The following is a 56,372-nucleotide window of genomic DNA, read 5'->3' on the forward strand; positions in this document are numbered from 1 at the left end:
GCGGGCGGCCCGACCACCCCGCGGCTCGTGATCGCGGCCGCTGCCGCGGGCGGTGCGGGGCTGCTCGCGGGCGGCTACAAATCCGCGGAGGCGCTGGCCGCGCAGATCGGCGAGGTGCGGGCCGCTGGCGTGCCGTTCGGCGTGAATCTGTTCGCGCCGAACCCCGTGCCGGTCGACCGGGTCGAGTACGAGCGCTACCGCGCGGCGATCCAGTCCGAAGCGGACCGGCTCGGGGTCGACCTCTCCGGCATCCCGATCACCGAGGACGACGACGGCTGGCGCGACAAGGTCGACTTGTTGCTGGCGGATCCCGTGCCGCTGGCTACGTTCACGTTCGGCATCCCGGACCGTGCCGTGGTTCGTGCACTGCGGGCCGCTCAAACGGTCGTCGGGCAGACGGTCACCACGGCGGCCGAGGCCGAAGCGGCCGTCGCCGCCGGTGTGGACCTCCTGGTGGTGCAGGGCGCGGCCGCGGGCGCGCATTCCGGGACCCTGAGCCCGGATCGGTTGCCGGAGGAGAAGCCGTTGACGGACCTCGTGCGCGAGGTGGCGGCCGTGACGAGCCTGCCCATCGTCGCCGCGGGCGGCATCGCGCAGAGCGGTGACGTCGCGGATGTTCTGCGGGCTGGTGCGGTCGCGGCGATGGTCGGCACCGTTCTGCTCCGCTCGGACGAAAGCGGTGCGTCCGCCACGCACCGCGCCGCGCTCGAACACGCCGCCCCCGGGCGGACCGTGCTGACCCGCGCGTTCTCCGGCCGTCCCGCGCGGGGTTTGCGGAACACGTTCACCGACCGGTTCACGGCGACGGCGCCGTCGGGGTATCCGGCACTGCACCACCTGACCACCCCGTTCCGGAAGGCCGCCGCGGCGGCCGGCGACCCGGAACGCTTGCACCTGTGGGCAGGCACCGGTTATCCCCACGCGAAAGCCGGGCCGGCCGCTGACATCCTTCGCAATCTCACCGCACACCTCTGACCCCTGGGGAGCATGCCCGATGATCTCGCTCGTCGACTACCAATTCGGCCGCGCCGCACGGGAACGTCTCGCCGCCAGCGCGGACCCCGGCCACGAGGGCGCCGTCGCAGCACTGGAAACCTTCTACTACGCCCTCAACCATCGTGACCTGGACGCGCTGTCCGCGGTCTGGTCGCAGGACGAGCTCGCCCAGCTGAACAATCCGGTCGGCGGCATCCTGCGTTCCGGTTCCGCGGTCACCGACCTGTACCGGCGGATCTTCGCCGGGAACCTCGCCTTGACGGTCACCTTCGGCGACGCGGCCACGTACGAGTGGCCGGAGGTCGCGGTGTTCGCGGACGGGAGATCGGGCAGTACCACGACCGCACCGGCGCGGAGGTGCCGCTCACCATCCGCACCAGCCGCGTCTTCGGCTACGACCACGCCGCGGGCCGGTGGCTGCAGGTCCACCACCACGGCAGCATCGACGACCCGGACGAGCTGGCGGCGTATCAGCGGGCTGTACGCGGCGAATAGTCTCGAGGCAACGCATCATTCCGCTGCAGGGACAACGATGTCATTGCGGTACGTCGACCTGATCGAGGGTTGCCGCCCGCATGCGAACAAAGAATGGGAGGGAGAGTCCCTCTCCCTCCCATTTTCTGCTTCCCGCGCGTACCAACTGGCGATGTTTCCAGCCGGTTGCTCCCTGGCTCCGGCGGCGTCACGGCGGCGGGAGAACATCCGCGACGTCGGGGATCTGGTTGAGGAACGCGTCGGACGGGCGACCCTTGATCGGGTCCGTTTCGGCGATGACGACCAGCTTTCCGTCCAGCCGGGACCGGTAGTGTTTTCCGGTGAAACGAAAGCCGCCTGCTTCGAGAACCTTTGTTCCGAACGGGGTGACGTCACCGGATCCGTACGTGTCTTCCAGCGTGCGGAGCTGTCCGGCTGATTCGGGCGACGGCATCTTCACCCACGTGACCGAGCCGGCGATCGTGTTCCCGGTCTCGTCCTGAACGACGAACAGCAGCTGGTCGAGCTTGTCGCACGGATGACGCAGGAAGAACTGCTGCACTCGTCCGAACGACTGGACGGCGCAGCGCAGATCTTTCTTGATCTCCTTCCTGGCCTCCTTGAGAGCCAGTCGTCGCCATGCCTCGGCGCGATCGCCGTTGCGTGCGGCCTTCTTGCTGGTGGCCGTGTCCGCGTCGGACACGCTCCTGGTCGTCGCGGCGTCGAGCCCGGCCCCGACCGAGGTGACTGCGTCTCCGCCGCTCGCTGCCGCCATGACTGCTGCCAAGACGGCCGCGCCGAAAACACCGCCTGTCTTGATCCATTTGCCGTCGGGGCCTCTGGGCTGGTTCGGGTCGAAAGGCACGCGCTGCGCTCCTGTGTCGAGTCAGGGACAGCTCGACTTTGCCGGAACGGGAGCCGGCGGAAAACGGCGAGTGGGAGAATCACCTGATCGTCTCAATGCGCGTGCGGGATCCACCTGGCTCCATCGCGCGGAAGACGCCCGTTCGCGGCACTGGCCCTGCCCTGAATTTCTCCGTGCGCCTTGGCGTACGGCCTCACCGACGTGCGGTGTTCCGTTCTTGAGACAGAGCGCGGCCCGCCGTGGGTTGGCAAACCGCTGGACACAGGCGGAAGCGACCTCGGCCGACTCGACGAACGACTGGAGCAGGCCCGATCTCCGGTCAGCGTCGGTCAGTGGATGCGACGTTTGTCGCACGGGACGCCCAATTCCGCCGTCATGTGTCGCTCGCGTTCCGGCCGTTCGAGCTAGAGGATGAGCCGATGGCAGACGACCCGGCCGGGCGGCGGCGAGCATCGGCCGTCGACGCCCTGTCGGTGCGCAACCGCCGAGCAGCCTTTCCGCGACGGCACGATGCGATTCCGGGTACTCGGGATCCAGCTCCACGGCTCCGACCGCGTGATCGCGTCGCGGCCATCGCCGTGCGGAGAACCGCCTGTCAACGGTCCGAGGCGGCGACCGGCGACCTGATTGCTGCCGTACCGTCCACAAAGGAATGACCTGAGCGGAGGCACGCGATGAGCGGCGAGCAGCTGGCGTATCCGGCGGCGAGAACCGTTGATGCCAAGGAGGTCGTCGCGGGGATGACGTTCCCCGATCCCTACCGGTGGCTCGAAGACGACTCCGAAGAAGCGACGGTCTGGCAGCAGGAGCAGAACTCTCTCACCGACGCGTTCGTCGAGGGATGGCCGCATCTGGCCAGGCTTCGTGCCGTGGTCGAAGAGTACGTCGCTGACGGCACCGGTTCGCCGAACTGGATGGTCGAACCGGCGCCGCGGTTCGCCGGCGGCCGCTGGTTCCGTCTCGACCGGACTCCGGCGCCGGAATACCCGGACCGTGCCGTGCTCGTCGTCTCCGACGAACCGGAAGGCCCCGGGCGGGTCCTCTACGACGCCAACGCCGCCGGTGACCAGCAGATCTCGTGGTTCGCTTCGTCCCCGGACGGGCGAAGGGTCGCCTTCGCGGTGTGCGAGAACGGCTCGGACCTGGGCGAGATCTTCTTGCTGGACGTGGAAACCGGTCGTCGCCTGGCGGACCGCATTCCACATCGGACGGTGGGCCCGCTGGTCATCCCGCAGTGGCTGCCGGACGGTTCGGGCTTCTTCTACACGGCCGGCATCACCTCCGAGGGCGCCTTCGCCTTGCGGGTATACCTGCACCTCGTCGGGAGTCCGGCCGCCGCCGATCCCGAACCGGTCGACGTCGCCAACGGGCCGACTGTCCAGGTGGCCGCGGACGGTCGGCACGCCGTCGTCACCAGCGTTTGGCCGTTGCCGCAGTACGTCTGCGATCTGCCGCGGCGGCAGTGGCGTCCGTTCGTGCAGGGCATCGACTCGTCGGTCGCGGGCGTCATCGACGGGGATTCCTACGTCGCGGTCACCAACCACGACGCGCCGCGAGGCCGCGTTGTCGAGATCCCGTTCGACGGACCGAATCCGTCGGACCCGGCCACCTGGCGCGAACTGGTCCCGGAATCCGAGCGCGTGCTCGGCAATCTCCGGCTGGTCGGCGGGCGGCTGGTGGTGACCGGGTCGGTCGACACCGAGGGCAGGGCCTGGGTCTTCGACCGCGACGGAACGGAACTGGAGGAGGTGCCGCTGCCCGGCCGGGGCGCGCTGCCTCTCGACGTGCTGCCCAACGCCACCCTCGCTCCCGACGGGCATCCGGACGAGTTCGTGTTCTTGTTCTCGACTCCCGTGTCGTCGCCGGGGCTGTACCGCTACCGGCTCGGTTCCGGGCGCGTCGACACCCTGCGCGCGCCACGCGCTCGGCTCCGGGGCGTGACCGCCTCGCTCTGCTGGGCGCGATCCGCGGACGGCACGCGGGTGCCGTACCACCTGGTCCGGCCGGAGGGCGCCGGAACGGGCCCGGTGCCCACCCTCGTCAGCGGGTACGGCGGCGGCCGGGTCTCGTGGCCCGCGCAGTTCCCCGGCCCGGTCGCGGCGTTCGTCGCGGCCGGCGGCGCGCTGGCCATCTCCCACCAGCGCGGCGGCAGCGACCTCGGATCGGACTGGGCCGACGCCGGGCGCGTCGAGCACAAGCAGAACAGCTTCGACGACCTTTACGCGATCGCCGAAGACCTCGTCGCCACCGGGGTGACGACCACCGAAAAGCTCGCGCTGACCGGCTGGAGCAACGGCGGCATCATGGCCGGGGTCGCGTACGCGCAGCGCCCCGATCTGTGGGCAGCCGTGGTGGCGCAGTGCCCGGTGCTGGACATCGTCGGGACCCACCGCCACCCGTACGGCCGGTTCGCCGTCACCGCCGAATACGGCGACCTCGACGACCCGGACGACGTCGCCCGTCTCGCCAGGATGTCGCCGTACCAGAACCTGAAGGACGGCGTCGCCTACCCGGCGCTGTACGTGCACACCGGGGGAGCGGACGTAGCATGCCCGCCCGGCCCGACGCGCAAGTTCATCGCCCGGGCACAGGCCGCGACCAGCGTCGGCGGCCCCGCACTGGTGCGGGTGTGGAACGAGGTGGGCCACGGCATGGCCACGAGCCGATCGGACAGCATCACCCACGCGACCCATTGGCTCGCCTTCCTGATGCGACATCTCGGCATGGTGCCGCCCGAGGCCGGATGACACGTCGCACCCAGTCAAGCGAGCAACGGTCCCAACCGGCGCGCGTGTTCCTTCAGTGCCGTCAGCAGCGCGTCGTCCAGATGCGCGATCCGGGTTGGCGGACCGCACAACGCCAACCCGGCGACCAGCTGTCCGTCCGCGTCCCGCACCGGCACCGCGACGCAGCCCCGGTCCGGCCGGAGTTCTCCGCATTGCCGGGCGACGCCGGTGCGGGCCGTTTCCGCCAGCGAGCCGTCGAGTTCCGCGGCATTCACCAGGGTCTGCTCGGTGAAGCCGCGCAGATCTCGGACCAGCGCGCGCCAATCCGGCTGTTCGGCGAGCAGCAGTTTGCCCAGGGCGGACGTGTGCGGGTAGCGGGACAGCGTCGCCTCGTCGGTGGGCGGATGATCCGGATCGGGGTCGACCAGGACGAGCCGTCCGGTGGTGAACGAGGCCAGGTGCACGCCCCACCGGACGATGCCGCGCAGGTGCTCGACCACGGTCCGGGCGGCGGTGCACGGCAAGGCCGCGGCGGGCACGGTCAGCCGGCCCGCCCGGCGGCCGAGTGCGAAACCGCGCAGGTCGGGGAGGCGGACCAGGTACTCCTCGGCGACCAGCAGGTTCAGCAGCCGGTACGTCGTGGCGGGCGGCAGGTGCAGTGCGGCGGAGATTTCCTTCGCGGTCACGCCGGGACCGGCCGCGATCACTTCCTCCAGCACCGCCAGCGCGCTCCGCACGGCTTTCGGCTGCCGTCCGGACAGCGGGGACGCGCCGCCCGTCATCGGTCAGCGTCCTGGCTGCCGAGCAGGTCGGCGGCGCTCGTCTCGTCGTAGATGCCGATCGTGGCGAGCCGGGACCGGCGGCGCAGCACCAGCCAGCCCGCCCACACGGCGGCCAGCACGACCATCCCCGCCCAGGCCAGCAGCATCTCGCCGCTCACGCCGGACGTGACGAAGAACCCGAGGACCAGCACGAGCACCAGTGCGCTGACTGCCGCCGCGACGACCGGTCCGCGCGTCAGTTCGCCGATCCGGCGCAGGAACAGCGGCGTCGCGATGCATACCAGCAGGTAGGCGAGAAGGTAGCCGAACACGGTGGTCGCGATCAGCACCTGGAGGATCTGCGCCGGCGACGCCCCGGTCAGCAGGAACACCGCCGCGACGACGCCGGCCGCTGGCACAGCGACGGCGATCGCGACCGACGGGGTGCGGAAGCGCGGGTGCGTCGTGCCGAACGCGCGGGGCAGAACGCCTTCGCGGCCCATCGAGAACAGCACGCGCACCAATGCGTTCCCGGTCGCGACCACGCTGGCGAAGAACGACATCGCGATGCCGATCTTCAGCAACGCCGCGAGCCACGGCATCTCCGCGGCGACTGCCAAGAAGGCGACCGGCTCGGTCTGGCCGGCCAGGCCGCCGGGAGTCGCGGCGTACCCCAGTTCCTGGACGTAGCACGCGAACAGGTACAGCACGCCGGACCCGCCCGCGGTCCAGAGGATCGCCCGCGGAATCGTCTGGAACGGCCGCTTCGCTTCGACGCCGAACGCGGCGGCGGCCTCGAATCCGATGAACGCGCCGAGCGCGGGCAATACCCCGGAGGCCACGCCGCGCAACGAGAACGACGGCACGCCGAGCCGGGCGAACTGGTCCGCCGCGCTAGCGCTGGTCAGCAACGTCGCGAAAATGACCAGCATCAGCACGATCGACACGGCTTCGACCACGAAAACCACCCGCGCGGACAGCCGGACGCCGCGCCGGAGCAGGACAGTCGCCACGCCGGTGAGCACGAGCACGATCGCGATCGGCACCGGCCAGCCGGGCGGCAGCAGCGCGGAGAGATACGCGGCGGCGCCGACGTAGGAGACCGCGGTGAGCGCGCCGTAACCGAGCAGGAGCGCCGCGCCGGACGCGAGCGCGGCCACTGGGCTGAGCCCCTTCGCGGTGATGCTGTACAGCGAGCCGGCGGCCGCCATCCTGCGGGTGAACTGGCCGATGCAGGTGCCGACGAGCAGCGCCACCACGGTCGCGACGAGGAAGGACCACAGCGCGGCCGGACCGGCGGTCGCGGCGACGATGGCGGGGGTCGCGGCCATCGCCGCGGTGGGCGCCGTCGCGGACACGGACTGTCCCAGCACTTCGGCGAACCCCAGCTTGCGGCGGTCGAGGCCGTCGACCGGGGAACGGGGACGCAGCCGGTGCCTCCCGGTCGTGGCCGCGGCGGCCAGTTCGGGATATGTCGTCAGGTCGGGCCGCCGGTGGTCCGCCATCGCCGGGCCTCCCGGTACTGCTGAGCGCGATGCGTGCGGACGAACGATAACCCGCGTCCGGTCCGTCGGCACAGGCTCGCGAGCTCGAATGAGAATTCCCGGCGCGGTCTTCTCCCGGCGCGGGAAAGCCGGGCCGGGAGGAGCGCCGGAACGAGAACGCCGGACCCGGTTTTCCCGGCGGCGCGGCGCCGGCCGTTGAACCCCGGCGGCGAGAAGGCGACCGTCGTCTCCCATCCCCACCGCCGCAGGAGGCAGAGATGGACACCTCGCGAACAACCGCCCCCGCTCCGCCGGCCGCCGAGCCGCGAACCCTGTCCGGCAAGCTCGGCGTCGGCTCGATCGTGTTCATGGTCGTGGCCGCCGCCGCGCCGCTCACGGTCATCGCCGGCGCGGTGCCGCTCGGCATCGCACAGGGCGACGGCGCGGGTTTCCCCGCCACCTTCGTGCTGTGCTGCGCGGTGCTGCTGTTGTTCGCCGTCGGATTCTGCGCCATGACCCGGCACGTGCCGAACGCGGGGGCTTTCTACACCTACATCCACAAAGGACTGGGTCGCAGCATGGGCCTCGGCTCGGCGTTCCTGGCGCTGGTCACCTACACCGCCGTGCAACTCGCCGTCTACGGCTACCTCGGCGCCACGCTCTCCGGTCTCGTCGCGCAGTACGGAGGACCGACGCTGCCGTGGTGGCTGTACGCGGTCGCGGCGCTCGGGCTCGTGTCCGCACTCGGGTACCGGCACATCGAACTGTCCGGGAAAGTCCTCGGCGTCCTGCTGGTCTGCGAGGTCGGCATCGTGCTGGTCTTCGACGCCGTGGTGAACGTCCGCGGCGGCGCGCACGGCCTGTCGACCGCTTTGCTGCAGCCGTCCCAGGTCGGTTCCGGCTCGCTCGGCATCGGGATCATGTTCGCCATCGCGAGCTTCCTCGGTTTCGAGGCCACCGCGGTCTACCGTTCCGAAGCGCGCCGCCCGGAGCGCACCGTGCCCCGCGCGACCTACCTCGCGCTGCTGCTGATCGGCGGTTTCTACACGCTGTCCAGCTGGTCGCTCGTCTCCGCGTGGGGCGACAGCGCGGCGGTCACGCAGGCGAACCAGAACCCTGGCGGCATGCTGATCGCGTCAGTCACCCGCTACCTCGGCGCGGCGGGCGGCGACCTCGTCCAGATCCTGTTGGTCACCAGCTTGTTCGCCGCGCTGCTGTCGTTCCACAACGTCATCGCGCGCTACACGTTCTCGCTCGGCAACGCCGGTGCGCTGCCGACCCAGTGCGGCCGCAGCCACGCGCGGCACGGTTCCCCGCACGTCGCTTCGGTGGCGCAGTCGGTGAGCGCGCTCGTGCTGATCGCGGTGTTCGCGCTGGCGAAGATGGACCCGGTCACGCAGGTGTTCTCGTGGATGGCCGGAACCGCGACGCTGGGCGTTCTCGCGCTGATGGCGTTGACCTGCCTGGCGGTGCTGGTGTTCTTCCGCCGCACGACGCTCGACCGCCGGCGTTGGAACACCGTCGTCGCGCCGTCGCTCGGCCTGGTCGGGCTGCTCGCCGCGCTGGCGCTGACCGTCGCGAACTTCCCGATGCTGATCGGCGGTTCCGGCGAGCTGGCCGCGGGGATCGGGCTGATCCTGGTCGCCGCTTTCGCCCTCGGCACCGGTCTTTCGCTGGCCCGCCGCCACCTTCTCGTCACTCTGCCCGCCTGACCACGACAGGAGTATGCGTCATGACCGTCACCGAACCCGCCGTCGAACTCTCCGGCCACCCGCTGCACCCGGTCCGCGAAGAGGAGGTGCACGCGGTCCGGAGGATCCTCGCCGACGCCGGGCTGCTGCCGGAGACCGTGCGCTGCTGCTTCTTCGGGCCGGAAGAACCGGAAAAGTCCGCCGTGCTCGCCGGGGACCCGGCCGACCGCCGCTTCCGCGTCCTGCTGCTCGACCTGCCGACCGGTGCCTCGCGCGACGTCGTCGTGTCCGTTACGCGGTCCACTGTGGACGCGGTGGCGGCGCTGGACCCGCGCCGCGACGGCCAGCTGCCGATCATCGACACCGAATTCGAGCTGATCGAGGAAATCCTTGCCGGGCACGAGGAATGGCGTGCCGCGCTGACCGGACGCGGGCTCGATCCGGACCAGGTGCGGGTAGTGCCGTTGTCCGCCGGTGCGTACTTCCCGCGGGAGGCTGGGCGGCGCGTCGTGCGGACGCTCGGGTTCTGGCAGGAGCACGAAAAGGACCACCCGTGGGCGCATCCGGTCGACGGCCTGGTCGCCTACGTCGACCTGACCACGCACGAGGTCATGGAGGTGCTCGACCACCGCAGCCATCCGGTGCCGCGGGAACCGGGCAACTTCGACGACCCCGCCCAGACCGGCCCGGCGCGCACCACGCTGAAGCCGATCGAGATCACCCAGCCCGACGGGGTGAGCTTCACCGTCGAGGACGGTCTGCTGCGCTGGGAGAACTTCGAGCTGCGGATCGGGTTCAACGAACGGGAAGGGCTTACCCTGCACCAGATTTCGATCGACGGCCGGCCGATCGTGTACCGGGCGTCGATCGCCGAGATGGTCGTGCCCTACGCCGATCCGTCGCCGGTCCGGTTCTGGCAGAACTACTTCGACTGCGGCGAGTACATGTTCGCCCGCTACGCGAACTCGCTCGAACTGGGCTGCGATTGCCTGGGCGAAATCAAGTACCTCGACGCCGTCATCGCCGACGACCAGTTGCAGCCGCAGGTCATCCGCAACGCGATTTGCCTGCACGAGGAGGACTACGGCGTGCTGTGGAAGCACAGCGACCTCTTCGCCGGTTCGCAGGAAACGCGTCGGCAGCGTCGGATGGTGGTGTCGTTCTTCACCACGATCGGCAACTACGACTACGGCTTCTACTGGTACCTCTACCTCGACGGCACCATCGAATGCGAGGCCAAGGCGACCGGCGTCGTGTTCACCTCGGCTTACCCCGAGGACGGCCATCCGTACGCCAGCGAAGTCGCGCCCGGCCTCGGCGCGCCGTACCACCAGCACCTGTTCTCCGCCCGGCTGGACATGATGGTCGACGGTCCGCGCAACGCGGTCGACGAGGTCGAAGCGGCCGCCGTTCCGGTCGGCCCGGGCAATCCGCACGGCAACGCGTTCACCGAGCGCCGCACCCGGCTGCACACCGAATCGGAGGCGCAGCGGAACGCCGACCAGGGCCGGGCGCGGGTGTGGCAGATCGTAAACCCGGAACGGCAGAACCGATTGGGGCGCAACGTCGCCTACGCCCTGTACCCGCAGGGCCAGCCGACGCTGCTGGCGGACGAAACGTCGGTGGTGCACGCGCGCGCGAACTTCGCGACCCGGCACCTGTGGGTGACGCCGTACGCGGACGCGGAGCGTTACCCCGCGGGCGATTTCGTCAATCAGCACCCCGGCGGCGGGGGACTGCCCGCGTGGACGGCGGCGGACCGGAACGTGGACGGCGAGGACATCGTGCTGTGGCACACCTTCGGGCTCACGCACTTCCCGCGTCCGGAGGACTGGCCGGTGATGCCGGTGGACTACGCCGGGTTCACGTTGAAGCCGGTCGGCTTCTTCGACCGGAACCCGACGCTCGACGTCCCGCCGAGCACCTCATCGCATTGCTGCCATGACGAGTGACGTGGCCTGGTCTCCGGGCTCGGCATGGCGACGGCACGTCCCGCACGCGGTGATGGCCGTCGCCATGCTGGTCATGCAGCTGGCGCCGATCGCGCCGCTGTCGCCGCCGGTGTGGTTCGTGACCCTCGCCGGCGCCGCGATCTGGCTGGCCTGCACCGAGGAACCGGCGACGCCCCGCTGGCACGGCACGTACGACCTGGCCGGCATGGCAGTGCTGACGCTGGCCATGCCGATGCCCGCAATGCCCGGCGGGTCGCCGTTGCTCGCCGGCTGCTGGCTGGCCGGGAAGCTGGCGCTGGAGATCCACCGCCCGCTGCGGGATCCGGGCAACCTGCTGATGGCGGTGGCGATGTGCTTGATGGCTGCCGGGGTAGTGGCGCACTAGGGGTTACGCACGCCCGACGACGACCCCGAAATCAGTCGAGACGCCTGGTAACAGCTGCGCTGCCTGGCCAGCACGTCCGAAAGATCGTCACCGGAGTACGTCAAACCGTCCACTGCGGACCGCGATGCGCGGGAGCAGGCGAACCTCAGAAGGACAGCTGGGTGAGCGCGTGCACCAGGCTCTTGCCGGTTGCCACGGCGCCCTCGCGTGCTCCGGTGAGCAGGCCCAGCGCGAGCGGGTCCAGTACCTTCTTCAGCGCGGTGAGGCAGGTGCGGACGATGCCTCGGTCCGGTTTCGGCTTGACCACCTCGGCGAGCACGGCGTCGGCGTTTTCGCCGGCGTCGCGGGCGTCCGCGTCGGGCAGGCCGAGGTCGTTGAGCTGTCGCTTGACCTTGGCGACGACCTGAGCGACCTCTTCGAACCCGGGCGCCACCTGCTCGGTGTGCGCGAAGTTCTGCGTGACGTTCCGGTTGTTCCAGGCCAGCTGCGAGTTGTGCACGCCGCCGTGGATCACGGGGCCGTGGTGATGGTGTTCTTCGGTGGGCACGGGTTTCCTCCTGGTCAGATGCGGTGGTCGGGCGTTGCCTGCTGGACGATGGTGTTGCCCCAGGTGAGCACGGACTGGACGACGTCCCCGTGGATGACCGGGCCGTGGTAGTTGTGCACGACCGGCGGCGGCTCGGGCTTCGGCTCGACCTCGATCACCCGCAGCGGCGAGCGGAGCTCTTCCAGCACGGCGCTGCCGTTGTGGTGAACGGCGTAGCCTTCGGACCCAGTCACATCGACGTTGCGCACGAGCGCCGACGCGCCGTGCAAATTCAGGCCGCCGGTCGTCGTGCCGGTGAAGAGGCTGTCGGCGAGATTCAGGTTGGCCTTCTCCGCGACGAAGACGCCCATGGACGCCGGTCCGGAAACAGTGAGCCGCCGGGCGGTCAGCGTCGCTGTGCCCAACACGCCCGCGCCACTGAGCTCGACGCCGCTGGCCTGGCAATCGTGCAGGTCGACATGGGTGCTGTTGTTCGCGCTGAACGCGATTTTGCCGCCGGAAACACTGCAGTTCGCGGCGCGTATCGACGAATTCTCGTGCCCGATCAATCCGACGAGGTCGACGTCGCGCACGTGCGCTTCGGTGACGTGAACGTCGGTCGTCCCCTTGGCTTCGACCGCGACGGGGGAGCGCGCGACGTGCAGCCGGGTCAGCTCGGAATTCCCCTGGCCCGCGAACCGCACGGCGGCGTTGTCCAGCCCCTCGACGACGGTGTCGGCGGCGACCAGACGTGCGTTCTCGACATAGATTCCGACCTTGCCGCCAGTGAAGCGGCAGCCGGCCAGGACCGGCGCGCCCTGGGTGGCCACGAACATGCCGAACTTCCGCGCTTGCCGGACGGTGACGTTCTCGAACCGCCCGATGCCGTGGGTGTTCACCTCGATTCCGGCCACCCGGGGGTGTTCGAAGGTGCATCCGCGCACGAGCGGGTCGGCGCCGTCGGTGACCAGCAGCCCGGTGTCGGTCGGCTCGACGTGCGTGCCGGTGATCGTGCCGCGGGCCCGCTGGCTGTAGAGGATGCCGGTGGTCTGTGCGGCCTCGATGCGGCAGTCGGCGACGTCGAGGCGCCCGTTCTGGTCCGCGGCGACCGAGGCGTTGCCGGTGCCGGTGAACTGGCAGCCGGTAACGGAGACGCGCGAGCCCCGGGAGAGCAGGCCGTGGATCCGGCACCGGTCGAATCGGCTGTGGCGAACGGTGACGTCGGCGCCGGCGGCGGCCCACAGCCCGTTGTTGGGGGAGTCGGTGAACACGCATCGTTCGATCAGGGCGTGCGAACTGGTGAAGACCGCGCGGCCGTACCGCAGCTCGGTGTCCGTCACCGTGACGGAGCTGCCGGGCGGACCGTGCAACGCAGCGGTGTCCCCGTGCGCGACAAGGGTGCACGCGCTGATCGCGAGAGTGCCGGCAGCGCAGCGGACCACGTCGTTGTCCTGCGCCCGGAGCACGAGGCCCTCCAGCCGGACGTCGCCCGAGGCCGCGACGCCCGCACCGGTCGGCGGGCAGATCTCCACTGTCCCCGGCCGCCGCGCGGTGATCCGCACCTTCCCCTGCACGAACAGGCTTTCCGGATAACGCCCGGGAGCCACTTCGACCACGCACGACCCTCGCCGCCCGGCGACACTGCGCAGTGCCGACCCGATGCTCTGGTGAGCTCCGCGCTTGCCGGGCGCGACTCGGACTTTGGCCGCCATTCCGCCCCCTCCTGTGGCCCCTGAGCATAGCGGTGAGCGTCCTGCCGCATGGGAATTCAGGCAGAGTGCGCCGTTCGGCCGAGGGGCCAGCACCTGCTTACGATGTCCCGGGGACGCACCTGGGGGTCGTGTCGCAGTCGTTGCCGGGGGCTGTAGTGGGCCTGCGTTGGCTGGCGAAATAGCGCCATCGACACCCGCTTCGCGGCCAGGTCACGACGGTTGTGCTCCCTCTTCGCCGCATCCCGTTTCGACGGCCGCGGCGTGGTCGCACCCGGAGCGAAGTGCGTGGAATTCAGCGGATGCGCAGCTGATCGTCGGCGGCCCTGCGGCCGGGAGCGCCGTTGAGCCGGTGGCGTTCGTGGATGTAGAACGCTTGGCCGACGGCGCCGAGCAGCATCCCGAGCGAGCCGACGATGAACAGCCAGATCGCGAGCATTTCGGTGGAATGCCAGACGAACAGGACGCTGCCGACGAAGAAGATCAGATTGCCGGCCACCCCGATGACGAGGTGCACAGTCGGGAACTCGCGGACGAATTCTTTGAGCATGATCAGGTCAATCCTCCAGTGGTGCGGGCGGGAGCACGGTCTTGGCTCGCACCTGGTTACCCGGAATCTGGGCGGGAACACGGAAGTTCCGGGCGTGAGTCGGCTGCGGCACCCCAGTCGGCGACCGCGCCCAGCCACCGTGGAGTCTTGGCTCGTGCAGGGCTGGGGAGTCGTGTCGGAGGTGTGCCGTCGCGTTCAGCAAATCGGCCACCACGTCGGGCCTTTCCAACGCGACAAGAGCCCCGCTCGGCCGGAAGTTCTCGGCGTCGCAGTCAGAGCTGTCGCTCCAGAGCGGATTCGGCGGAAGCAGTGCGCTCGTGCTGGGCGAGGTCCGGAATCGGGTCGTGGCGGAGCACGACGTCGTGCGCGGCGGTGTCGTCGCGGCCGGTCAGCCGGACGGTGCTGGTGCTCGGCGGGAATCCGGTCGTGACGACCTCGTACCGGCCGGTCGGGAGCCCATCGAACTCGTAGCGGCCGGTTTCGGAGGTGTCCCGGACGGCGACGGCCCCGCCGTGCTGGTCCAGGAGGGTCACGCGGGCTCCGGCGACGGGGTGTAGTCCATTGTGGACCACCCCGGTCAGGCGGCCTGCGGGCGGCAGCGCGATGTCGAGTGTTTCGTGCTGGCCCGGATGCAGGTGGAGGCCACGGACGGAGATCCTGGCGGGACCGGCGGTCGCGGTGAGAGTCAGCGCACCAGGTGCCAGTCCGTCGAACCGGAACGCGCCGTGCTCTCCGGTGCGGACGTTGCCGACGACTGTGCCCGAGTCGTCGGTGAGCACGACCGTCGCCGCGGTGACGGGAGTGTCGGTGTCGTCGTGAACGAGGCCGGAGACTCGAGCCGCGTTGTGTGCCAGCACGAGTTCGAGGGAACGGACAGGGGACGGGTTCAGCGGCACCGCCTCGGCGCGATGGCCGGCGCGCGCCGCGACCAGCAGCGCGGGTTCGTTCGCCAAAGCGGGGATCTCGAAGGTCCCGTCGTCGCCCGTCGTCGCGACGTGCAGCTGCTTGCCGTGGCTGTCGAGGACGGTGACGGCCGCGTCCGCGAGCGGTGTGGCGTCGGGTTGCCGGATCCGGCCGGTCAGCAGGTTTTCCGGAGCGGGAGGCCGGTAGTGGTCGGCGGACTTGCGACGGGTCGCCATCGCGGCCGCGGCGAGCGCGCTGCCGAGTGCCGCGGCGATGAGGAAAAGCCATCCGCGGCGGTAATCGGCGAGGGCGGGGGTTCCGCCGTAGATCGCGACGAGCACCGCGGTGCCCAGGACGGTGCCGATCTGCCGGGCGGTGTTGATCATCGACGAGCCCGCGCCCCATTTCGCCGGCGGCAGGACCAGCCCGACCACGCCGGACAGGCTGGGCAGGATCAATCCGACGCCCGCTCCGGTGAACAGCTGCCCGGGCAGGAGACCGCCGGCGTAGTCGGGTGCGGCGCCGAGCCGCCACACCCAGGTCGCCACGCCGATCGCGAACAGCAGGCTGCCGATCGCGGTCGTGACGCCGGGCCCGAACCGGCTGGCCAGCCGCCCGCCCACCGTCAGCGACACGACCACGACCATGAGCGGTCCGGGGGTGAGCCAGAGTCCGGCGACGACCACGGACTCGTGCCAGAGCCCGGTCAGGAACAGCACGTTGCCGAAGAGCATGCTGCCGAACGCCATGGTGAACAGCAGCATCGCCAAACAGCTGAGCCACAGCGTCGGGATGCGCAGGGAGGGCAGGTCCAGGACCGGCGTGGGATGCCGTCGCGAGCGCAGCACGACCGCGAGCAGACCGAGCACGGCGACCGCGAAGCCGATCAGGACTTCCCGGCTGCCCCAGCCGTGGTCCGGGGCGGAGACCAAGGCCCAGGCCAGCGCCCCGACTCCGGCCGCGAGGGCGACCGCGCCGGGCAGGTCGGGCATCCCGGAGCCGGTGTCGCGGCTCTCCCGGAGCACCCGGGGCCCGAACAGGAGAGCGAGCACGCCGACCGGGAGGTTGACCAGGAACACCCACCGCCACGAAAACTGTACGAGGGCCCCGCCGACGGGCGGGCCCAGCGCGGCGGCCACCCCGCCGACCGCGGCCCAGGTGCTCACCGCGGTCGCCCGCCGGGCGGGCGGGAACGCGGCCAGCAGAAGCGCCAGCGAGGTCGGCATCACCAGCGCCGCGCCGACCGCTTGGACGACGCGGAAGGCGACGAGCAGCGGGACCGACGGGGCGATGGCGCAGGCGGCGGAGCCCGCGGTGAAGACCGCGACGCCGATCAGGAAGACGGCGCGGCGGCCGTAGCGGTCGGCCAGCCGTCCGGCCGGGGCGAGCAGCGCGGCGAAGGCGACCGTGTAGCCGTTGAGGATCCACGACAGGCCGGCGAGGCCGGTGCCGGGGAAGGCCAGGCGGATGTCCGGGAACGCGATGTTGACGATGAACAGGTCCAGGCTGGCCAGGAACACGGCCGCGGAAACGACGAGCAGCACGGTGCCCGGTCGTCCGCCGGTTCGCGGAGCCGCGCCGACATCGGCGGTCATGCTGCCTCACAGTGCGGGGGAGGGGCGGGGATCCAGCTGACCGGTTCGGTCGCTGGAGGTGGCGGTGCGGCTCCTGGCTTGCGGGAGCGTTTCCGCCCGGGACCGGGCGGCTGCGGGCTCAGTAAGGGGAAGCGGCGTTGTCCTTGGCCCACGCTTTCTCTTCGGCGGAGCCGCCCGGGGGCGGTACGAGCCCGTTGATCATCCAGAGTTCTTCGCTGGTCTCGTCGGCGTGGAATTCCCAGTGCACGCCAGTGCGGTTCTCCAGATGCGGCCGGAGCATGCGGTTGATCCACTGCGCGGTCCGCCGTCGGGAGCCGGAGTCGGTGTTGTGGCGTGCGATGTGGTCGATCACGATGCGGAGCCCGGCGTCGGCGGGTTCCCCGCCCACGTAGAAATTCTCCGGCCGGGTCTCCTGGAAGACCGTGACCGCGTAGAACCGGGGCAGCCCGATCGCTTCGTAATGGTCGGCGACGCGGGACGCGAGTTCCTGTTTCTCGGCGTCGCTGAAGAGCCCTGGGGTGTGGTGGATCGTCCACAGTGGCATGGCGTTCGGCGTTCCTTCCGGTGCGGTGCGACGGGGTCAGCCGGCGACGGAGAACGTCAGGTTCTCCACCGGTCCGGACAGCGCTGCCTTGACGGCCGTGGTGACGTCGTCGGCCAGCACTTCGTTGTCCCCGGCTTCCAGTCCGTCGAGGATCCGCGCGGCGATCTGGGCGGGCGTGGCCTTCGGCTGGTCCATCGCGGAGACCATGTCGGTGTCGATGAATCCGGCGTGGACGCCGACGACCTGGGTGTGCTGCGGGGCCAGTTCGATGCGCAGCGAGTTGGTCACCGACCACGCCGCGGCCTTGGACGCGCCGTAGGCGCCGCTGCCCGCCATCCAGGACAGCACGGAGTGCATGTCCACGAGGGCGCCGCCGCCGTGCGCGGCCAGGACGGGAGCGAACGCCCGCGCGACCCGCAGCAGTCCGAAGACGTTGACGTCGAAGGTTTCGATCGTGGTCTCGAGGTCGCCGCCGAGCAGCGCCTCCGGCACGAGGACGCCGGCGTTGTTGAAGACGATCTCGGCGTCGGGCGCGGCTTTCGCGAGCGCGGCGACCGACTCCTCGGAGCGGACTTCGAGTTCGACGGGGACGACTTCGGGGCGTTCGTCGACGTAGAGCGAGCGGCCCGTGGAGTAGACCTTCCGCGCGCCGCGCGCGAGGAGTTCGTCCACCAGCGCCGCGCCGAGCCCTCGCCGCCCGCCGGTCACGACCGCCACCTTGCCCGCTGCTGCAACCACTGCGTCCTCCATCTGGATAACGAGACCGTTAGTCAGATGGAACCACACTCTGCTGAGTAACGCAAACGTTAGGTACACTGGGGCGGTGGCCATGGAGTGGGAAGAGCGGTTGCGGGACCGGGACGCCTGGGCGATCGGCGACCGGTGCTCGGTCGCGCGGACGCTGGACCTGCTGAGCACCAAGACGGTTTTCCTCGCGGTACGCGAGTGTTTCTACGGCACGACGAGGTTCGAGGATTTCGTGACGCGCATCGGGACGTCCGCGCCGGCCGTCTCGCGGGCGCTGCGCCAGCTCGAGTCCGCGGGGATCGTCGTGCGGGTCCCGTATCGGGAACCGGGAAAACGGGTCCGGGACGAATACCGGCTCACCGAGGCCGGGGAGGACCTGCTGCCGGTGTTCCTGTCGCTGGTGCAGTGGGGCGACAAGCATCTCCAGGACGGGCGCCCTCCGCTGTCGTTCGTCGAGGCAGGCACCGGCCGCCCGGCCCGGGTCAGCGTCACCGCCGATCCGGTGCGGGAGAAGGAATCCGGCGAAATCGAGATCCGGGCGAACCGCGGGCCGCGTGGACAGCGGTCCGGCTCAGCATGAGGAAGTCCGCGGTGATCGCTGTGGTGCGGCGCATGTCCGGGACGACGGGGAGAACGACGACCAGCCAGGTTGATTGCTCGCCCAATGGACGGCGCCGAACGAACTGGCCCGCGTTCCTCGGCTACTCCACCTGAGCGGATCGTGCGAGAGGAACCCAGCAGAAGGACTCCGGGAGACCACATGATCGGCTGCGCATACCGCCGGGGAGATACCACTCGCGTTCATTCGTATTGGTGGCTGCGGCGCGTGGAGGGCTGGGGGAGCAGGGCGAGACGTTCGGGGGTCCAGAAGCCGTTGTCTTCGTGGACGTCGAGGGTGCCGTTCTTGCGGACCAGCCAGAGCACGTCGAGGTTGCTGAAGACGGCGTCGCCGGGGATGCGTTCCAGCAGGGCGGCGGTGAGGCGGATCAGGTCTTCCTGCTGTTCGGCGACGTGGTCGTTTTTGTCCAGCTCGAACAGTATTTGGACGGTGGGGGTGATGGCGCCCAGTTCGGAGACCGGCGGGTGCCACGGTTGCGGGCGGGCCGGGCTGACCTGCAGCCAGGTCCGGCGGGTCGTCGTGCTCCACACGAGCAGCCGTTGAGCGGTGATGGATTCTTCGAGGATCCCCAGCGACTGTCCGGCCCTGACAACCTCCTCGGCGACCTCTTCCGGGGCCAGATGGGTCGTCAGGCCCAGGCTGTAGTCGAGCGACATGTGACCTCCTCGGCGGTCAAGGGAACCGAAGGACAATGGTGCCGCTCCGCACGCGCCGCTGCAGCAACGGAGTTGCGCCGCGGCGTCGCCTGGAGAAACAGCCCTTTGTGCACGGATGGCCACCGCGAAACGATTCCGAGGCGCGGCGCGCTGGGCACTGCCGTTGACGGAGTGGGAGGATCGGGGAGTGCCTGGCAATCTGTCGTCACCGGGAGCGAGCGTCGCCTCGCGGGTGTTCGCTCTGCTCGGCGCGTTCGACGCCGAGCATCGGTCGTTGTCGCTGACGGCGCTGGCGGCTCGGACGGGTTTGCCGCTGCCGACGGTCCACCGCATCACGGCCGAACTCGTCGGCCTCGGTGCGCTGGAACGGCGAAACGACCGCTACGTGGTGGGCCGGCGGATGTGGGACCTCGGGCTGCTCGCGCCGGTGCAGTCCGGCTTCCGGCAGATCGCGGCGCCGTTCCTGCAGGACCTGTACGGCGCGACCGGGGCCACGGTGCACCTCGCCGAACGAGACGGAACCCAGGTGCTCTACCTCGACCGGCTGCGGGGGAGCGCGTCGGTGCCGGTGGTCAGCCGGGTCGGCGGACGGCTTCCCTTGCACGCCACCGGCGTCGGCAAAGTACTGCTGGCGTGGGCACCCGAAGACGTGCAGCGCGAGGTCTTCGCGTCGCTGACGCGCGTTACGCGGCACACGATCGTCCAGCCCGGGCTGTTGCGGGAGCAGTTGGAGCGGATCCGCGCCGAGGGGTACGCCCAAACCGTCGAGGAGATGACGCCGGGCGCGTGTTCGGTCGCGGTGCCGATCCGGCGCGGCCCGGACGCCCCAGTGGTGGCCGCGCTCGGTCTTGTCGTGCCGGATCTGCGGCGCGGCCGGTCCCGGCTGGTCTCCGCGCTCCAGGTCACCGCAGCCGGGATCGGGCGCAGCTTGGCGGCGAACGGGCTTTCACTGAGTGAAAGCCCGGCGTAGCCTCTCGCGGCCGGGTCGGTTCAGACTCCGGGCATGCGTACTCAGGTCGCCATCGTCGGCGCCGGCCCGGCCGGTTTGCTCCTTTCGCATTTGCTCGACCGGTCCGGGATCGAATCGGTGATCGTGGAGACGCGGGAACGCGACTACGTCGAAGCGCGGATCCGGGCGGGAATCCTCGAGCAGTCCACCACGGACCTGCTGCGCGAGGCCGGCCTCGGCGACCGGATGGGCCGCGAGGGCGAGGAGCACCGCGGGATCTACCTGCAAGTGCCGCACGAACGCCATCACGTCGATTTCGTCGACCTGGTCGGGCGGCGCGTCACCGTCTACGGCCAGACCGAACTCACCAAGGACCTCGGGCGCGCCAGAGCGGCGGCGGGCCAGGAAATCCGTTACGGCGTCAGGGGAACCGCCGTGCACGATCTCGATACCGACCGGCCGTACGTGACGTTCACCGGACCGGACGGCGCGACCGAGCGTCTCGACGCCGACGTTGTCGTTGGCTGCGACGGGTCCTTCGGGCCTTGCCGCGCCGCGATTCCCGCCGCGGCGAAACAAACCTGGCAACGCACCTACCCGTACGCCTGGCTCGGGATCCTCGCCGACGTCGCGCCCTCGACCGACGAACTCATCTACGCCTGGCATCCGGACGGATTCGCGATGCATTCCATGCGCTCGCCGACCGTCAGCCGGCTCTACCTGCAGGTCCCCACCGACACGGATCTCGCTGAATGGCCGGACGACCGCATTTGGGACGCCCTCGCCACCCGCCTCGGACACGGCCAGGACGGCTGGACGCTGACCCCCGGCCCGATCACGGACAAGAGCGTGCTGCCGATGCGCAGCTTCGTCCAGCAGCCCATGCGGCACGGCCGGCTTTTCCTGGCCGGCGACGCCGCCCACATCGTGCCCCCGACCGGCGCCAAAGGCCTCAACCTCGCGGTAGCAGACGTCGCTCTGCTCGCGCCCGCGCTGACCGCTCTGCTCAAAGACCGGAACCCGGCCCTTGCCGACGCCTACTCCGACACCGCGTTGCGCCGAGTCTGGCGTTGCACCCACTTCTCCTGGTGGATGACCACCATGCTCCACCAGTCCGGCGATCCGTTCGACCAGCAACTGCAGCTGTCCCAGCTCCGCTGGCTCGCCACCAGCCGCGCCGGCCAGGCCGGGCTGGCCGAGAACTATGCCGGTCTGCCGATCGGACTGTGACTGGACTCCCGTTCGAAGAACCAGAGTCGCGAAGCGGCGGGCGCTGAGTCGTGGAGCTCGTGCTTCTGAGCAGGTAGGTCAGGTGTACGAGCTCGTGTTCCGGTCGGCGGCGGGAACCGGTCTCGGCTGAAGTTGACTGTGCTGGTTGCGTTCTGGACGATAAGCCCGCGTGTGGCGAAGTTGAGAGCCACCACCGTCAGCTGCTGCTGACGGCTGCGACGATCAGGGTGGCGAGTTGTTCCGGTTCCCCGGCGCCCGTGGGCGCGGAGGGATTCGGCCAGCTGAGTCCGCCAGCCGATGAACGCCTCGGCCGCGGTGGTGCGGATCGCGTCGTCGATGGAGTCCTCTATGGACACTGCCGGCACGGGGCGGCGGCGTTGATGCCCGATGACAGACGAGTTGCCGCGGCGTTTGGTGCCCGACGCGTTGTGTGCGCTGGCGGAGCCACTGATCCCGCCCGCGAAAACGCGCCCGCAATATGGCGGTATTTCGTGAGTGGACGGTCGCATTCGTCCTGACAGGGCGGCCGGTCCGCCCTGGGGGCCGTGGGGGAGAACACCGGTTCTCCGCCACGACCCGGGGAACCATGCGCTCGAATCGGGCCGAGCCGGTCGCCGCGCGAGACGGTGACTAGCGCGGCACCACTGAGAACCGCCGGAGTTCCAACGCCGGGTTCTTCGCTCGTACCTCAGCGATCCGCTCCCGTGACACCTCGCCGACCGCGACGCCGGTCTGCTCCCCGAGAGAGGTGACGACGACGCCCATCGGGTCGACGAGCATGCTGGTGCCCGACCCGGTCGGCGCGGCTTGGCCGGTCGCGGCGACGTAGAGCGTGTTCTCGATCGCGCGGGCGCGGACCAGCGTGCTCCAGTGGTATTCCTTCAGCGGCCCGGGCACCCATTCCGCCGGCAGCAGCACGACGTCCGCGCCCGCGTCCGCCAGCCGCCGGGTGACCTCGGGGAAGCGCAGGTCGTAACAGGTCTGAAGGCCGAAGCGGAGGCCGTCGACCTCGAATGTCTCCGGGTCGGCGATCTCGCCCGCGCGGACGACGTCGGACTCGCGGAAGCCGAAGGCGTCGTACAGGTGGATCTTGCGGTACACCGCCGTCACGCCGCCCGGTCCGGCTGCGACCAGCGTGTTGGAGATCCGCGAACCGTCGAGGCGCTCGTTCATGCCGCCGACGATCGTGATTCCGCGGTCGCGGGCGAGTGTGAGCAGACCCGTGACGAACGGGCCGTCGAGCGACTCGGCGGAGTCGACGAACCGCTGGTCCATCTCCGGGACGGTGAACATCGCGTATTCCGGCAGCACTATCACCCGGGCGCCGCGGTCGGCCGCGTCGCCCGCCAGTTTCGCGATCAGCGTGCGGTTGGCGGCCTTGTCCTCTCCGGGCGCGTACTGCGCCAAGGCGACGTGGGTCATGCGATTTCCTTCCGGGGAGCGGCGGGCATGCGGTCGAGTTTGCCGAGCACGACCGTGTAGCAGAAGATCCCGGCGAGCAGCACTGCGCCGGTCACGAGGAAAGCGCCGGCGAACGAGCCGGTCACGTCCACGACCGCGCCGGTCACGATGGGCGCGGCGATGCCGATCATGTTGGCCACGAAGTTGACCAGCCCGCCGAGCGTTCCCGAGCAGCCTTCGGGCGCGATGACCGCGACGATGCTCGATCCGGCGGGCACCGACACCGCGAGCCCGGCGGCGCCGATCGACAGGAACACCAGCGCCGCGGCGACCGATCCGGCGTAGGCGGCGCCGGCGACCGACAGCGAGACCAGCATGCTGACGACGAGGACGATCCGCCGCGCCTTGGTCTCGTCGCCGGTGCGGGCGATCAGCCGGTCCAGCACCATCCCGCCGACGAGGAACTGCGCGAGCACCGCGACCAGCCACGGGATCATCGTGTAGAAACCGCCGGCCAGCAGCTTCACGCCGAACTGCTTTTCCAGATACCCGGGCAGCCAGGTCAGCAGCACGTAGTAGGCGTAGGTGTAGGACGCGTACCCGAGCGCGAGACCCCACGTCTTGCGGCGGCGCAGCAGGTGCCCGAGCCCGGCCAGCGAGCTCGGCGCAGGTGCGTCTTCGTCGTCCGCGCCGCCGTCTCGCAGGTAGGCGAACTCCGCGGCGGACAGCCGCCCGCGCGCCAGTGCTTGTTTCGGCGTCAGGTAAAGCAGCCACCAGACAAGGAGGTAGCCGACGCTGAGGATGCCGGTGAAGACGAACGCCGCGTGCCAGCTGTAGGCCGTGACGAGGAACGCCATCAACGGGATGCCAAGAACGTTGGAAACCTTGGCGCAGCCGTCGAAGATCGCGGTGGCCCGGCCGCGCTCGGACCGGGGGAACCACTGGCCGATCGCCTTCCACCCCGCCGGGATGGTCGGCGCCTCGCCGAAGCCGAGCACCAGCCGGGACGCCATGAGCAGACCGAGGCCGCCGGCCGACGCGGTCAGGAACGACGCGATCGTCCACAGCAGGGCGGCCGCGCGGTTCACCCAGCGGACGCCGATCCGGTCGATGATCGCGCCGATCGGCAGCTGCAGCACCGCGTACGTCCAGAGGAACGCCGAGGCGACCACGCCGAGTTGGGCCGCGGTCAGGTGGAACTCGCGCATCATCTCCGGCCCGGCGATGGAGAGGTTGACGCGGTCGACGTAGTTGACGAACGACCCGACGCCGAGCACTCCGGCGATCGCCCAGCGCGTGCGGCCCGCGGTGCGGGTCCTGGTTCGCTCCGCGGTCGTCATCGCGCCCGCTTCGCGAGCGACGTGGTCTCCTCGAAGGCGGCGGCGAGGCCGGCGGCGAGCGCGCCGTGCTGCATGGTGAGCGCGAGCTGCCCGGCGCCGTGGGCGAGCGCGAACTCCTTCTCCTCCCGGCTCCACGCGGGCAGAACCCACGGTTTCCCGGCTGCCCGGGCGGCGTCGGCGACGCGTTTGAGATCGGCGAAATCGCCTTCCTCGCGCGTGTACGCGCCCCGCTCGCGGCGCAGGGAGAGGTCCGAAGGGCCGACGAAGACGCCGTCCACGGTGTCCAGCGCGAGGATCTCGGCGATGTCCTCGAGTGCACCGGCGTCCTCGATCATCGGCAGGCAGCGGGTGCCGCGGTCCTGCGCGGCCACCCAGTCGTCGGTGAAGCCTCGGTAGCCGGTGGTGCGGCCGCCCGCGAAACTGCGGTCGCCCAGCGGCGGGAACTTCGCGAACGCCGTCACCGCCTTCGCGTGCGCCGCGTTCTCGACGTGCGGGATCACCACCGCGTCGGCCCCGAAGTCGAGGGCCTGCTGGATCGGGCCGCGCTCCGGGCCGAGGACCTTCGCGAGCACCTCGAGGCCGAGGCCGCGCAGGAACGGGACGAACCGCTCGAGGTCGGCCAGGTCGAACGCGCCGTGCTCGATGTCGAGGACGGCGGCGCCGTAGCCGATTCCGCGGGCGATCTCGGCGGCCGCGAACGACGGGTCGGAAAGCCAGACGGCGTAGCGCCGGTCGGCGGGGGCTGGGGACATCGGGGAAACCTCCTGCGCGCTCGAAATCGGGAGCTCGATCGATGTGTGCACCGTGTATACACGATGGATATCCGTCGGTCCAGCGGCTAAGCTGGCCCTCGACCGAGGGGAGAGGCATGACCATCAGCGCACCGTCCGGCCCGGCCCGCGAGCGCGTGTACGCCTGGCTGCGCGACGGGATCATCGCGGGCGAGCTCGAAGGCGGGCGGTTCCTGGACGAGCACTGGGTTTCGGGCGTCGTCGGGGTGTCCCGGACCCCGGTCCGCGAGGCGTTCCACCGGCTGGAAGCGGAGCGCTTCATCAGCCTGCTGCCGCGCAAGGGCGCGCAGGTCCGCACCGTCACCGCGCGCGAGCTGGAGGAGGTCTACCAGAGCCGCAGGCTGATCGAGGGGCACGCGATCGCCGAGGTCTGCGCGGCCCGGGCGGGCGCGCCCGCCGAGATGGCCGGCCTGATCGAGGAGATGAAGCGGTACGGGAAGGCGCGCGACTGGTTCGCGGTGTCCGGTCTGGACCGCTCGTTCCACCGGGCGATCGTCAACGCGGCGGGCAACACGGTGCTGACCGAGCTGTACGACACCCTGCGGTCCCGTCAGCAGCGGGTCGCGGTCCGGGCGTTGGAGGCCCGGCCGGAGCGGCTGCCGGTGATCGACGCCGAACACCGCGCGCTGGTCGAGGCGATCGATGCGCACGACGCCGAGGAGGCGTTGAGGATCCTGAACCAGCACCTGCGCCCGGTGTCGGAGGTGGTCTCGGCGCTCGAGCGCGACTGACCGGCACGCGGGACCGGCAGACGCTCACCGTCCGATATGGACGGTTGTCCCGATACGAGCTTGTGCCGTGGTGATCTTCGCGCGGTCGATAGGGTGCCGATCGGTCGGAAAAGCTACCGTCGGACGCATGACGGCAAGCATCCTTCTGCACCGCCGCGCGCTGGGGAACCAGCTCGGCGTGGCCATGCTGTTCCTGTCGGTCGGCGGGGCGCTGATCGGCGGCGGCGTGCTCCTGCTGGGCGGGCTGTGGGGCACGGTCGGCGGGATCCTGCTGATCCTGGTGGGCGTGCCGTTCGTGCTGACCGTGCTGGTGCGGTTCCACGGCTGGCGCAGCCTCTTCTGGAAGGAAACGCTGCAGATCGGCGCGGACCGGGTCGCGGTCGTGCGCACGACGCCGGACATCCCGGACTTCGTCGTCGACTGGAGCGAGGTCAGCGCGCTTGGGCTGTACGCCGGCACCGCCTACAACACGACCGATTGCGTTCTGCTCTGCGCGCATTACCCGGACCGGCCTCCCCGGGTGGAGCGGCTGCCGCGCCGTCCCGAGATCCTGGCGGCGATCGGTGCCGCCGCCCCGCCCGGGTGGGGCAACGAACCGGTCCCGGACTGGCCGGTGCGGATCGTCCGCCCGGGAACGCCGCCGCAGGACGTGCCCGGGCCCGGGCCGTCGGCTTTCGCCGTCATGCAGCTGATGACGAAGCCGAACCGGCTCCAGATCATCGCCGGGCTGGCCCTGGCCCTGGGCATCGGCGCGCTGCCGTGGCTGCTCCTGCTCGACGGCCGCGACACGACGGCTCTGGTGATCATCGGGCTCGTGCTGTCCCCGCTGCTGCTGGTCGCGCTCTGCGGGATGTTCGCCCTGCCGACCGTCGTCGCGCAGACCTGGCTGACCCTTGATCGCGACGGCGTCGTCCACGAAGGAGTCAACGACACGACCCGGTGCGAATGGGCTCAGCTCGACCGGGCGTGGGTCGAGACCAGCCACGTCGACTCCGTCCAGGTCGGCATGCGCAGACGGGACGACGTCATGCTGCGACTGTCCCTTAAGGACGGCCGGTCGCTGAACCTGGACCTCGGCGACCAGCCAGTTCTCCTCCCGCCCTTGAAAGCCGCGTTCGAACGGTTCGGCGGCCCAGTCTGGCTCGGCGTCCGGAACAAGGGCCGCGACCGGCTCACCGGCTTCCGCCGTTAGCCGCTCGCGTCGGCCACGTAGCTCCGATACCGCGGGGCCGCTTCCTTCCGCTGCCGGAGAGCCCGGAGCTGCTTCACGTCCGGTGGGTGCCGAGCGTCCGGCGGATCGCGCTGCGCGTTTTGCGGCGCTGGACCAGGAACAGCGCCAGCCCGGCGACCTCGATCAGCCCGAGTCCAGCGAGCCCGTAGACCCCGCCGATGCCGTCGGCCAGCGCGGCCAGGAACGCCTGCCCGACGACCGCCATGAGGATCCCGCCCGTCCGGTCGAAGATTCGGATCGGCGTGGGCGCCTTGCTGGTTCCGTTGTCGGTGTAGCTGACCCAGTAGGGCCAGATGTCCGGGCGGAACACATGTATGGCGGCCCGCACTGGCCAGAACAGCAGCAGCCGGAGCAGCCCCAGCGTTATGCCGACGAACATCGCCAGCGGGATCAGCGGGATCAGCGTCCAGCCGGCGTACACGTGGTTGGCGTCCGAACCGCTGGCCTGCGCCGACAGCACGGCGCCGTCGCTGACCCCGGGGCCTTCCACCACGACGTCGTGGAGGAGAACCGGATCGGTTGTCCGGTCCGAACGGAACGATCCGGTGCATGTGGTGCTCCGTCCGCTGGGGTGACACTCGTTGACGGTGACCGTGCCGGGAATGCCGCCGCCGCCGAACACGGTGATGAAGCTGCCGGTGACGGTGCCGGTCGCGAGGAACGCCGCGCAGAACCCGGCGAGCCCGGCGATGGCCAGGAACTTGCCGATCGAGGCCCAGAACCGGGGCCGGACCTGATGGCTGGTGAACATGCCGCCCTGCGGCGTCCGGCGCTTGGCCGAGAACTCGGCGAACTGCTGGTCGGTCAGCAGGCGGCGAGCCCGCTTGAGGTACGCCGGTTCCTTGGTTTGGGCCATAGCCTGCGATTGTGCAGGATGCGGGCTGCGGATAGACCCGTTTCACGGCAGATGCCGCGACGAGCTCACGCTCTGGCTGATCGAGCACCTGTTCACCGGCAAGCCGTGGGATCGCGTCGCAGTCGCCGCTCGGCCGGAATTGCTCGCTTTGCACCGTGTCGGCCCGAATCCGGTACTGCTGCGCAAGGCGCTGGCCCGAACCGCGGCAAGCTCGAGCTGGGGCAGAAGCTGTGGGTCCGCTGAAGGAACCCCCGCGCTGCTGGCGATCCGCCGGGCGGCTCCCGATGATCGGGGCATGGCGGTCATTTCCGAGCGCGCGGCGGTGCGTCGGCTGCACGACCGGCTGGGATTCGGGCCCCGGCCGGGCGACCTCGACGCCGGATTCGCCGCGACCGTGACGCGGCTGCTGGCCACCGGGCCGGACGCGGGCGCCCAGGCGACGCCGCTTCCGGACGTCGGTGCTCCGCCGCCGCAGTCGGCGAAAGCGGACAAGACGGCTAAACAGCAAGCCGCGCAACAACTTCAGGCGCAAGCCTCGCGTGCCGTGCTGTGGTGGCTGGACCGGATCGCGGCCGCGGACCTCCCCGCGGTCGAACGGCTGACCTGGTTCTGGCACGGGCATTTCGCGACCAGCGAGCAGAAGGTGCGCAGCCCGCGGCTGATGCTCGCGCAGAACCAGACCATGCGGACGCTGGGCATGGGCAGCTTCACCCAGCTTGCCCACGCGATGATCGTCGACCCGGCGATGCTGCTGTGGCTGGACGGCAACAGCAACAAAGCCGGCAAGCCGAACGAAAACCTCGCGCGCGAGTTCATGGAACTGTTCACCCTCGGCGTCGGCAATTACACCGAAACCGACGTCCGCGAAGCCGCGCGTGCCCTCACCGGCTGGACCGCGACACGTGAGAACCCGGCCGCCCGGCTGACTGCGCGCCGCCATGACGCGACGCCGAAGACCATCCTCGGCCAGACCGCGAATTTCGACGCCGGTTCGTTCGTCGACCTCGTGCTGTCCCGGCCCTCCTCGGCGCCGTACGTGGTCGGCCGGCTCTGGTTCCGGCTCGTCTCGGCGACGCCGCCTAGCGCGGACGCACTGGCGCGGCTGGTCGCGGCGTACGGGCCGGGCCGCGACATCCGGTCCTTGCTGACCGCGCTGGTCAAGGAAGACGCGTTCCACGACTCGGCGACGTCCCTGGTCAAGCAGCCGGTGGAATGGCTCGGCGGTCTGCTGCGCGCGCTCCGGGTGCGTCCGTCCGCACTCGACGCCAAGGCCGGCACCCAGTTGCTGACCGGGCTGCGGGGGATGGGCCAGGTGCCGTTCGAGCCCCCGAGTGTCGGCGGCTGGGCCGCCGGCGGCGCTTGGCTTACGACGTCGGCCGGACTCGCCCGGCTGCACCTCGCCCAGCTCGTCGCGCAGCACGCCGACCTCGGCACGGTGGCGAAGGCGCAGGACAAACCGGCGGCGATAGGCGACCTGCTGGGCGTCGACGGGTGGTCTGAGCGGACGCGCGCGTGCCTCAGCGGCGTCGCGAACGATCCTCGGCAGCTGGCGGCGATCGCGGCGTGCGCGCCCGAGTACGTGGTGAGTGGGTAGGAGACCATGAACAAACTGACCCGTCGGCGGTTCCTGTTCGCGAGCGGCGTGACGGCCGCCGGCGCGCTCGCGGCCGGCGCCACCCAGGTCGACTGGACCCACCTGATGTCCGCGGCCCAGCAGACGCCGCTCGACCCGAAGGACGGCGTTCTCGTCGTCGTGACGTTGTACGGCGGCAACGACGGACTCAACACCGTCGTGCCCGCCGGCGACCGCGCCTACCAGAACGCCCGGCCGGAGCTGGCGTACCAGCCCGACGAAGTCCTCGACCTCGGCGACGGACTGGGCCTGAACCCGGGCCTGAAAGGCATGAAAGGCTTGTGGGACAACAAGGAGCTGGCGATCGTGCGCGGGGTCGGCTACCCGAAGCCGGACCACAGCCACTTCCGGTCGATGGCGATCTGGCAGACCGCGTCGCCGGACACGCCGGTGCCGACGGGCTGGCTCGGCCGGTGGCTGGACGCGTCCGGCGACGATCCGCTGCGCGCGCTGTCGGTCGAGCCGGTGCTTCCCCCGATGCTGGCGGGCGCGCAGACCGCCGCGGCGTCGATGCCGGTCGGCGGTCTGACCGTGCCGAAAGGCACGCTGGGCAAGGCTTTTCAAGCACTGGGCGGCGCACAGAACGGCGAGGGCTACTGGCAGGCGAAGGCGGCACGTTCGATCGCCGACCTCTACCGCGCCGAGCAGGTGCTGGGCGCGGCCGCGCACCCGGCCAAGGACGCGCACAAGGCCAACGGCGGCCGCAAAGACGGTGCTCTGGCCGCGCAGCTCGACGTGGTCGCCGGGCTGATCGAAGCCGGCGTGCCGACCCGGGCGTATTCGGTGTCACTGGGCGGTTTCGACACGCACGCCGACGAACGCGGTACCCAGCAGCGGCTGCTCACCGAGCTGGACGGCGCGTTGACACCGTTCGTGCAGCGGCTCGGCCGCACCGACCGCGGCAAGCAGGCAGTCGTGCTGGTGTATTCGGAGTTCGGCCGGCGGGTCGCCGCGAACGCCAGCGAGGGGACCGACCACGGCACCGCCGGTCCGGTTTTCGTCCTCGGCAATGGCGTGCGCGGCGGATTCCACGGTGACGAGCCGAGCCTGACCGACCTCGCCGACGGGGACCTGAAGGAAACCACCGATTTCCGCGACGTCTACGCGACCATGCTGGCGCAGGTGCTCGGCACCGATCCGGGCCGGGTGCTGCCTGGCCACGCCGGTCGCCTCGAGGGGCTACTCGCCTAGGACCGGCTCCAGTCCGGACAGGACGAACCGTGCTCCGCCGCCGGGACTTTCGACGCACCGGAGGTCGCCGCCGTGTGCTCGAGCGAAGCCGCGCGCGATGGGCAGTCCGAGGCCGGACCCGCCGGTGTCGCGGTCGCGGGCGTCGTCGAGCCGGACCAGCCGGTCGAAGATCCGCTCCCGATCCGGTTGGGGGACACCGGGTCCGGAGTCGGTCACCGTGCACCCGTCCGCGGTGACGTCCAGGGCGAGGCTGCCCTGTCCGTGCATCGCGCGCACCGCGTTGTCGGCCACGTTGGCCAGAATTTGCGTGAGCCGGTCCGCGTCGCCGCGGACGACAGTGTCCAATCCGGACACTTCTACCCGGATTTCCGGTGCCAGCACCGCGATCCGGTCGGCTTGCGCGCGGGCCAGCGCGAGCAGCGAGACCGGTTCCCGGGCGATCTCGGCGCCGGCGTCGAGCCGGGCGAGGTCCAGCAGATCGCTGACCAGTTTCCCGGCCCGTCGCGCCTCGCGGGCCAGCAGCAGCTGAAGCCGCGCGGCATGCTCCGGGTCGCCGGAGGCCTGCACCAGGGCTTCCGCCGCCGCCTGAACGCCGGCGATCGGCGTCCGCAACTCGTGCGCGGCGTCGGCGACGAACTGGCGGGTCCGCTCCTCGGACGCCCTCGCGGTCTGCTCGGCGCCCTCCAGCGCATCGAGCGCCGAGTCGAACGCTTCCGCCGCGCGGCCGAGTTCGGTATTGGTCCGGGTGGGCGTCAATCGGCCGCCGCGGCCGCCGGACACGATCGAACGGGCAAGCCGGGTCATCGCGTCCAGCGGCGTCAACGCCAGCCGGACGCCGACCAGCAGCAACAGCGCGGTCGCGACGATCGCGGCGAGCCCGGTGATGAGCAGCAGCCTGCCGAGCCGTTCTTCCGCCCCGGCGACGATCGAATCGTCCGCGATGAGGGTCAGCTTCGCGCCGTCGATCCGCGCCGGGCCGGTCAGCGTCGCCTTGACCTGCTTCAGCCGCGATCCGGCCGGCGGGGCCGGTTCCCCGACGACCGTGCCGTCCGGCAACGCCAGCCGCCCGTGCACGCCGGTCGTCTCGACCCGGTGCAGCAGGCTGGCCGGGCTGACGTTCTGCCGGGCGAGCTGCTGCGCGAGCTGGACCCGTCCGGCCAGCACCCGGTTCACGTCCTGTTCGGCCTGGGTGCGGAAAACCGCGAACACGACGAACCCGACCAGCGCGAGCACCGCGATCAGCACGAGCAGCGAGGTGACGGTGACCCGGCGGTACAGCGAGCCGGTTTTCAGCCGGCTCACGGACGGTCACCGCGCAGGACGTAGCCTTGGCCGCGCACGGTGTGCAGCAGCCGCGGACCGTGCGCTTCGAGTTTGCGCCGCAGCGTACTGACATTGACCTCGACGAGATTCGCGCTGTACTCGTCATAGCCCCACACCGCGCTCAGGATCTGCGCCTTCCCGACCACCCGGTCGCGGTGCGCGGCGAGATACGCCAGCAGCTTCCACTCGGTGACCGTCAGCTCGACCGGCTCGCCGCGGTAAAGCGCGAGCCCGGCGTCCAGGTCCACCACCAGATCGCCGATCTCGACCGCCGGCCGCGCACGACCGGTCCGGCGCAGCACCGCGGTGACCCGCGCGACCAGTTCGGCCAGCACGAACGGCTTCACCAGATAGTCGTCCGCGCCTTCGCCGAGCCCGCGCAGCCGGTCCTCGACGCCGTCCCGCGCGGTGAGCATGACGACCCCTGCCGCACAGTTCCGCCGCACGACCCGCAGCAGCGCGAACCCGTCGCGGCCGGGCAGCAGCACGTCGAGCACGACCAGATCGGGCCGGAAGCGGGCGAGTTCCGCTTCGAGCTGTTCGCCGTCGGGCAGCGCCCGCACCGCGAACCCCGCCGCTCGCAACGCGACTTCCACCGAGAGCCGGATCGCTTCGGCGTCCTCGACGACGAGGATGCGCGGTTCGCCCTGGACCATGGCCGAAGTCTAGGCACCCGCACCGGACCGGCGGTGCCGAACTCGACGATCGAGGTGGCGATCCGGTCCGGCGTCCGACGCTGTCCGCGGGCGCCCGACTGTCCATAGAGGAACATGCAGCTCGAGTGCGGCGAGGTTGGCGGCCCAGACCAGTGCCGCCAGTTCGTCGAAGAGCGCCGCAGCCGATGGTGGTGCCGCCGCCACGGGATCCACTGTCGACGTCGTGCGGGGTGCGTTCTGCTCGAAGAACCGTTGTCGCTACCGCGTTTCGCGGATCTGCCGATGGTTGGGATGCCTGCTGGCGTGGCGGTCCCGCGGTGCGCGCGCATCGGGATTAAGCGAGGGATCATCGCGAATTGGTCCGTGCGTCGTCGGGACGAGACGGCCGGGCTGGCACCGCCGTGCGGCATCGCGTTGACCCGGTTCAGCCGAGCCCGAGGGGTTTCGTGCCGCGAATGCGACGTCCGTTTTCTGCCAGGCGGGCGGCGACCTCGGACCGAAGCCGACCAGCGCCACAGCTCGCCGCGGCTTCAGAACGCGGTGCCGCAGGACGTCATGCGGAGCGGACAGCGGCGAGTGCCCGGTCGGTGAGCCGGTTGAGTTCGTCGAGCCCGCCCTGGCCGCCGCGCTGCAGCCAGATGGCGGTGGCGGCGTCGAGACAGGCCAGCGCGGTGGCGACGATCGCTTGGCCGCGCAGTCCGGGCGGGTCGTCGCTGTCGCCGAGGCGGCGTTCGACCTCGGGGGCGAGTTGTTCCTGCCACCGCAGGTGCTTTTCCAGGTGCGCGGCGCGCAAGCCGGGGCTGGCAGCGACCAGCCGGGCGATCGTGAGACCTCGCTGCGGCTGGGCGTGGGCGCTCAGCGCGAGGAACGCGTGTCCCAGGGCTTCCCAGACCGGCTCCTCGTCCGGGCGTGCGCGCAGCGCTTCCAGGATCACCGGGCCCTGCTCGGCGAGATCGCCGAAGACGATGTCCTCCTTCGTGCCGAAGTAGCGGAAGAAGGACCGTTTGGAGATCCCGGCCGCAGTGACCACCTGGTCGACGGTGGTGTCCTCGAATCCCTGCTCCAGGAACAGCCCCAGCGCGACGTCGACGACCTCCTCGCGGACTCGCCGACGGGTCCGCTCCCACATCGGCTCCTCGGCGGGCGCTCCCCGCCGCTCCTGGCGCGCGATCATGTCCTCCAGCCTAGCACGCAATGCCCCTTAGGCTCGCAACGCCTATTGGACATTTAGTGCTAACTTGGCACTCGATGCCAAGAGGAAGTTTCATGCCACTCGACCATCAGGGCGCGCTGACTCTCGTCACGGGCGCCAGCTCCGGAATCGGCGCCGAATTTGCTCGCCAGCTCGCGCGCCGGGGCTCGGACCTCGTTCTTGTCGCCCGCCGCGCGGACCGGCTCGAAGCGTCGGCCGCGGAATTGAGGGCCGCGCACGGCGTGGCCGTCACCGTGCTTGCCTGCGACCTCACGGTGCCGGGTGCCGTCGCACGCGTCGCTGCTGAGCTGCGCGAGCGCGGTCTGCGGCCAACTGGACTGGTGAACAACGCCGGCTTCGGCACGCACGCACCGTTCGAGCAGGAGAACCCCGAGCAGCTGCGCACTGAGATCGCCCTCGATGTCCAGGCGGTCGTCGAGCTGACCAGGACCTTCATCGAGGACCTGCGCGCGGCCGACCGCGGCGTCCTGATCAACGTCGCGAGCATGGCCGCGTACACCCCCGTGCCGCGGATGGCCGTCTACGGCGCGGCCAAGGCGTTCGTGCTCAGCTTCACCGAGGCGCTCTGGTGCGAACACCGTGGAACCGGCCTGCGCGTGCTGGCTCTGTCCCCGGGAGCCACCGAGACCGAATTCTTCGACACCGCCGGCCCCGAGTCGGCCAGTGCTCGGCGGTTGCAAACACCGCGGGAGGTCGTCGAGACCGCGCTGCGTGCGCTGGATCGGCGCAATCCGCCGCCCAGCATCGTTGTCGGCCGGACGAACCGATTGATGCTCGCGTTGGGTCGGCTGGCCAGCCGCAAGCGTTCGGTGCTGCTGATGGGCAGGCTGACCGCGTCCGCGTCGGTGTCCGCCACGACGGCGGCAAGCGCTTGATGAGCGTGTAGCGCGCGGTGAGATCCCCAAGATGGCCTGTGCTTGAGGATCTCACCGTCGGTTTCGTTTTCTCGCCGACATCCACCTGATGTCGCTGCGTGGGTGCTATCGGACCGTCAATCCGCCATCGACCCGCAGCACTGTGCCGGTCACCCAGCGGGCGTCGTCTGAGGCGAGGTACACGGCGGCTTCGGCTACGTCCTCGGGTTCTCCGATCCGCTGGGCCGGATACGCGTCGTGGACATAGCGTTCGTAGTCCGTGCGCTGGTTCGAGGACATGTGCGCGAGGTGGGCGCGTTCGAACGTCGGAGTACGGATCGAGCCGGGTGCGATGGCGTTGACCCGGACATCCGGACCGAGCTCGTTGGCCAGCGCCTTGGTGAGCGAGTTGAGCGCGCCGCGGGTGGCCGAATAGACCGAGGAGGGGCGTCCGGCGACCATTTTGTCCGCCCAGTAGCTGGAAATGTTCACGATCGCGGTCAGCCGCTCGCGCAGCAGCTGGGTCAGCAGGACCGGCACGCGCAGGTTGAGGTGCACCATGGCGTCGAACTGGGGCTTGGTGAGTTCGGCCAGCGGTGGCATGTGCGCGAGACCGACGTTGTTCACGAGCACGTCGACGTCCAGGGATTCGACCGCGGCGACGAGTGCGTCCTCGTCGTTGAGGTCGACCGCGATAGTGCGCGTGTCGGCCAAGGGGAGTGCCTCGAGCTTCCGTTTGTCGCGGGCGAGAAGCACGAGGTTTGCTCCTTCCCGCGCGAACGCCGTGGCGACGGCGAGGCCGATTCCCTCGCTGCCGCCGGTGATCAACGCGGTCTTTCCGGTCAGGCGATCCATCGGGTCTCCAGGTCGGTCAGCTGGCGGGTGCGGGCGGCGCGGATTCCGGCGGCGGCATCGCTTCCGACAGCGAGCCGCAGTGGTGGTTCCGGCAGACCGACCAGCGCGACGATCGCGTCCGCCACGTCCTCCGGCTCCGTCGGCCGATGGGTGTCGTGGCCGAGAAGGTCCAGCCGGGCGGCGAGATCGTCGTAATCGGCAATCGCTCCTGGACGTTCGCGTCCGGCCCAGCTCTGGCGAAAACCTGTGTTGAGGGCGCCCGGTTCGACAATGCCGACACGGATACCGAACGGAGCCAGTTCCTCGGCGAGCGATACCGACAACCCTTCGAGCGCGTGTTTGCTCGCCGTGTACGCGCTCATGCCCGGGGCACCGATCTGACCGGCCAGTGAGCTGATCTGGACGATGTGGCCCGAGCGAGCGGCCCGCAGGTACGGCAGCGTCGCACGCACGACCTCCGCGGCCGCGAAGAAGTTGACCTCGAACTGTTCCCGTATCGCCGAGTCGGACAGCTCCTCGAAGGCGCCGGCCGCTGCGTAGCCGGCGTTGTTCACCACGACGTCGATCCGGCCGAAGGCGGTGACGGCCTCGGCGACGACCCGTCGAACCCGCGCAGGGTCGCTGAGGTCTTCCCGGCTGATCGCGACCACCTCGTCCCCGGCCGTCGAGGCCGCTCGCGTCAGCGCCGTGCCGAGGCCGCCGGACGCGCCCGTGAGCAGCCAAATTCGTCTTCCCATGCTTCCGAGGCTAGACGGAGAACACTTCTCCGTCTAGCCTCGGGGCCATGACGGGACTGCGGGCCGACGCCCGGCGAAGCGAGGCCGCGCTGGTCGCTGCGGCGCGAGAAGCCGTCGCGGAAGCCGGATTGGAGGTGTCCGCCAACGAGATCGTCAAGCGGGCCGGTGTCGGACCGGGCACGTTTTACCGGCGCTTCCCGTCGCGACAGGCTTTGCTCGAGAAGATCCTGCTGGAGGTCCTCGGCGAACTCGAAGGCCAGGCAATAGAGGCGCTCGACGATCCCGATCCAGGCCAGGGTTTCGCCAGCCTGCTACGAGCGTTCACCCTGTCCCAGGCGGAAAACAAGGGCCTGTCGGACGCATTGGCCGCGGAGGGCGGAAGCCCCGAGGCCGACAAAGCGCGGGAACGATTGCGCGATCTCATCCGCCGGGTGACCGAACGGGCGCAGCGGGCCGGCGTGGTGCGCAAGGACCTGTCGTGGGCCGATGTGCCATTTCTCGCCGCGGCGGCGGCGAGGATGACGCAGAATTGTCTCGACCTCCACGCCGGTGCTGTGCAACGAGACCGCGTGCTCGCCGTCATCCTCGCCGGAACCGCGAATTCCGACCTCGAACTCCCTGGGGAACCCGCCGCCTTCGTGGCGGAAACGCCACAAACTTGAGACTGATCTTGGTGACATCCGAATTCGATAGTGCTGGAATGGCTGCGCCAGCGATCGCGCGAGCGGGTCGAAGGTCGTCGAGCACGACGCGCGGGGAGCTTTGCGTTCCGCGGCCGCGTGCTCGTCGGTTGACGGGTCCGCGGTCCGAGTAATGCGGAGAGGTCCACAAGCTGAGATATGACCTTGACGGCAGCGAGGCTGCGGAACCGCAGACAATAACGATGTCCCTTGTTGCCGCATCGTCGCGGTCGCGAGGCGCAGCCCAACCCGGAGAGCACGCCGCGGTGTCATAAGCAACGACGGCAGGCGGGATCGAAGTGTGACCGAGCGCCGCGCTTGAGCGTTTGTGGCGCTGTCCTCGGCCCGGCTGGGGACGGAGTTTTCTGCTGGTGAATGTTGTCATGACCGGTTCTGGGCCGTACGAAGCTGCCGGAATCCGAAGTGCAGCGGCCGACGGCAGCCCTGGCCGGTGCGCGAGAGGAGCGTCACCCCGATGACCGCGACCACTGCGGCCGGGGCCCATACGAGTGCGTGACCGGGCTCGAGTCGTTCGCCGGTGAGGAAATGCGCAGCGGGTACCGCGGCAAGCGGGTCCATCAGCACGAGCGCGGGCAGCGACCACGACAACGCGCCGCGGGCGTACGCCTGCTGGCTTCCGAGCTGCGCGGTGACCGCGACGAGCAGCGCAGCCCACAATGCCCCGCCGGTCAGGGTGTGGACCAGTCCGCTGTCGCTGAAGGTTTTCAGCGCCAGCGAGATCAGCACCGCGGCTATGCCCGCGGCGATCCCGGCCGCCGCCCCGCAGACCAACGCGCCCCATGATCCGCGGCCGATTCGGCTGCACGCACCCACCAGTCCGACGGCGATCACTACCGCGGCGACGACCACCCACGGCGATGCGCCGTGCCCGCCCGCGGTGGCCGCGGCCGGGCGTGCGGCGACGAGGAAGACCGCCAGGCCGCCACACGTGCACAACGCGCCGAGCAACTCCAAGCGGGACGGCAGACAGCTGTCCCGTACCGAGCGAATCGCCAGCGCCACCACCAGACTCCCCGCCAGCAGCGGCTGCACGATCGCCACCGGCGCCAACGCCAGCGCGACCACCTGCAGCACGGTGCCCAGCACCGTGGCCCCCTGACCGACCATCCACTTCGGACTGGCCACCAGCCGGCGCAGTTCCACCCCGCGCGTTCCGGCGCTGCCGACAGCGGCCTCGTGTTGCAGCACCGAGCCCACCGCGAACATGATGGCAGCCGCACCGGCGACTGCGGTGCCCGGGAGAAAAGCCGACAGTCCGGCCGGGACATGCACCCTCATCTGCTGCAGATACCCCGTGCGGCGGCTTCTATTCGACCACGCGTCAGATCAATCGTCCTTGGAGCTTCCGGAGCCGCGCCCGGTATGCAGCGCGGCCAGGCAGTCACACGGTCGCTCCAGTCGCAGTCAAGCCCGCCGAGTCGGTCCATCTCCGTATCGAGGAAAAGCATGTGCCCCGCGTGGTCGATCTCGACCAGTTCGGCACGAAGCCGGGTAACGCCCTGCGCGCGAAGTAGCCGTGGGCATTCAGGATTCGCCGGGAAAGCGGGCGGCGAGGGGCGGCCCGCGCAGGTGCCGGGCTGCTGGGGGAGGGAGTCGGACAGCCGTGCGTCCTGCTGATCTGCGGGCGTTATTCGGAACAGAAACGGACCGTCAGTTCAGTGCGCGGCGTGCTGGACGCGGACCTGGGGATACGGGCTGGAGCCGGTCAGCAGCGGTTCGGGTCGGCCCTGGGTCGCGTGGTCGGCGAACGCGGCGAGGTAGGCGTCGGCGATGGTGAGCGCTTCGGTGCCGTCGATGGAGCCGAGCGGGATTTGGGACCGGATCGGGGCGGCGAGGTAGTAGCTGCCGTAGTCGCTGAAATTGAAGTGCTCGGTTCCGGTGATCTCGTAGCACCAGGCGCCTCCGGTGCTGGCGGCCAGCAGCGTCCGAGCGGTGTCGCGACTGGCCTGGTCGCCGGGGTCGGCCGGTTGGCAGGTGCCGGTGACACAGGAGTTCTCGCTCCCGATGAGCATCATCGGTTTCGCGAGGCCGGTGTGCACGACCGTGCCGAACTGGGTGCCGTCGAGATCGGCCGCGCCGGCGCAGTGCGGGTCGGTGCGGCACGCCTCCAACGCGGCGGCGCCGCCGAAGGAATGACCGGCATAGACGATTGTGCCGGCGTTGACGTGCCCGGCGAAACGGCCGCTGGAGTTCAGCGTCGCGACCTGCTCGGCGGCGAATCGGGCGTCGGCCGCCCAGACGGCGACCAGGCGGTCTCCGTCGGCCTGTGCTTGGCCGGCGTGCTCATTCGCGGTGTCGGCCGCCACTGCGCCGGCCGCGGTCGCGGTCACCGTCTGTCCATTGAGGACGGTGAGGTTCGCGCTGTAGGTGGGGGTCACGCCGGCGACCAGGTAGCCGTGACTGGCCAGGTTTTCCGCGAGCGCGGTGTATTGCGGTGCGGCGAGGCCCATGCCGGGTTGCAGCACCGCCACGGGGAACCTGCCGGCAGCGAGCGGGACATCGGCGAACGAGTGCCCGCGGACGTCGGCGAAACTGGTCTCGCCAAGCCCGGCCGGGCCGCTGATGTGCAGTCCCGCCCAGGCGCCCGGGGTGTAGGGCGCAGGCTGCGCGCCGGGCCCGGGGACACCCGGGTACCACAGCCAGACCGACAGCTCCCGCGGTCTGCCCGGTTGCGCGGCGAGCGGATCGGTGCGGGTGCGGTCGGTCCATTCGAGGACAGTCCGGCCGACCTGGTAACGACCGGCGGGAGCGGGCAGCGCGACCGGCTGCCCGGCCCGGATCGCGACGTAGCCGACATAACCGCCGAGCACGACGACGAGGGTGAGCGCGATCCGTGCGACCCACCGGAGCCACCGGCGCTTTCTCTTGCCTGGCCCGTCTTCGCCCATGGCCGCATAGTACGCGACACGTAGCATCGAGTCGCGTACTATTGGACGCATGCACAGCTACGACGCGCAGATGCTGGTGCTCACCGCGCTCGCGAGCGGGCCGCTGCACGGGTATGCCGTCAACACTGAGATCGAGAAGCTGACCGGGTCCCGGCTCGGTCCGGGCAGCCTTTACGGCGCGCTCGCCCGCCTGGAGGCGCGGGGCCTGATCGAACCTGTCCCGGACCGTGCCGACGCGCGCGACCGGCAACGGATCGTCCGCATCACCGCGGCCGGGCGGGAGACCTTGCGGGCGGAACTCGAACAGATGGCCCGGGTCGCCCAGGCGGGCCTTCGCGCTCTGGGGGTCGCACCGTCATGAACGTGCCCGCGCTGCTGCTCCGGCTCTATCCGCCCGGAATCCGTGAGCGATGGGGCGGTGAGATCGTGCACGAGGCGCGGCTGGCCGGGCCTCGCTCGTGGTTCGACACTGCGACCGGCGCCGCGAAACTGTGGCTGCACCCCAGCGACTGGCCGGAAACGGCGAGCGGGCAGACCAGCCGGGTCCTGGCCACCGCGTTCGTCGCGGTCACCACCGCGGCCGCACTGCTGGTGCGTGCGGCTGGCCCTGCTTCGCTCACCGTGAGCGTCGATCGGCCCGTCACCAGCGCGTGGCTCGCGCCGATCTTGGCCGCGATCGCGCTCGCCGCTCCGTTGCCGCCGCTGCGGTGGGCAGCGCTCGGGCGTCTGGCAGCCACGGCGGCCCGCACCCTCATCGCGCCCGTCCTCGCGTTCGGCGGCCTGTTCCTGCTCGCGCACAGCGGATTGATCGTCCACCCGACCGGCATGGCCGACGTCCTGCTGATCGGCTGTTACTGGGCCACCCTCGGCTTCATCGGGATTCACCTGTGCCTGCTGATGGCGCGCGTCGGACGGATCGCCGTCCTGCCCAGCACCCGCCGGCTGCACGCCGCGTTGCTGTTTCTCGGGGCAGGACTGGCGTTCGCCGCCGTGCAGACCCTGCTGGCCGGCACGCTCGTGCTCTCGTGCGGGCTCGCCGCTCTCGCTGCGGCCGTGTTCGTTATCGGCTTCGACCTGCGGCGCGTCGCGCAGTGACCCGGAGGCGCTGTCCGGCGTGCCGCCAACACCACACAGACGGTCTGATCTCAACCATGCTTCACCCATGAAACCCAGGCGAAAACGCTGCTGAGAAAAGGTCGTCAGCCGGGAAGTCCGACGAGGCGTACGGCGGCGGCGCGTGTGGATCGCGCTAACCGGCGGCGGTCGTTCGTTCCTGGGCTGGTGCGTCGTGGGTGTGCCGGGTGTCGGCACCGTGGGAGAAGGTCGCTGCTTCCTTGCCTCGTTGGGGTTTGTCTTGTCCTCGCAGGCGGGGCAGGGCGAGCCGGAGGGCTTCGACGAGAAGGTCGGCGAGGTCGTGGCTGAAGCCGTTGCGGACGACGATGCGCAGGACGGCGAGGTCCTCGCGGTGTGCGGGGAAGGTGTAGGCGGGAACGAGCCAGCCTTGTTCGCGCAGTGCGGCCGAGACGTCGAAGACGGAGTACCCGGCTTCGCTTTCCTTGAGCGTGAAGGCAAACACCGGCAGCTGGCTGCCGTCGGTGAGGAGACGGAACGGCCCGAGTCCGGCGATGCGGCGGGCGAGGTCGGTGGCGACGTCGCGGCAGTATTGCTGGATGCGGCGGTAACCGTCGCGGCCGAGGCGGAGGAAGTTGTAGTACTGGGCGACGACTTGGGCTCCGGGGCGGGAGAAATTCAGCGCGAAGGTGGGCATTTCGCCGCCGAGGTAGTTGACGCGGAAGACGAGGTCGTCCGGCAGTGCCTCGGTGTCGCGCCAGGCGACCCAGCCGACGCCGGGGTAGACGAGTCCGTATTTGTGGCCTGAGGTGTTGATCGACGCGACGCGGGGCAGCCGGAAGTCCCATTCCAGGTGCGGGTCGCAGAACGGGGCGATCATCGCGCCCGAGGCGCCGTCGACGTGGACGGGAATGTCCCAGCCGTGCTGGTCGTGGAGACGGTCGAGAGCGGCGCAGATGTCGGCGACGGGTTCATAGCTGCCGTCGAAAGTGGAGCCCAGGATGGCGACGACGCCGATGGTGTTCTCGTCGCAGTGCGCGGCGGCTTGTTCGGCGGTGAGGTGGAAGCGGTCTCTGTCCATGGGGACGAGGCGGGCTTCGACGTCCCAGTAGTTGGCGAACTTTTCCCAGCAGACCTGGACATTGATGCCCATGACCAGATTGGGCCGGTCGGTGGGAAGGCCGGCGGCGCGGCGGCGGTGCTGCCAGCGGCGCTTGAGGGCCAGGCCCGCGAGCATGCACGCTTCGCTGGACCCGGTGGTGGAACAGCCGACGGCCGTGTCGGGGTCGGGTGCGTGCCAGAGGCCGGCGAGCATGCGGACGCAGCGCTGTTCGAGGTCCGCGGTGCGCGGGTACTCGTCCTTGTCGATCATGTTCTTGTCGGAGCACTCGGTCATCAGGTCGCGGGCAGTCGGCTCCATCCACGTGGTGACGAAGGTGGCGAGGTTGAGCCGGGCGTTGCCGTCGAGCATCAGTTCGTCGTGCACGACCTGGTAGGCGGTGTCGTTGTCGAGTTCGCCGTCGGGGATGCGGTCGCGGGGGATCGCGACGGGTTCGCGGGTGAAGACGGGGTTGACCGCGACGTCTCCGGTGCTGTGGTCGTGCGGATGCGCGGGATGGGTCAGGGGCATGGTCGGTCCTCCGGACGGGGTTACTGGCCTTGCTGGGAAGCGGCGGCGTGGGCGCCGAGGTCGTCGAGGGTGAGCGGGCGCCGCGGCGGCCGGTCGAGCACGATCCGGCGGGTGGCGGTCAGGTCCGCGCCGACGTGCAGGAGTTCGCCGGGCCGGAGGTTCTGCCAGCCGGGGTCCTCGTCCATGCGTTCGCTGGCGACGACGGTGGCGCGGTGGCGGGCGAGACCGCCGGAGCGGGCCCGGATCCGGCCCGCGGCGCTCGCGTGTTCCAGGTGCCGGTCGCCGTGCGGGCCGCCGGCACAGCGCTGCAGGACGTACAGGTCGTGGGTGTCGGGATAGCGGAGGGCCCAGAGTTCGTCCGGCGTGGTGAGGACGAGGTTGATCGCGTAGACCGGCAGGTTCGCGGCGGCCCAGCGCGCGGCGGCGGCGATCCCGGCGCTCACGTCGCCGTGGTGCGCTTCGGTTTCCTTGGTGACGAGGGCGAAGAAACGTTCGGAGTCGGTGTCGCCGTGGACGAGGTCCCGGTACTCGCCGAGCCGGTCTTCCAAACGGGGCAGATCGCCGAGAACGCCGTTGTGGGCGAACAACCGGCCGTGCTGGAGGAAGGGATGGGTGTTGGCCGGTTCGAGGCCGCCGGTCGAGGCGTAGCGGATGTGGGCGAGGAAGGTCGTCGATTCGCATTCCTTGGCCTCGCGGGCGAACTCTTTGTCCGCATGCGCCGCCAATGGCTGTTTCCAGACCTGCGGCGAGCCGTGCGCGTCGAACACGCCGAGCCCGGTCCCGTCGGGCTCGCGCCGGCTCTGGGCGGCGAGGCTGTCGGGCGCTTCGAGCAGCCAGAACGTGGCGGGCACGCGCTGCGGGCAGCGGACAGACCAAACAGACGGCACATGCCGAACCCTCCCGGTCGCGGTTCGGTCCCCGGTTACCCGGGGGAATCGGGCTAAACCTCGCTGACACCGGGGGCGGCTGACTGTCCGCGGGCGGCGTCGTGGGACTCCTGGGGGGCGGGGGTGATCGCCGGATTCGGCCATGCCTGGACTGGAATGCTGGCCGCCGAGCGTGTCGGCGGCCAGCGTTGGCGGTGTGCAATTTCTCCCGCGGCTCGACGCTCGCGCAGGGATCGAATCGGGGATGCGGTGTTCGGATCAGCGAGGCTGCCGCACCGTGGAATTGTCGGCAGGGCGCGAACGCCGGGCGGGCGCGGCGACCGTATGGGCGAAGGCCCACAGCAGCAGCACGGCGGCGAGGATGCTGCCGGCGTGGAAGATCCACTCGACCGGGAGTATGCCGGTCGGCTGCATGCCGAGGTGGCGGTGCAGCGCGGCGTGCGGCATCCACGAGGCGAGCAGCCACGCCGTTGCGATTCTGGCGATCTGACCGGCACGGGCGGTGTCCGTGCGCGCCGCGAACCAGCGGCGTCCGAGGAGCAGGATCGCGATCCCGACACCGAACGCGATGTTCTCGACCATGTTTTCGCCGATCAGTCCGGCCAGGACGGCGCCGTGCGCCGCGGGGGCGTCGGGATCGGGCGCCCAGAACCGGCCGAGCGGACCGTCCGGGCCGACCAGGACGGCGAAAACCGTTGCGGCTAAGGCGATGATGCCGAATCTGCGCATGTCGTCGACTCTCTTCCCGGACTCAGCGCAGCTGGCGCGCTTCGGTGACGTCGAACAGTTCGGGCTGCTCGTGGCTCTCCAGCAAAGCTTGGGACCGAGGCGTGCGGAGGACGGTCTCGAGCCGGGTGAGGAATCCCGCGGCTTCGTCGCGCGTAGCGAAATCGAGGTCGACGCAAACCAGCCGCGGATCCGCGGCGTGGCGGGAAATTCGATAGGACTGCACTCCGTGCTCGCGGCGGAAGCCGTCGTAGGCGTCGAACCCGGATTTCCACTGTTCGTAGTCGTTGACCTTGTTGTGGATGTGCAGCGCGAACATGACGTCCTCCGTGGGAATCGTGCCGAATCGGGTCTTGCCGAGCATCCGTCGGGCAGCGGGTCGAATCCCATCCCCAGGACTGGGGGTCTTCACCGCCGGCCGGGCCTACAATGCGGTCCGTGTCCACCCCGACCGCGGCGGCCTCGGACCGGATCGCGCGGTGGTGCGCGGGCTCGCTCACGCCGAAACGGCTTCGCGAGCTCGTGCTGGCCGAAATCCGCCGCGTCGTCCCGTTCGACGCGCACGTCTGGCTGATGACCGACCCGGTATCGCGGGTCGGCACGTCGCCGCTGGCCGACGTTCCCGGGCTCCAGTGGGCGGACCTGCCGCGGCTGGGCCGCTGGCGCTACCTGACCACGCTCAATCGATGGGCCGAGCTGATGGATTCCGGCACACCGGTCGCGCTGCTGCACGAGCGCACCGGCGGCCGTCTCGCCGCGTCGGCGTTGTGGCGCGAAAGCCAGCGCGACCTGGGGGTCGTCGATGTCGCGACGATCGCGTTCTGGGACCGCAACGGCTGCTGGGCATGGCTCGACCTGTGGCGGTACGCGCCCGCGCAGCCCTTCCCCCGCCGCGACGCGGGCTTCCTCGCCGACATCTGCTCGCCGCTCACCGAGGGGCTCCGGCTGGCGCAGGCCCGCACCTTCGTCCCCGACCAGCCGGCGCTGCCGCTGGACGGTCCCGCGGTCCTGGTCCTCGCGCCGGACCTGCACGTGCGGATCCAGACCTCCGCCGCGGTGCAGACCCTCTACCAGCTCAACCCGCCCGACGATCCGATACCGGCCATCCCCGCGGCCGCCTACAACGTCGCCGCCGCACTCGTCGCTCTCGAACAGCACGTCCCGGTCGGCCCGGCATGGTCGCGCGTGCATCTGGGCCACGGACGGTGGGTCACCCTGCGCGCCGCCCGCATCAGCCCCACCGGCGCCGGCGAAGGCGACATCACCGTCAGCATCGAAGCGAGCACCCCCGCCGAGCGGCTCGACGTGTTCGCTCGCGCGCACGCCCTCACGCCCCGCGAACGGGAAATACTCGAACACCTCACCCTCGGCGAGAACACCCGCACCATCGCGGAGCGCCTGGTCATCTCCGAGCACACCGTCAACGATCACGTCAAAGCCGTGCTCGCCAAAACCGGCTCGACCACACGACGCACCATCATCTCCAGAATCAGCGGCAACGCCTGACCACCGCTGCTCATTCGCCCCAGAGAACGGGAAATCACCACAAGCGAACCCGAGCGACGATGAGAATCGCTCGAGAAATGGGCTGGGCATGCACCCATTCTCGTGAACGAGATACACTCTATGCGCTCATCGCGCCGGGATTTCCTGCCGCTCATTTTGCGATGCCCGATCTTGCGGAGTCTCTTGCGGTCGCGACCCGAGCGGGCCGCCCCGCGGCGGTCGGCCTTGCCGCGGTGGCGATCAAGTCGTCCCGGTGCGGCACGTCATTGCCCAAAGGCCGCGTTCGGATGCGGCCGAAGCGGCTGCGCTCGCCTCTGGGGAAGCTGCCGATTGTGTCCGGGAACAACATTATTTGTTGGGCCCGACAATCGGCGGGCAAACCTCCTGGAAACGGTTCGAGCGGAGATCATTTCGTCTTGACGGTGCTTTTTCTCTCCAGTAGACCAGACCTCGAACTCGTCCTGTCCTGATGTTTCGGGTGGGGCTTTTGCGCTGAACCCTGAGCTGGAAGGAACGCGTCGTGGCGAAAGCGGTGGGCATCGACCTGGGGACGACCAACTCGGTCATCGCGGTGCTGGAGGGCGGGCAGCCCGAGGTGATCGCCAACGCGGACGGGGCGCGGACGACCCCGTCGGTGGTGGCGTACACCGATTCGGGCGAGCGGCTGGTCGGGCAGCTCGCCCGGCGGCAGGCGATCATGAATCCGAAGGGCACGATCTCGTCGGCGAAGCGGTTCATCGGCCGCCGTTTCGACGAGGTCGCCAGCGAGATCGACGCGGTGTCCTACGACGTCGTGCCGGGGCCGGACGACGCGGTGCGGTTCGACGTGCACGGCAAGAAGTACGCGCCGGAGGAGGTTTCGGCGCTGGTGCTGCGCAAACTGGTGGACGAAGCGTCGAAGTTCCTGGGGGAGAAGGTCGCGGAGGCGGTCATCACGGTCCCGGCGTACTTCAACGACGCGCAGCGCCAGGCCACCAAGGACGCCGGCCGCATCGCCGGGCTCGAGGTACTGCGGATCATCAACGAGCCGACCGCGGCCGCGCTCGCCTACGGGCTGGACAAGAAGCAGCACGAGACCGTCCTGGTGTTCGACCTCGGCGGCGGCACGTTCGACGTCAGCGTGCTGGACATCGGCGACGGCGTGGTGGAAGTGCGCTCGACCGCCGGCGACACCCATCTGGGCGGCGACGACTTCGACCGCCGGGTCGTCGACCATCTCGCGGACCAGTTCGAGCGGGAGAACGGCATCGACCTCCGTGCGGATCCGCAAGCGCTGCAACGGTTGTTCGAGGCCGCTTCCAAGGCGAAGGAAGAGCTGTCCTCGGTCACGCAGACCACGATCAACTTGCCGTTCATCACCGCGGACGCCTCCGGGCCGAAGCACCTCAACACCACCCTGATGCGGTCCACCTTCGACCAGATCACCTCCGACCTCGTCGAACGCTGCAAGGCGCCGGTGGAGCGGGCGCTCGCCGACGCGAAGCTCACCGCGAACGACATCGACGAGGTCATCCTGGTCGGCGGCTCGACCCGCATCCCTGCCGTGCAGGCGCTGGTGCGGCGGATGACCGGCGGCAAAGACCCGAACATGACGGTCAATCCGGACGAGGTCGTCGCTCTCGGCGCGGCCGTCCAGGCGGCCATCATCAAGGGCGAGGCCAAGGACGTCCTGCTGCTGGACGTCACCCCGCTTTCCCTGGGCATCGAGACGATGGGCGGGGTGATGACCAAGGTTATCGACCGCAACACCACGATCCCGGCCCGGCGCAAGGAAACCTTCTCCACCGCCGAGGACAACCAGTCCGCGGCGGACATCGTCGTCCTGCAGGGCGAGCGCGAGAAGGCGGCGGACAACCGGGTGCTCGGCCGGTTCCGGCTGGAGAACATCCCGCCCGCCCCGCGCGGGGTGCCGCAGATCGAGGTCACCTACGACATCGACGCCAACGGCATCCTCAACGTCTCGGCCAAGGACACGAACTCCGGCCGGGAACAGACGATCACCATCTCCGAAAGCTCCAACCTGGACTCCGCCGAAGTCGATCGCATGGTCGCCGACGCCGAGGCGCATCGGGCCGAGGACGCCAAGCTGCGCGAGATCGTCGACGCCCGCAACACCTTGGACAGCGCCGTTTACCAGGTGGAGAAAAGCGTCGCCGAGCTCGGAGACGCGGTGCCGGTCAATGAGAAGGCGCGCGCGGAAAGCCTCGCGGTGGACGCCCGGGACCTTCTCAAGCAGGACGAGCCGAGCCTGGAGAAGCTGCGTTCGATGACGTCGGAACTCCAGCAGCTGTTCCACGGGCTGGCCGCCGTCGCGTCCGCCGCCGGCGACGCGGATCCCGCGGGGACCTCGACCGGCGACGACGGCGACGACGTGGTCGACGCCGAGTTCACCACCTCCTGATCGCCATGGAGAACAAGCAGCACGACGCTGCCACGGAACCGGAAGCGGCGCCGGAAGGCACCACGGACGTCTCCTGGCTCCAGTCGAGGGTCGCTGAGCTGGAGGACAACTGGCGCAGGGCGATGGCCGATCTGGACAACCTCCGCAAGCGCACCGCGCGGGACACCGTGCAGGTGCGGCAGCGGGAACGCAGGCGGGCCGCCAAGGAACTGCTGACCGTGCTCGACAATCTGGACCTGGCCATCGGGCACGCCGACGCGGACCCGAAAGCCGTCGTTTCCGGCGTCGAAGCCGTGCGGGCGCAGGCTGACACGGCGATGGCCAACCTCGGCTTCCCCCGGCACGCGGACACGAAGGGGACCGCGTTCGATCCGCGACTGCACGAGGCGGTGTCGGTCGTTCCGGCCGCGGGCGTCGAGCCGGGCACCGTCGTCGAGGTCGTGCGCCCCGGTTACGGCGCCGCGGAGAACCAGTTGCGGCCCGCGGCGGTCGTCGTCGCGAAGGCGGATTGATGAGCGACAACGAGGACTTTTACCAGCTGCTCGGCGTCTCCCGGACGGCGAGCCAGGACGAAATCCAGAAGGCGTACCGGAAGCTCGCCCGCAAGTACCACCCGGACGTGAACAAGGATCCGGGCGCGGAGGAGAAGTTCAAAGCCGTCTCCGAGGCATACGACGTGCTCTCCGAGCCGGAGAAGCGCAAGCGCTATGACGCGTTCGGCAAGGATTTCCGCCAGGTTCCGCCGGACATGGACCCGGAAACCTACGCACGCGCCAAGGCGGGCAGCGGCGGGTTCTCCGGGTTCCAGAGCGGCGAAGGCGTCAACTTCGAGGACCTCTTCGGCGGCATGTTCGGCGGCGGCTTCCAGGGCGGTTTCGGCCGTCGGCCGCACGGCCCGGTCCCCGGCGCCGATCAGGAGGCCGGGATCGAGATCAGTCTGAGCGAGGCCTACCAAGGCGGGCGGCGTTCGTTCACCCTCGACGGTCCGGAGGGCTCGCGCACCGTCGACGTCGCCATCCCCGCCGGAGTGAGCAACGGCAAGCGCATCCGGCTGGCCGGGCAAGGCGGCTACGGAAGCGGCGAGGACGCGCCGCGCGGCGACCTGTACTTGGTGGTGCATTTGGTGCACGACAAGCGTTATCACGTCGACGGACGGGACGTGACCGTGGATCTTCCGTTGCTGCCGTCGGAAGCGGCGTTGGGCGCGACCGTCGCCATGGACCTTCCCGGCGGCGGCGAAGCGAAGCTGAAGATCGCGGCGGGAACGTCCAGCGGACGGAAGCTGCGGCTGCGCGGGCGCGGCATCCCGAACCCCCGGGGAAAGCCCGGCGATCTGTACGCCGCGGTCAAGATCGTCGTCCCCCAGGACCTGACCGACCGGCAGCGCAAGCTCTACGAGGACCTGGCCGCGGCCACCGACGACAACCCGAGGAGGCCGGGATGACCTACGCGCTCGTGCGCCGCCGCCCCGGTGCGGCGCATCTGGACCTGCCGACGTTCGCGCACGCGACCGGCCTGCATCCGGAGCTGGTCCGCCGGTTCACCGTGCTGGGCCTGCTGGAGCCGGTCGAGGACGCGCGCGGCGAGTGGTGGTATCCGGTCGCGCAGGTGTCCGCCGCGGCGCGGATCCAGCGGCTGCGCGCCGGATTCTCCCTGAACTACGCCGCGGTCGGCCTGGTCGCCGACCTGCTCGATCGCATCGCGGCCCTGGAAGCGGATCTCCGGTCCCGACGCAGCGGAGAATGACCATGGATCCCAACCGGCTCACCCAGAAATCCCAGGAAGCGCTGCACGACGCGCAGACCGCCGCGTTGCGCTACGGCCAGCCGGAGGTCGACGGCGAACATTTGCTGCTCGCGTTGCTCGACCAGCCGGACGGGCTCGCGTCGCGGCTGCTCGAAGAGGCGGGCGCGGCCCCGGCCCGCCTCCGCGGCGAGCTGGAAGCAGAACTTGCCCGCCGTCCCAAGGTGAGCGGCCCCGGCGTGACGCCCGGGGAAACCCGCGTGACCGCCCGGCTGGCCCGGGTGCTCGACGCGGCCGATCGCGAAGCGGGCCGGTTGAAGGACGATTACGTGTCCGTCGAACACCTCGTCGCGGCGCTGCTGGAGGAGGGCAGTTCGAGCGCGGCCGGGCGGCTGTTGCGCGGGGCGGGGCTGACCAGGGACAAGTTCCTGGAGGTGCTGCGGAAGGTGCGCGGCAATCAGCGGGTCACGTCGGCGACGCCGGAATCCGCTTACGAGGCTTTGGAAAAGTACGGCCGCGATCTGGTCGCCGACGCGGCGGCGGGCAAGCTGGACCCGGTCATCGGGCGTGACGCGGAGATCCGCCGGGTGATCCAGATCCTGTCGCGGAAGACGAAGAACAACCCGGTGCTCACCGGCGATCCGGGCGTGGGCAAGACCGCGATCGTCGAGGGGCTCGCGCAGCGCATCGACCGCGGCGACGTGCCGGAAGGGCTCAAGGACAAGACGGTGTTCTCGCTCGACCTGGGCGCGCTGGTCGCGGGCGCGAAGTACCGGGGCGAGTTCGAGGAACGGCTCAAGGCCGTGCTCAACGAGGTGACCGCCGCCGAGGGCCGGATCCTGCTGTTCGTGGACGAACTGCACACCGTTGTCGGGGCGGGGGCGACCGAGGGCGCAGGGTCTTCTCTCGACGCGGGCAACATGCTCAAACCGATGCTCGCGCGCGGCGAACTGCACCTGATCGGCGCGACGACGGCGGACGAGTACCGCAAGTACATCGAGAAGGACGCCGCGCTCGAACGACGGTTCCAGCCGGTGCTGGTGGACGAACCGTCGGTCGAAGACGCGATCTCCATCATGCGCGGGCTGCGCGAACGGCTCGAAGTGTTCCACGGCGTGAAGATCCAGGACAGCGCGCTGGTGGCGGCGGTCGTGCTGAGCCACCGCTACATTTCCGACCGGTTCCTGCCGGACAAGGCGATCGACCTGGTCGACGAGGCGTGCGCGATGCTGCGCACGGAGATCGACTCGATGCCCGCCGAACTCGACGAGCTGAGCCGGCGGCTGACCCGCACCGAGATCGAGGAGGCCGCGCTGGCGAAGGAAACCGACGCGGCGAGCAAGGCGCGGCTGGACGAACTGCGCCGCGAACTGGTCGATCTGCGCGCCGAAGCGGGCGGGATGCGGACGCAGTGGGAGGCGGAACGCTCCGCGCTGCACAAGGTCCAGGCGCTGCGCGAGGAGATCGAGCAGGTCCGGCACGACGCGGAGGCCGCTGAACGCGCGTACGACCTGGATCTGGCCGCGCAGCTGCGGCACGGACGGTTGCCGGACCTGGAGCGTCGGCTGGAGGGCGAGGAAGAACTGCTCGCCGCCCGCCAGGCGGGCACCCGGCTGCTGCGCGAGGTCGTGACCGAGGAGGAGATCGCGGCGGTCGTGTCGAGGTGGACCGGCATCCCGGTCAGCCGGCTGCAGGAGGGCGAGCGGGAGAAGCTGCTGCGCCTGGACGAGCTCTTGCACGAGCGCGTGATCGGCCAGGACGAGGCGGTGCGGCTGGTCGCGGACGCGATCATCCGCGCCCGGTCCGGGATCAAGGATCCGCGCCGCCCGATCGGATCGTTCCTCTTCCTCGGCCCGACCGGCGTCGGCAAGACCGAACTGGCGAAGGCGCTCGCGGCGGACCTGTTCGACACCGAGGACAACATCGTCCGGATCGACATGAGCGAGTACCAGGAACGGCACACGGTCTCGCGGCTCGTCGGCGCGCCGCCCGGGTACGTCGGCTACGACGAGGGCGGCCAGCTCACCGAAGCCGTACGGCGCAAGCCGTATTCGGTAGTGCTGTTCGACGAGATCGAGAAGGCGCACGCGGACGTGTTCAACACGCTCCTGCAGGTGCTCGACGACGGACGGCTGACCGACGCGCAGGGCCGCACGGTCGACTTCCGCAACACCGTGATCATCATGACCTCCAACATCGGCGCGCACTTCCTGCTCGACGGGGTGAACGGCGAGGGCGGGATCACCGAGTCCGCGCGCGACGAGGTCATGGCGGCGCTGCGCGGGCACTTCCGGCCGGAGTTCCTCAACCGCATCGACGACATCGTCTTGTTCAAGCCGTTGACGCTGCCGGAAATCGAACGGGTCGTCGAACTGATGCTGGGCGACCTGCGCACGCGGCTCGCCGAGCAGAACATCGCCCTGGAGGTGTCCGACAAGGCTCTGCGCTTCATCGCGGAACAGGGCTTCGACCCGGTGTACGGCGCCCGTCCGCTGCGCCGGTTCCTCTCCCGCGAGGTCGAGACCCGGATCGGGCGCGCGCTGCTCGCCGGTCAAGCGCACGACAACACGATCGTCGACGTGAGCCTCGACGACGGACTGCTCACCGTGACGTGCCGGCAGAACGAGGTCGCGGCATGATCCGCCGCGCAGTCTCGCGGGCGGGCCGATGACCGCTGGCGGAGTCGCCGGACTCGTCGACTGGGTTCGGCAGCGGCTGCCGCGGCTGATCGACGACATCTGTGCGGTGGCGTGCGAGCGGATCGGCCTCTACCGGGACGAGACGATCGTGCCGCGCACGGACCTCCAGCGCTCGATCGCGGTCAACGTGCGGTTCCTGGTCGACGCGCTCAGCGGCGTCGAAGACCCGGACCAGGGCGCACCGCAGGAGACCGGCAGCAGGCGCGCGCACCAGGGCGCGCCCCTGCCGGAGGTGCTGCAGGTGTACCGGATCGCCTGCGCGATGCTGTGGGACCTGCTGGCCGCCCGCGCCCGCGCAACCGGCGGCACCGGCGAGCTGATCGACGCGGCCAGCCTGCTCTGGCAGGTCACCGACGAGCACGCGATCCGCGTGACCGAGGCCTACCGGACGGCCAGCGCGGAAATCCTCGTCGCCCAGCAGCAACGCCGTTCAGCGCTGGCCGAGGCCCTGCTCACCGGTCAGCGCATCTCCGAAGCCGGGCCGTGGGAAGCCGGACGGCTGCTCGGGCTTCCGCCGGACGGGAAACTCGCCGTCGTCGCGGCCGAGACCCGCGGGCTGGCCGAGGAAAGCCTGGTCGGCATCGAAGGACGGCTCGGGCAGCTCGGCCTCGTCTCGGCGTGGCAGCTCACGCCCGCCCTGCAGGCCGGCGTGGTCTCGCTCCGGGACGAGCAATACAGCGCGGTGCTGACCGCGCTCGACGAAGCGGCGTCGACCCGTACCGGGGTCAGTCCGACGTACACGTTGCTGGCCGACACTCCGCGCGCGCTGCACCTGGCGCGGACCGCGATGGCCAGTGCCCCGCCGGAACGCGCGGGAGTCCGCGCGTTCGATCCCAGTCCGCTGGCCGCGCTCGTCGCCGACGACCCCGACGAAGGCCGGAGGCTCGGCGACCAGGTCTTCGGTCCGGTCCTGGATTTGCCCGCCGACGAACGCGATGTGCTCCTGGAGACGCTCGAGGCGTACTTGTCCGGCGGCGGCTCCTCCGAACGCGCCGGACAGACCTTGCATTGCCACTCCAACACCGTCCGCTACCGGCTGCGCCGCATCCGGGAGCTCACCAACCGGTCGCTGACCGACCCGCGGGATCTGGCCGAACTCGTCACCGCGATGCAAGCGCTGCGCATCGGCCCTCCCGAAACCCGACCCGTACTTTCGCACTCTCAAAGGGATCGACCATGACCGAAGCTCCCCAGATCACGGTGAAAACTCTCGGCACCCCGACCGGCGGGCTCTTCGACAACCCGTGGCCGCCCGGCTTCCCGGCCGCTGGGCAGCGCGTCGCGATCTTCGCCTACGAAGTGACGCGGGTCGACGGCGCCGACGAGGGCGACATCCGCACCTATCACGTCGGTCCGGTCGAAACCGCCGCGCAAGGCCCGATCGGGTCGAGCCGCGACGAGCCGCAAGGCATCACCGTCGCCTGGCGCGGCTGCGGCACCGGAACGGTCACCTCGGTGTCGGCTCCGCTGGGCCGCGAACGCACCTGCGAGGTCAGCCCGGACGAGGCGGGTCTTCTGTGACTACTCCGCAAGCGGTCCTCTCTCCGCTGACTGAAAGCGCGGTTTTCCTGACGCTGACGATGAATCCCGGGGGAGAGGCCGCGGTCCGCGACCTGCTGCCCGACCTCTCCGGAATGGTCCGCTCGGTGGCGTTCCCGCTGCCGGACGAACGCCTCGCCTGCGTAGCCGGGTTCGGCTCGCAAGCCTGGGACCGGCTGTTCACCGGCCCGCGGCCGGCCGGGCTGCACCCCTTCCGGGAACTGACCGGCTCGCGGCATCACGCGCCCGCCACGCCGGGGGACGTGTTCCTGCACATCCGGGCGACCCGGCACTACTCGTGCTTCGAACTGGCCCGGCGGGTGGTGAACCGGCTCGGCGACGCGGTTTCGGTGTACGACGCCACCACCGGCTTCCGGTACTTCGACCGCCGGGATCTGCTCGGCTATGTCGACGGCACGGAGAACCCCGCCGGGGCCGCCGCCGCGCGCGCCGCGCTGATCAGCGACGGCCCGTTCGAGGGAGGATCGTTCCTGATCGTGCAGAAATACCTCCACGACCTGGCGAAGTGGACGGCGATGCCGGTGGAGGAACGCGACCGGTCCGTCGGCAGGCACTTGGCCGACGACGTCGAAATCCCGGATGCGCGGAAAGCGCCGGACTCGCATGTCGCGCGCACCACCATCGAGGACCCGGACGGCACCGAACACAAGATCCTGCGCGACAACATGCCGTTCGGCTCCATCGCCCGCGGCGAGTACGGCACCTACTTCTGCGGCTACGCGGCCGATCCGGCGGTGACCGAGAAAATGCTGCAGCGGATGTTCGTCGCCGACCCGCCGGACCTCCTCCTCGACGTGTCCACCGCGGTCACCGGAAGCCTGTTCTTCGTGCCCACGGCCGATTTTCTCGACGATCCGCCGCTTCGGCAGGACTGAGCCGATGGCGGACTGGCACGCCGGAGCGCTGGTGCTCTTCGGGGTCACCGGGGACCTCGCGGCGAAAATGACCCTTCCCGCGCTGTACCGGCTGGAACAACGCGGGGAACTGCGCTGTCCCGTGATCGGCACCGCCAGCACGCGGCTGTCCCGGGCCGAGTTCACCGAACTCGCGCGCCGCTCCGTCGAGAAAGCCGTCGACGACTTCGACACCGCCGTATTCGCCCGGCTGGCCCGGCGGTTGGGCTATCTCAGCGGAGGCGCGACCGATCCCGAGCTGTACCAGGCACTCGCCGAGCGCCTGGCTGCCACCGGGAGGCCCCTCTACTACCTGGCGCTGCCGCCCTCGCTGTTCGCCACCGTCGTCGAGCGCTTGGCCGCCGCAGGCCTGCTGGCCGACGCCCGTGTGGCGCTGGAGAAACCCTTCGGCGCCGATCTCGCCTCAGCGCGGGAACTGCGCCGGCGCCTGGACGAGGTCCTCGACGAACAGCAACTGCTCCTGGTCGACCACTTCCTCGGCAAGGAACCAGTCACCGAGATCGAATACCTGCGGTTCGCGAACCACGCGCTCGCCGGACTGTGGGACCGCGACAGCGTGGCCGCGATCCAGATCACGATGGCCGAGAAACGGGACGTGGCCGGGCGCGGGCGGTTCTACGACCAGGTCGGGGCACTGCGCGACGTGGTGCAAAACCATCTGCTGCAACTGCTGGCACTGGTGGCGATGGACGCGCCGGTCGGGGCGAGCGTGGCGGATCTGCGCGCGAAGAAACTCGAAGTCTTCCGGGCGATCCCGTCCGTGGAACCGGGAGACTGCGTGCGTGGGCAGTACGAGGGCTACCAGGGCGTGCACGGGGTGACCCCCGGATCGGACACCGAAACCTACGTCGCGCTCAAACTGGCGATCGACAACTGGCGCTGGGCTGGGGTGCCGATCTTCGTGCGGGCGGGGAAATGCCTGCCCGCCACTGCCACCGAGGTCCGGCTGATCTTCAAACGCACACCACAGCTTCGGTTCTTGCCCGATGCCGCTCGGGTCGAGGCCAACCAGCTGGTGCTGCGGATCTCGCCGGACCCGGCGTTCCGGCTTCGATTGTCTGGATTGGACAGTGCGGGGCAATGGCGTCCGGTGCGCCTGGACACGACCTTCGAACGGGACCTGGGCACCCCGCGCTCGCCCTACGAACGTCTGCTGGCCGACGCGCTCGCGGGCGACGACCGGCTGTTCGCCTGGCTGGACGCGGTGGAGGAGAGCTGGCGAATTCTGCGGCCAGCACTGGCCTACCCGCCTCCGGCGCGGCGGTACGCGCCTGGCACGTGGGGACCTTCCGCCGCTGACGACCTGGTCGCTGGAAACCCAGCCTGGCAACCGCCCTGGCTTCCCGTCGCCTGAGACATCCTTGGAGGTGCGGATGTCCGTGCTCGAAGAAACCGACCTCGGCCAGAAACGCAGCCGGGAACATGCGCCGAGGAGGTCGAACAAGGCCGGAACTCGCGAGAGTTCGACGTGC

At 70.1% G+C, this 56,372-nt stretch carries 52 protein-coding genes and 1 pseudogene; 28 read left to right on the forward strand and 25 right to left on the reverse strand.

What is annotated here, in order from left to right; genetic code table 11:
• From H5411_RS05965 to H5411_RS47410, 3 genes and pseudogenes are all read left to right on the forward strand, one after another.
• The coding region (locus tag H5411_RS05965) for a nitronate monooxygenase (protein WP_183123178.1) at window positions 1–975 on the forward strand (975 nt) is incomplete at its 5' end.
• Between the two features lie 19 nt (window positions 976–994).
• Window positions 995–1,252: pseudogene (locus tag H5411_RS47405) on the forward strand (Cif family virulence factor); the annotation flags it as partial.
• A gap of 35 nt (window positions 1,253–1,287) precedes the next feature.
• Entirely contained in the window at window positions 1,288–1,491 is a 204-nt protein-coding gene (locus tag H5411_RS47410) for a hypothetical protein (RefSeq protein WP_246368828.1), read from the forward strand.
• Between the two features lie 187 nt (window positions 1,492–1,678).
• Here the strand turns inward: H5411_RS47410 and H5411_RS05975 are convergent, their stop codons facing one another.
• On the reverse strand, window positions 1,679–2,335 hold the full coding sequence (locus H5411_RS05975; protein WP_183123179.1) for a hypothetical protein: 657 nt from the start codon (window positions 2,333–2,335) through the stop codon (window positions 1,679–1,681).
• A gap of 674 nt (window positions 2,336–3,009) precedes the next feature.
• On the opposite strand from H5411_RS05975, the gene H5411_RS05980 reads away from it, so the two are divergent.
• Window positions 3,010–5,082, forward strand: coding sequence for a prolyl oligopeptidase family serine peptidase (locus tag H5411_RS05980; RefSeq protein WP_183123180.1), 2,073 nt, complete (start codon window positions 3,010–3,012; stop codon window positions 5,080–5,082).
• Between the two features lie 14 nt (window positions 5,083–5,096).
• On the opposite strand, the gene H5411_RS05985 is transcribed toward H5411_RS05980, so the two are convergent.
• Both H5411_RS05985 and H5411_RS05990 read right to left on the reverse strand, forming a co-directional pair.
• On the reverse strand, window positions 5,097–5,843 hold the full coding sequence (locus H5411_RS05985; RefSeq protein ID WP_183123181.1) for an IclR family transcriptional regulator: 747 nt from the start codon (window positions 5,841–5,843) through the stop codon (window positions 5,097–5,099).
• Window positions 5,840–7,327 carry an APC family permease gene (locus H5411_RS05990; protein ID WP_183123182.1) on the reverse strand — a complete coding sequence of 496 codons (1,488 nt, stop codon included), beginning with the start codon at window positions 7,325–7,327 and terminating at the stop codon, window positions 5,840–5,842. Before H5411_RS05990 ends, H5411_RS05985 begins: the two co-directional genes overlap by 4 nt.
• Before the next feature lie 257 nt (window positions 7,328–7,584).
• Between H5411_RS05990 and H5411_RS05995 the strand changes: the two genes are divergently transcribed.
• From H5411_RS05995 to H5411_RS06005, 3 genes are read left to right on the forward strand one after another with little or no spacing between them, the layout of a single operon-like run.
• On the forward strand, window positions 7,585–9,018 hold the full coding sequence (locus H5411_RS05995) for an APC family permease (protein ID WP_183123183.1): 1,434 nt from the start codon (window positions 7,585–7,587) through the stop codon (window positions 9,016–9,018).
• A 20-nt stretch (window positions 9,019–9,038) separates the two neighbouring features.
• Window positions 9,039–10,949 (forward strand): primary-amine oxidase, encoded by a 1,911-nt coding sequence (locus tag H5411_RS06000; protein ID WP_183123184.1) that lies wholly within the window; start codon window positions 9,039–9,041, stop codon window positions 10,947–10,949.
• Window positions 10,939–11,334 (forward strand): hypothetical protein, encoded by a 396-nt coding sequence (locus H5411_RS06005; RefSeq protein WP_183123185.1) that lies wholly within the window; start codon window positions 10,939–10,941, stop codon window positions 11,332–11,334. Before H5411_RS06000 ends, H5411_RS06005 begins: the two co-directional genes overlap by 11 nt.
• A gap of 145 nt (window positions 11,335–11,479) precedes the next feature.
• Here the strand turns inward: H5411_RS06005 and H5411_RS06010 are convergent, their stop codons facing one another.
• The 6 genes from H5411_RS06010 to H5411_RS06035 all read right to left on the reverse strand — a co-directional run bounded on the left by H5411_RS06010 (window position 11,480) and on the right by H5411_RS06035 (window position 17,911).
• A complete protein-coding gene (locus tag H5411_RS06010; protein WP_183123186.1) occupies window positions 11,480–11,881 on the reverse strand; it encodes a hypothetical protein in 402 nt (133 codons plus the stop codon).
• A gap of 14 nt (window positions 11,882–11,895) precedes the next feature.
• The gene (locus tag H5411_RS06015; protein ID WP_183123187.1) at window positions 11,896–13,572 is read right to left on the reverse strand and encodes a right-handed parallel beta-helix repeat-containing protein; all 1,677 of its coding nucleotides are present in this window, start codon (window positions 13,570–13,572) and stop codon (window positions 11,896–11,898) included.
• Window positions 13,573–13,864: 292 nt separating this feature from the next.
• On the reverse strand, window positions 13,865–14,119 hold the full coding sequence (locus H5411_RS06020; RefSeq protein WP_183123188.1) for a YrhK family protein: 255 nt from the start codon (window positions 14,117–14,119) through the stop codon (window positions 13,865–13,867).
• 272 nt (window positions 14,120–14,391) lie between these two features.
• Window positions 14,392–16,617, reverse strand: coding sequence for an MFS transporter (locus tag H5411_RS06025; RefSeq protein WP_183123189.1), 2,226 nt, complete (start codon window positions 16,615–16,617; stop codon window positions 14,392–14,394).
• A 118-nt stretch (window positions 16,618–16,735) separates the two neighbouring features.
• A complete protein-coding gene (locus tag H5411_RS06030; protein WP_183123190.1) occupies window positions 16,736–17,161 on the reverse strand; it encodes a tautomerase family protein in 426 nt (141 codons plus the stop codon).
• 36 nt (window positions 17,162–17,197) lie between these two features.
• The gene (locus tag H5411_RS06035; protein ID WP_183123191.1) at window positions 17,198–17,911 is read right to left on the reverse strand and encodes an SDR family oxidoreductase; all 714 of its coding nucleotides are present in this window, start codon (window positions 17,909–17,911) and stop codon (window positions 17,198–17,200) included.
• A gap of 79 nt (window positions 17,912–17,990) precedes the next feature.
• Here H5411_RS06035 and H5411_RS06040 point away from each other — a divergent pair, with 79 nt between their 5' ends.
• A complete protein-coding gene (locus H5411_RS06040; protein ID WP_183123264.1) occupies window positions 17,991–18,488 on the forward strand; it encodes a winged helix-turn-helix transcriptional regulator in 498 nt (165 codons plus the stop codon).
• A gap of 221 nt (window positions 18,489–18,709) precedes the next feature.
• Here H5411_RS06040 and H5411_RS06045 read toward each other — a convergent pair whose 3' ends face one another.
• The gene (locus H5411_RS06045) at window positions 18,710–19,183 is read right to left on the reverse strand and encodes a SitI3 family protein (RefSeq protein ID WP_183123192.1); all 474 of its coding nucleotides are present in this window, start codon (window positions 19,181–19,183) and stop codon (window positions 18,710–18,712) included.
• Window positions 19,184–19,370: 187 nt separating this feature from the next.
• Here H5411_RS06045 and H5411_RS06050 point away from each other — a divergent pair, with 187 nt between their 5' ends.
• Together H5411_RS06050 and H5411_RS06055 are read left to right on the forward strand one after the other, a co-directional pair.
• Entirely contained in the window at window positions 19,371–20,153 is a 783-nt protein-coding gene (locus H5411_RS06050) for an IclR family transcriptional regulator (protein WP_183123193.1), read from the forward strand.
• A 33-nt stretch (window positions 20,154–20,186) separates the two neighbouring features.
• On the forward strand, window positions 20,187–21,362 hold the full coding sequence (locus tag H5411_RS06055; protein WP_183123194.1) for a 4-hydroxybenzoate 3-monooxygenase: 1,176 nt from the start codon (window positions 20,187–20,189) through the stop codon (window positions 21,360–21,362).
• A gap of 630 nt (window positions 21,363–21,992) precedes the next feature.
• Here H5411_RS06055 and H5411_RS06060 read toward each other — a convergent pair.
• From H5411_RS06060 to H5411_RS06070, 3 genes are read right to left on the reverse strand one after another with little or no spacing between them, the layout of a single operon-like run.
• The gene (locus H5411_RS06060) at window positions 21,993–22,784 is read right to left on the reverse strand and encodes a carbon-nitrogen hydrolase family protein (RefSeq protein WP_183123195.1); all 792 of its coding nucleotides are present in this window, start codon (window positions 22,782–22,784) and stop codon (window positions 21,993–21,995) included.
• A complete protein-coding gene (locus H5411_RS06065; protein WP_183123196.1) occupies window positions 22,781–24,103 on the reverse strand; it encodes an MFS transporter in 1,323 nt (440 codons plus the stop codon). The genes H5411_RS06060 and H5411_RS06065 overlap by 4 nt, the downstream gene beginning before the upstream one ends.
• Entirely contained in the window at window positions 24,100–24,855 is a 756-nt protein-coding gene (locus H5411_RS06070) for an HpcH/HpaI aldolase family protein (RefSeq protein WP_183123197.1), read from the reverse strand. Before H5411_RS06070 ends, H5411_RS06065 begins: the two co-directional genes overlap by 4 nt.
• Window positions 24,856–24,971: 116 nt before the next feature.
• Here H5411_RS06070 and H5411_RS06075 point away from each other — a divergent pair, with 116 nt between their 5' ends.
• Window positions 24,972–25,625 (forward strand): GntR family transcriptional regulator, encoded by a 654-nt coding sequence (locus tag H5411_RS06075; RefSeq protein ID WP_183123198.1) that lies wholly within the window; start codon window positions 24,972–24,974, stop codon window positions 25,623–25,625.
• A 127-nt stretch (window positions 25,626–25,752) separates the two neighbouring features.
• Window positions 25,753–26,817 (forward strand): hypothetical protein, encoded by a 1,065-nt coding sequence (locus tag H5411_RS06080; RefSeq protein ID WP_183123199.1) that lies wholly within the window; start codon window positions 25,753–25,755, stop codon window positions 26,815–26,817.
• Window positions 26,818–26,890: 73 nt separating this feature from the next.
• Here the strand turns inward: H5411_RS06080 and H5411_RS06085 are convergent, their stop codons facing one another.
• A complete protein-coding gene (locus H5411_RS06085; RefSeq protein WP_183123200.1) occupies window positions 26,891–27,712 on the reverse strand; it encodes a hypothetical protein in 822 nt (273 codons plus the stop codon).
• Window positions 27,713–28,007: 295 nt separating this feature from the next.
• Between H5411_RS06085 and H5411_RS06090 the strand changes: the two genes are divergently transcribed.
• On the forward strand, window positions 28,008–29,306 hold the full coding sequence (locus H5411_RS06090) for a DUF1800 domain-containing protein (RefSeq protein ID WP_183123201.1): 1,299 nt from the start codon (window positions 28,008–28,010) through the stop codon (window positions 29,304–29,306).
• Between the two features lie 6 nt (window positions 29,307–29,312).
• The gene (locus tag H5411_RS06095) at window positions 29,313–30,536 is read left to right on the forward strand and encodes a DUF1501 domain-containing protein (protein WP_183123202.1); all 1,224 of its coding nucleotides are present in this window, start codon (window positions 29,313–29,315) and stop codon (window positions 30,534–30,536) included.
• Here the strand turns inward: H5411_RS06095 and H5411_RS06100 are convergent.
• The 3 genes from H5411_RS06100 to H5411_RS06110 form a co-directional block, all read right to left on the reverse strand.
• Window positions 30,525–31,838: a sensor histidine kinase gene (locus H5411_RS06100; protein WP_312877762.1), complete on the reverse strand. Its 1,314-nt coding sequence runs from the start codon at window positions 31,836–31,838 to the stop codon at window positions 30,525–30,527. The two genes, H5411_RS06095 and H5411_RS06100, sit on opposite strands and share 12 nt — an antisense overlap.
• Window positions 31,835–32,515: a response regulator transcription factor gene (locus tag H5411_RS06105; protein ID WP_183123203.1), complete on the reverse strand. Its 681-nt coding sequence runs from the start codon at window positions 32,513–32,515 to the stop codon at window positions 31,835–31,837. The genes H5411_RS06100 and H5411_RS06105 overlap by 4 nt, the downstream gene beginning before the upstream one ends.
• Window positions 32,516–33,068: 553 nt before the next feature.
• On the reverse strand, window positions 33,069–33,689 hold the full coding sequence (locus H5411_RS06110; RefSeq protein ID WP_183123204.1) for a TetR/AcrR family transcriptional regulator: 621 nt from the start codon (window positions 33,687–33,689) through the stop codon (window positions 33,069–33,071).
• Between the two features lie 92 nt (window positions 33,690–33,781).
• Between H5411_RS06110 and H5411_RS06115 the strand changes: the two genes are divergently transcribed.
• Window positions 33,782–34,603, forward strand: a complete 822-nt coding sequence (locus H5411_RS06115) for an SDR family NAD(P)-dependent oxidoreductase (protein ID WP_183123205.1) — start codon at window positions 33,782–33,784, stop codon at window positions 34,601–34,603.
• Window positions 34,604–34,708: 105 nt separating this feature from the next.
• Here H5411_RS06115 and H5411_RS06120 read toward each other — a convergent pair whose 3' ends face one another.
• Window positions 34,709–35,437 (reverse strand): SDR family NAD(P)-dependent oxidoreductase, encoded by a 729-nt coding sequence (locus H5411_RS06120; RefSeq protein WP_183123206.1) that lies wholly within the window; start codon window positions 35,435–35,437, stop codon window positions 34,709–34,711.
• The gene (locus H5411_RS06125; protein ID WP_183123207.1) at window positions 35,425–36,174 is read right to left on the reverse strand and encodes an SDR family NAD(P)-dependent oxidoreductase; all 750 of its coding nucleotides are present in this window, start codon (window positions 36,172–36,174) and stop codon (window positions 35,425–35,427) included. Before H5411_RS06125 ends, H5411_RS06120 begins: the two co-directional genes overlap by 13 nt.
• Before the next feature lie 47 nt (window positions 36,175–36,221).
• Between H5411_RS06125 and H5411_RS06130 the strand changes: the two genes are divergently transcribed.
• Window positions 36,222–36,836 (forward strand): TetR/AcrR family transcriptional regulator, encoded by a 615-nt coding sequence (locus tag H5411_RS06130; protein WP_183123208.1) that lies wholly within the window; start codon window positions 36,222–36,224, stop codon window positions 36,834–36,836.
• A 399-nt stretch (window positions 36,837–37,235) separates the two neighbouring features.
• On the opposite strand, the gene H5411_RS06135 is transcribed toward H5411_RS06130, so the two are convergent.
• Both H5411_RS06135 and H5411_RS06140 read right to left on the reverse strand, forming a co-directional pair.
• Window positions 37,236–38,153 (reverse strand): DMT family transporter, encoded by a 918-nt coding sequence (locus H5411_RS06135; protein WP_183123209.1) that lies wholly within the window; start codon window positions 38,151–38,153, stop codon window positions 37,236–37,238.
• Between the two features lie 377 nt (window positions 38,154–38,530).
• Window positions 38,531–39,763: an alpha/beta hydrolase gene (locus tag H5411_RS06140; RefSeq protein WP_246368803.1), complete on the reverse strand. Its 1,233-nt coding sequence runs from the start codon at window positions 39,761–39,763 to the stop codon at window positions 38,531–38,533.
• Between the two features lie 49 nt (window positions 39,764–39,812).
• On the opposite strand from H5411_RS06140, the gene H5411_RS06145 reads away from it, so the two are divergent.
• Together H5411_RS06145 and H5411_RS06150 are read left to right on the forward strand one after the other, a co-directional pair.
• Window positions 39,813–40,124: a PadR family transcriptional regulator gene (locus H5411_RS06145; protein ID WP_183123210.1), complete on the forward strand. Its 312-nt coding sequence runs from the start codon at window positions 39,813–39,815 to the stop codon at window positions 40,122–40,124.
• The gene (locus H5411_RS06150) at window positions 40,121–40,858 is read left to right on the forward strand and encodes a hypothetical protein (protein WP_183123211.1); all 738 of its coding nucleotides are present in this window, start codon (window positions 40,121–40,123) and stop codon (window positions 40,856–40,858) included. Before H5411_RS06145 ends, H5411_RS06150 begins: the two co-directional genes overlap by 4 nt.
• 154 nt (window positions 40,859–41,012) lie before the next feature.
• On the opposite strand, the gene H5411_RS06155 is transcribed toward H5411_RS06150, so the two are convergent.
• The 4 genes from H5411_RS06155 to H5411_RS06170 form a co-directional block, all read right to left on the reverse strand.
• Window positions 41,013–42,464, reverse strand: coding sequence for a glutamate decarboxylase (locus H5411_RS06155; protein ID WP_183123212.1), 1,452 nt, complete (start codon window positions 42,462–42,464; stop codon window positions 41,013–41,015).
• Between the two features lie 20 nt (window positions 42,465–42,484).
• The gene (locus H5411_RS06160; RefSeq protein ID WP_312877767.1) at window positions 42,485–43,315 is read right to left on the reverse strand and encodes a class II glutamine amidotransferase; all 831 of its coding nucleotides are present in this window, start codon (window positions 43,313–43,315) and stop codon (window positions 42,485–42,487) included.
• A 294-nt stretch (window positions 43,316–43,609) separates the two neighbouring features.
• Window positions 43,610–44,080 (reverse strand): hypothetical protein, encoded by a 471-nt coding sequence (locus H5411_RS06165; RefSeq protein WP_183123213.1) that lies wholly within the window; start codon window positions 44,078–44,080, stop codon window positions 43,610–43,612.
• Window positions 44,081–44,102: 22 nt separating this feature from the next.
• Window positions 44,103–44,396, reverse strand: a complete 294-nt coding sequence (locus H5411_RS06170; RefSeq protein WP_183123214.1) for a hypothetical protein — start codon at window positions 44,394–44,396, stop codon at window positions 44,103–44,105.
• Window positions 44,397–44,515: 119 nt separating this feature from the next.
• Here H5411_RS06170 and H5411_RS06175 point away from each other — a divergent pair, with 119 nt between their 5' ends.
• The 10 genes from H5411_RS06175 (at window position 44,516) to H5411_RS06220 (ending at window position 56,254) form a co-directional block, all read left to right on the forward strand.
• Window positions 44,516–45,583: a helix-turn-helix transcriptional regulator gene (locus tag H5411_RS06175; protein ID WP_312877771.1), complete on the forward strand. Its 1,068-nt coding sequence runs from the start codon at window positions 44,516–44,518 to the stop codon at window positions 45,581–45,583.
• Window positions 45,584–46,103: 520 nt separating this feature from the next.
• Window positions 46,104–47,984: a molecular chaperone DnaK gene (gene dnaK, locus H5411_RS06180; protein ID WP_183123216.1), complete on the forward strand. Its 1,881-nt coding sequence runs from the start codon at window positions 46,104–46,106 to the stop codon at window positions 47,982–47,984.
• A gap of 5 nt (window positions 47,985–47,989) precedes the next feature.
• On the forward strand, window positions 47,990–48,496 hold the full coding sequence (locus H5411_RS06185) for a nucleotide exchange factor GrpE (protein ID WP_183123217.1): 507 nt from the start codon (window positions 47,990–47,992) through the stop codon (window positions 48,494–48,496).
• Window positions 48,496–49,428 carry a DnaJ C-terminal domain-containing protein gene (locus H5411_RS06190; RefSeq protein WP_183123218.1) on the forward strand — a complete coding sequence of 311 codons (933 nt, stop codon included), beginning with the start codon at window positions 48,496–48,498 and terminating at the stop codon, window positions 49,426–49,428. Before H5411_RS06185 ends, H5411_RS06190 begins: the two co-directional genes overlap by 1 nt.
• On the forward strand, window positions 49,425–49,730 hold the full coding sequence (locus H5411_RS06195) for a chaperone modulator CbpM (RefSeq protein WP_183123219.1): 306 nt from the start codon (window positions 49,425–49,427) through the stop codon (window positions 49,728–49,730). Before H5411_RS06190 ends, H5411_RS06195 begins: the two co-directional genes overlap by 4 nt.
• A 2-nt stretch (window positions 49,731–49,732) precedes the next feature.
• The gene (gene clpB, locus H5411_RS06200; protein ID WP_183123267.1) at window positions 49,733–52,366 is read left to right on the forward strand and encodes an ATP-dependent chaperone ClpB; all 2,634 of its coding nucleotides are present in this window, start codon (window positions 49,733–49,735) and stop codon (window positions 52,364–52,366) included.
• Window positions 52,367–52,394: 28 nt separating this feature from the next.
• Complete coding sequence (locus H5411_RS06205) at window positions 52,395–53,606, forward strand: PucR family transcriptional regulator (RefSeq protein WP_183123220.1); 1,212 nt, start codon at window positions 52,395–52,397, stop codon at window positions 53,604–53,606.
• Window positions 53,603–53,947 (forward strand): hypothetical protein, encoded by a 345-nt coding sequence (locus H5411_RS06210; RefSeq protein ID WP_183123221.1) that lies wholly within the window; start codon window positions 53,603–53,605, stop codon window positions 53,945–53,947. The genes H5411_RS06205 and H5411_RS06210 overlap by 4 nt, the downstream gene beginning before the upstream one ends.
• A complete protein-coding gene (locus tag H5411_RS06215) occupies window positions 53,944–54,861 on the forward strand; it encodes a Dyp-type peroxidase (RefSeq protein ID WP_183123222.1) in 918 nt (305 codons plus the stop codon). The genes H5411_RS06210 and H5411_RS06215 overlap by 4 nt, the downstream gene beginning before the upstream one ends.
• Window positions 54,862–54,865: 4 nt before the next feature.
• Entirely contained in the window at window positions 54,866–56,254 is a 1,389-nt protein-coding gene (locus H5411_RS06220; RefSeq protein ID WP_183123223.1) for a glucose-6-phosphate dehydrogenase, read from the forward strand.
• Window positions 56,255–56,372: the final 118 nt, after the last annotated feature.

The sequence above is a fragment of the Amycolatopsis echigonensis genome (assembly GCF_014174495.1).
GTDB lineage: Bacteria > Actinomycetota > Actinomycetes > Mycobacteriales > Pseudonocardiaceae > Amycolatopsis > Amycolatopsis echigonensis.

Coding starts and splice junctions, on each gene's coding strand:
- H5411_RS06170 (WP_183123214.1), bottom strand. CDS start 44,396: ATGTTCGCGCTGCACATCCACAACAAGGTCAACGACTACGAACAGTGG.
- H5411_RS06110 (WP_183123204.1), bottom strand. CDS start 33,689: ATGATCGCGCGCCAGGAGCGGCGGGGAGCGCCCGCCGAGGAGCCGATG.
- H5411_RS06205 (WP_183123220.1), top strand. CDS start 52,395: ATGACCGCTGGCGGAGTCGCCGGACTCGTCGACTGGGTTCGGCAGCGG.
- H5411_RS06040 (WP_183123264.1), top strand. CDS start 17,991: ATGGAGTGGGAAGAGCGGTTGCGGGACCGGGACGCCTGGGCGATCGGC.
- H5411_RS06015 (WP_183123187.1), bottom strand. CDS start 13,572: ATGGCGGCCAAAGTCCGAGTCGCGCCCGGCAAGCGCGGAGCTCACCAG.
- H5411_RS06190 (WP_183123218.1), top strand. CDS start 48,496: ATGAGCGACAACGAGGACTTTTACCAGCTGCTCGGCGTCTCCCGGACG.
- H5411_RS06065 (WP_183123196.1), bottom strand. CDS start 24,103: ATGACGACCGCGGAGCGAACCAGGACCCGCACCGCGGGCCGCACGCGC.
- H5411_RS06145 (WP_183123210.1), top strand. CDS start 39,813: ATGCACAGCTACGACGCGCAGATGCTGGTGCTCACCGCGCTCGCGAGC.
- H5411_RS06030 (WP_183123190.1), bottom strand. CDS start 17,161: ATGCCACTGTGGACGATCCACCACACCCCAGGGCTCTTCAGCGACGCC.
- H5411_RS06060 (WP_183123195.1), bottom strand. CDS start 22,784: ATGACCCACGTCGCCTTGGCGCAGTACGCGCCCGGAGAGGACAAGGCC.
- H5411_RS05985 (WP_183123181.1), bottom strand. CDS start 5,843: ATGACGGGCGGCGCGTCCCCGCTGTCCGGACGGCAGCCGAAAGCCGTG.
- H5411_RS06220 (WP_183123223.1), top strand. CDS start 54,866: ATGGCGGACTGGCACGCCGGAGCGCTGGTGCTCTTCGGGGTCACCGGG.
- H5411_RS06080 (WP_183123199.1), top strand. CDS start 25,753: ATGACGGCAAGCATCCTTCTGCACCGCCGCGCGCTGGGGAACCAGCTC.
- H5411_RS06045 (WP_183123192.1), bottom strand. CDS start 19,183: ATGTCGCTCGACTACAGCCTGGGCCTGACGACCCATCTGGCCCCGGAA.
- H5411_RS06155 (WP_183123212.1), bottom strand. CDS start 42,464: ATGCCCCTGACCCATCCCGCGCATCCGCACGACCACAGCACCGGAGAC.
- H5411_RS06185 (WP_183123217.1), top strand. CDS start 47,990: ATGGAGAACAAGCAGCACGACGCTGCCACGGAACCGGAAGCGGCGCCG.
- H5411_RS06105 (WP_183123203.1), bottom strand. CDS start 32,515: ATGGTCCAGGGCGAACCGCGCATCCTCGTCGTCGAGGACGCCGAAGCG.
- H5411_RS06095 (WP_183123202.1), top strand. CDS start 29,313: ATGAACAAACTGACCCGTCGGCGGTTCCTGTTCGCGAGCGGCGTGACG.
- clpB (WP_183123267.1), top strand. CDS start 49,733: ATGGATCCCAACCGGCTCACCCAGAAATCCCAGGAAGCGCTGCACGAC.
- H5411_RS06135 (WP_183123209.1), bottom strand. CDS start 38,153: ATGAGGGTGCATGTCCCGGCCGGACTGTCGGCTTTTCTCCCGGGCACC.
- H5411_RS06210 (WP_183123221.1), top strand. CDS start 53,603: ATGACCGAAGCTCCCCAGATCACGGTGAAAACTCTCGGCACCCCGACC.
- H5411_RS06085 (WP_183123200.1), bottom strand. CDS start 27,712: ATGGCCCAAACCAAGGAACCGGCGTACCTCAAGCGGGCTCGCCGCCTG.
- H5411_RS06130 (WP_183123208.1), top strand. CDS start 36,222: ATGACGGGACTGCGGGCCGACGCCCGGCGAAGCGAGGCCGCGCTGGTC.
- H5411_RS06025 (WP_183123189.1), bottom strand. CDS start 16,617: ATGACCGCCGATGTCGGCGCGGCTCCGCGAACCGGCGGACGACCGGGC.
- H5411_RS06075 (WP_183123198.1), top strand. CDS start 24,972: ATGACCATCAGCGCACCGTCCGGCCCGGCCCGCGAGCGCGTGTACGCC.
- H5411_RS05995 (WP_183123183.1), top strand. CDS start 7,585: ATGGACACCTCGCGAACAACCGCCCCCGCTCCGCCGGCCGCCGAGCCG.
- H5411_RS06070 (WP_183123197.1), bottom strand. CDS start 24,855: ATGTCCCCAGCCCCCGCCGACCGGCGCTACGCCGTCTGGCTTTCCGAC.
- H5411_RS06055 (WP_183123194.1), top strand. CDS start 20,187: ATGCGTACTCAGGTCGCCATCGTCGGCGCCGGCCCGGCCGGTTTGCTC.
- H5411_RS06115 (WP_183123205.1), top strand. CDS start 33,782: ATGCCACTCGACCATCAGGGCGCGCTGACTCTCGTCACGGGCGCCAGC.
- H5411_RS06120 (WP_183123206.1), bottom strand. CDS start 35,437: ATGGATCGCCTGACCGGAAAGACCGCGTTGATCACCGGCGGCAGCGAG.
- H5411_RS06020 (WP_183123188.1), bottom strand. CDS start 14,119: ATGCTCAAAGAATTCGTCCGCGAGTTCCCGACTGTGCACCTCGTCATC.
- H5411_RS05990 (WP_183123182.1), bottom strand. CDS start 7,327: ATGGCGGACCACCGGCGGCCCGACCTGACGACATATCCCGAACTGGCC.
- H5411_RS06195 (WP_183123219.1), top strand. CDS start 49,425: ATGACCTACGCGCTCGTGCGCCGCCGCCCCGGTGCGGCGCATCTGGAC.
- H5411_RS06150 (WP_183123211.1), top strand. CDS start 40,121: ATGAACGTGCCCGCGCTGCTGCTCCGGCTCTATCCGCCCGGAATCCGT.
- H5411_RS06005 (WP_183123185.1), top strand. CDS start 10,939: ATGACGAGTGACGTGGCCTGGTCTCCGGGCTCGGCATGGCGACGGCAC.
- H5411_RS06090 (WP_183123201.1), top strand. CDS start 28,008: ATGGCGGTCATTTCCGAGCGCGCGGCGGTGCGTCGGCTGCACGACCGG.
- H5411_RS06165 (WP_183123213.1), bottom strand. CDS start 44,080: ATGCGCAGATTCGGCATCATCGCCTTAGCCGCAACGGTTTTCGCCGTC.
- H5411_RS06125 (WP_183123207.1), bottom strand. CDS start 36,174: ATGGGAAGACGAATTTGGCTGCTCACGGGCGCGTCCGGCGGCCTCGGC.
- H5411_RS06140 (WP_246368803.1), bottom strand. CDS start 39,763: ATGGGCGAAGACGGGCCAGGCAAGAGAAAGCGCCGGTGGCTCCGGTGG.
- H5411_RS05980 (WP_183123180.1), top strand. CDS start 3,010: ATGAGCGGCGAGCAGCTGGCGTATCCGGCGGCGAGAACCGTTGATGCC.
- H5411_RS06000 (WP_183123184.1), top strand. CDS start 9,039: ATGACCGTCACCGAACCCGCCGTCGAACTCTCCGGCCACCCGCTGCAC.
- H5411_RS06035 (WP_183123191.1), bottom strand. CDS start 17,911: ATGGAGGACGCAGTGGTTGCAGCAGCGGGCAAGGTGGCGGTCGTGACC.